53 protein-coding genes and 3 rRNA genes (1 of these 56 only partly in view) are annotated in these 57671 nt (G+C 70.0%); 14 read left to right on the forward strand and 42 right to left on the reverse strand.

What is annotated here, in order from left to right; translation table 11 throughout:
• Window positions 1-27 precede the first annotated feature (27 nt).
• Window positions 28-714 (reverse strand): LysM peptidoglycan-binding domain-containing protein, encoded by a 687-nt coding sequence (locus tag PGH47_RS09200; protein WP_271663011.1) that lies wholly within the window; start codon window positions 712-714, stop codon window positions 28-30.
• 539 nt (window positions 715-1253) lie between these two features.
• Here PGH47_RS09200 and PGH47_RS09205 point away from each other — a divergent pair.
• A complete protein-coding gene (locus PGH47_RS09205; RefSeq protein ID WP_150503866.1) occupies window positions 1254-2036 on the forward strand; it encodes a hypothetical protein in 783 nt (260 codons plus the stop codon).
• A gap of 134 nt (window positions 2037-2170) precedes the next feature.
• Window positions 2171-2521, forward strand: a complete 351-nt coding sequence (locus tag PGH47_RS09210; protein ID WP_271663012.1) for a hypothetical protein — start codon at window positions 2171-2173, stop codon at window positions 2519-2521.
• A gap of 58 nt (window positions 2522-2579) precedes the next feature.
• Here the strand turns inward: PGH47_RS09210 and der are convergent, their stop codons facing one another.
• The 5 genes from der to aroH all read right to left on the reverse strand — a co-directional run bounded on the left by der (window position 2580) and on the right by aroH (window position 7021).
• The gene (der, locus tag PGH47_RS09215) at window positions 2580-4055 is read right to left on the reverse strand and encodes a ribosome biogenesis GTPase Der (protein ID WP_093866950.1); all 1476 of its coding nucleotides are present in this window, start codon (window positions 4053-4055) and stop codon (window positions 2580-2582) included.
• Window positions 4056-4134: 79 nt separating this feature from the next.
• Entirely contained in the window at window positions 4135-4722 is a 588-nt protein-coding gene (locus tag PGH47_RS09220; RefSeq protein WP_271668013.1) for a lysophospholipid acyltransferase family protein, read from the reverse strand.
• A 53-nt stretch (window positions 4723-4775) separates the two neighbouring features.
• Entirely contained in the window at window positions 4776-5462 is a 687-nt protein-coding gene (cmk, locus tag PGH47_RS09225) for a (d)CMP kinase (protein WP_271663013.1), read from the reverse strand.
• A gap of 108 nt (window positions 5463-5570) precedes the next feature.
• On the reverse strand, window positions 5571-6656 hold the full coding sequence (locus PGH47_RS09230) for a prephenate dehydrogenase (protein ID WP_107909145.1): 1086 nt from the start codon (window positions 6654-6656) through the stop codon (window positions 5571-5573).
• Window positions 6653-7021 (reverse strand): chorismate mutase, encoded by a 369-nt coding sequence (gene aroH, locus PGH47_RS09235; protein WP_030964037.1) that lies wholly within the window; start codon window positions 7019-7021, stop codon window positions 6653-6655. The genes PGH47_RS09230 and aroH overlap by 4 nt, the downstream gene beginning before the upstream one ends.
• 147 nt (window positions 7022-7168) lie before the next feature.
• On the opposite strand from aroH, the gene PGH47_RS09240 reads away from it, so the two are divergent.
• Genes PGH47_RS09240 through PGH47_RS09250 form a run of 3 tightly spaced genes read left to right on the forward strand, consistent with a single transcriptional unit; the run spans window position 7169 to window position 8488 of the window.
• Window positions 7169-7288, forward strand: a complete 120-nt coding sequence (locus tag PGH47_RS09240) for a hypothetical protein (protein ID WP_443048608.1) — start codon at window positions 7169-7171, stop codon at window positions 7286-7288.
• Window positions 7285-7722, forward strand: a complete 438-nt coding sequence (locus tag PGH47_RS09245; RefSeq protein WP_271663014.1) for a Rieske (2Fe-2S) protein — start codon at window positions 7285-7287, stop codon at window positions 7720-7722. Before PGH47_RS09240 ends, PGH47_RS09245 begins: the two co-directional genes overlap by 4 nt.
• Window positions 7723-7744: 22 nt before the next feature.
• Window positions 7745-8488 (forward strand): nucleotidyltransferase domain-containing protein, encoded by a 744-nt coding sequence (locus PGH47_RS09250; RefSeq protein WP_271663015.1) that lies wholly within the window; start codon window positions 7745-7747, stop codon window positions 8486-8488.
• Here PGH47_RS09250 and PGH47_RS09255 read toward each other — a convergent pair.
• From PGH47_RS09255 to PGH47_RS09325, 15 genes are all read right to left on the reverse strand, one after another.
• On the reverse strand, window positions 8414-9163 hold the full coding sequence (locus PGH47_RS09255) for a nucleotidyltransferase domain-containing protein (RefSeq protein ID WP_271663016.1): 750 nt from the start codon (window positions 9161-9163) through the stop codon (window positions 8414-8416). The genes PGH47_RS09250 and PGH47_RS09255 overlap by 75 nt on opposite strands.
• 3 nt (window positions 9164-9166) lie before the next feature.
• The gene (locus tag PGH47_RS09260; RefSeq protein ID WP_271663017.1) at window positions 9167-10189 is read right to left on the reverse strand and encodes an ADP-ribosylglycohydrolase family protein; all 1023 of its coding nucleotides are present in this window, start codon (window positions 10187-10189) and stop codon (window positions 9167-9169) included.
• Window positions 10186-10914: an NUDIX hydrolase gene (locus tag PGH47_RS09265; RefSeq protein ID WP_271663018.1), complete on the reverse strand. Its 729-nt coding sequence runs from the start codon at window positions 10912-10914 to the stop codon at window positions 10186-10188. Before PGH47_RS09265 ends, PGH47_RS09260 begins: the two co-directional genes overlap by 4 nt.
• A gap of 68 nt (window positions 10915-10982) precedes the next feature.
• On the reverse strand, window positions 10983-12401 hold the full coding sequence (locus tag PGH47_RS09270; RefSeq protein WP_271663019.1) for an MFS transporter: 1419 nt from the start codon (window positions 12399-12401) through the stop codon (window positions 10983-10985).
• Between the two features lie 51 nt (window positions 12402-12452).
• Window positions 12453-13001: a TIGR03086 family metal-binding protein gene (locus PGH47_RS09275; RefSeq protein ID WP_271663020.1), complete on the reverse strand. Its 549-nt coding sequence runs from the start codon at window positions 12999-13001 to the stop codon at window positions 12453-12455.
• Window positions 12998-13960 carry a sigma-70 family RNA polymerase sigma factor gene (locus PGH47_RS09280; RefSeq protein ID WP_271663021.1) on the reverse strand — a complete coding sequence of 321 codons (963 nt, stop codon included), beginning with the start codon at window positions 13958-13960 and terminating at the stop codon, window positions 12998-13000. The genes PGH47_RS09275 and PGH47_RS09280 overlap by 4 nt, the downstream gene beginning before the upstream one ends.
• A gap of 105 nt (window positions 13961-14065) precedes the next feature.
• Window positions 14066-15187 carry a pseudouridine synthase gene (locus tag PGH47_RS09285; protein ID WP_271663022.1) on the reverse strand — a complete coding sequence of 374 codons (1122 nt, stop codon included), beginning with the start codon at window positions 15185-15187 and terminating at the stop codon, window positions 14066-14068.
• Window positions 15187-15870, reverse strand: a complete 684-nt coding sequence (scpB, locus tag PGH47_RS09290; RefSeq protein WP_271663023.1) for an SMC-Scp complex subunit ScpB — start codon at window positions 15868-15870, stop codon at window positions 15187-15189. The genes PGH47_RS09285 and scpB overlap by 1 nt, the downstream gene beginning before the upstream one ends.
• Window positions 15867-17081: a segregation/condensation protein A gene (locus tag PGH47_RS09295; RefSeq protein WP_271663024.1), complete on the reverse strand. Its 1215-nt coding sequence runs from the start codon at window positions 17079-17081 to the stop codon at window positions 15867-15869. The genes scpB and PGH47_RS09295 overlap by 4 nt, the downstream gene beginning before the upstream one ends.
• Window positions 17082-17099: 18 nt before the next feature.
• On the reverse strand, window positions 17100-17714 hold the full coding sequence (locus tag PGH47_RS09300; protein ID WP_271663025.1) for a hypothetical protein: 615 nt from the start codon (window positions 17712-17714) through the stop codon (window positions 17100-17102).
• Complete coding sequence (locus PGH47_RS09305) at window positions 17699-18721, reverse strand: ParA family protein (RefSeq protein WP_125528776.1); 1023 nt, start codon at window positions 18719-18721, stop codon at window positions 17699-17701. The genes PGH47_RS09300 and PGH47_RS09305 overlap by 16 nt, the downstream gene beginning before the upstream one ends.
• Window positions 18722-19237: 516 nt before the next feature.
• Window positions 19238-20362 carry an alanine dehydrogenase gene (gene ald, locus PGH47_RS09310; protein ID WP_030956297.1) on the reverse strand — a complete coding sequence of 375 codons (1125 nt, stop codon included), beginning with the start codon at window positions 20360-20362 and terminating at the stop codon, window positions 19238-19240.
• 135 nt (window positions 20363-20497) lie between these two features.
• Window positions 20498-22585 (reverse strand): tetratricopeptide repeat protein, encoded by a 2088-nt coding sequence (locus PGH47_RS09315; protein WP_271663026.1) that lies wholly within the window; start codon window positions 22583-22585, stop codon window positions 20498-20500.
• 161 nt (window positions 22586-22746) lie between these two features.
• The gene (locus PGH47_RS09320; RefSeq protein ID WP_030954103.1) at window positions 22747-23373 is read right to left on the reverse strand and encodes an NUDIX domain-containing protein; all 627 of its coding nucleotides are present in this window, start codon (window positions 23371-23373) and stop codon (window positions 22747-22749) included.
• A 98-nt stretch (window positions 23374-23471) separates the two neighbouring features.
• Entirely contained in the window at window positions 23472-25121 is a 1650-nt protein-coding gene (locus tag PGH47_RS09325; protein WP_107909131.1) for a CTP synthase, read from the reverse strand.
• Between the two features lie 506 nt (window positions 25122-25627).
• Here PGH47_RS09325 and PGH47_RS09330 point away from each other — a divergent pair.
• The 3 genes from PGH47_RS09330 to PGH47_RS09340 all read left to right on the forward strand — a co-directional run bounded on the left by PGH47_RS09330 (window position 25628) and on the right by PGH47_RS09340 (window position 30654).
• Entirely contained in the window at window positions 25628-27454 is a 1827-nt protein-coding gene (locus PGH47_RS09330; protein ID WP_271663027.1) for a glycoside hydrolase family 15 protein, read from the forward strand.
• Window positions 27455-27522: 68 nt separating this feature from the next.
• Complete coding sequence (locus PGH47_RS09335) at window positions 27523-28902, forward strand: FAD-binding oxidoreductase (RefSeq protein ID WP_271663028.1); 1380 nt, start codon at window positions 27523-27525, stop codon at window positions 28900-28902.
• Between the two features lie 108 nt (window positions 28903-29010).
• Window positions 29011-30654 carry a PucR family transcriptional regulator gene (locus PGH47_RS09340; RefSeq protein WP_271663029.1) on the forward strand — a complete coding sequence of 548 codons (1644 nt, stop codon included), beginning with the start codon at window positions 29011-29013 and terminating at the stop codon, window positions 30652-30654.
• Window positions 30655-30661: 7 nt separating this feature from the next.
• Here PGH47_RS09340 and PGH47_RS09345 read toward each other — a convergent pair whose 3' ends face one another.
• The 6 genes from PGH47_RS09345 to PGH47_RS09370 form a co-directional block, all read right to left on the reverse strand.
• A complete protein-coding gene (locus tag PGH47_RS09345; RefSeq protein WP_271663030.1) occupies window positions 30662-31798 on the reverse strand; it encodes a glycosyltransferase family 4 protein in 1137 nt (378 codons plus the stop codon).
• 262 nt (window positions 31799-32060) lie between these two features.
• Entirely contained in the window at window positions 32061-32852 is a 792-nt protein-coding gene (locus PGH47_RS09350; protein ID WP_271663031.1) for a hypothetical protein, read from the reverse strand.
• A 79-nt stretch (window positions 32853-32931) separates the two neighbouring features.
• Entirely contained in the window at window positions 32932-34650 is a 1719-nt protein-coding gene (gene recN, locus PGH47_RS09355) for a DNA repair protein RecN (RefSeq protein WP_269645346.1), read from the reverse strand.
• 212 nt (window positions 34651-34862) lie between these two features.
• Window positions 34863-35768 (reverse strand): NAD kinase, encoded by a 906-nt coding sequence (locus PGH47_RS09360; RefSeq protein WP_125526988.1) that lies wholly within the window; start codon window positions 35766-35768, stop codon window positions 34863-34865.
• Window positions 35765-36580, reverse strand: a complete 816-nt coding sequence (locus tag PGH47_RS09365) for a TlyA family RNA methyltransferase (protein ID WP_176577672.1) — start codon at window positions 36578-36580, stop codon at window positions 35765-35767. Before PGH47_RS09365 ends, PGH47_RS09360 begins: the two co-directional genes overlap by 4 nt.
• Window positions 36581-36587: 7 nt before the next feature.
• Window positions 36588-36908 (reverse strand): hypothetical protein, encoded by a 321-nt coding sequence (locus PGH47_RS09370; protein ID WP_271663032.1) that lies wholly within the window; start codon window positions 36906-36908, stop codon window positions 36588-36590.
• A 42-nt stretch (window positions 36909-36950) separates the two neighbouring features.
• Here PGH47_RS09370 and PGH47_RS09375 point away from each other — a divergent pair, with 42 nt between their 5' ends.
• The gene (locus PGH47_RS09375) at window positions 36951-37298 is read left to right on the forward strand and encodes an SCP2 sterol-binding domain-containing protein (RefSeq protein WP_271663033.1); all 348 of its coding nucleotides are present in this window, start codon (window positions 36951-36953) and stop codon (window positions 37296-37298) included.
• Here the strand turns inward: PGH47_RS09375 and PGH47_RS09380 are convergent.
• The 4 genes from PGH47_RS09380 to PGH47_RS09395 form a co-directional block, all read right to left on the reverse strand.
• Window positions 37282-38241: an ABC transporter ATP-binding protein gene (locus tag PGH47_RS09380; protein ID WP_271663034.1), complete on the reverse strand. Its 960-nt coding sequence runs from the start codon at window positions 38239-38241 to the stop codon at window positions 37282-37284. The two genes, PGH47_RS09375 and PGH47_RS09380, sit on opposite strands and share 17 nt — an antisense overlap.
• On the reverse strand, window positions 38238-39284 hold the full coding sequence (locus tag PGH47_RS09385) for a FecCD family ABC transporter permease (protein WP_271668014.1): 1047 nt from the start codon (window positions 39282-39284) through the stop codon (window positions 38238-38240). Before PGH47_RS09385 ends, PGH47_RS09380 begins: the two co-directional genes overlap by 4 nt.
• Before the next feature lie 44 nt (window positions 39285-39328).
• Window positions 39329-40372: a FecCD family ABC transporter permease gene (locus PGH47_RS09390; RefSeq protein ID WP_271663035.1), complete on the reverse strand. Its 1044-nt coding sequence runs from the start codon at window positions 40370-40372 to the stop codon at window positions 39329-39331.
• A gap of 78 nt (window positions 40373-40450) precedes the next feature.
• On the reverse strand, window positions 40451-41479 hold the full coding sequence (locus tag PGH47_RS09395) for an HAD hydrolase-like protein (RefSeq protein WP_271663036.1): 1029 nt from the start codon (window positions 41477-41479) through the stop codon (window positions 40451-40453).
• Between the two features lie 72 nt (window positions 41480-41551).
• On the opposite strand from PGH47_RS09395, the gene PGH47_RS09400 reads away from it, so the two are divergent.
• Window positions 41552-42844 (forward strand): DUF1015 domain-containing protein, encoded by a 1293-nt coding sequence (locus PGH47_RS09400; RefSeq protein WP_271663037.1) that lies wholly within the window; start codon window positions 41552-41554, stop codon window positions 42842-42844.
• A 54-nt stretch (window positions 42845-42898) separates the two neighbouring features.
• Here the strand turns inward: PGH47_RS09400 and PGH47_RS09405 are convergent, their stop codons facing one another.
• The 6 genes from PGH47_RS09405 to PGH47_RS09430 form a co-directional block, all read right to left on the reverse strand.
• Window positions 42899-43642: a tetratricopeptide repeat protein gene (locus PGH47_RS09405; RefSeq protein ID WP_271668015.1), complete on the reverse strand. Its 744-nt coding sequence runs from the start codon at window positions 43640-43642 to the stop codon at window positions 42899-42901.
• Window positions 43534-44535, reverse strand: a complete 1002-nt coding sequence (locus PGH47_RS09410; protein ID WP_271668016.1) for a hypothetical protein — start codon at window positions 44533-44535, stop codon at window positions 43534-43536. The genes PGH47_RS09405 and PGH47_RS09410 overlap by 109 nt, the downstream gene beginning before the upstream one ends.
• A gap of 301 nt (window positions 44536-44836) precedes the next feature.
• Window positions 44837-44953, reverse strand: a 5S ribosomal RNA gene (rrf, locus tag PGH47_RS09415).
• A 104-nt stretch (window positions 44954-45057) separates the two neighbouring features.
• A 23S ribosomal RNA gene (locus PGH47_RS09420) occupies window positions 45058-48182 on the reverse strand.
• A 307-nt stretch (window positions 48183-48489) separates the two neighbouring features.
• Window positions 48490-50015, reverse strand: a 16S ribosomal RNA gene (locus tag PGH47_RS09425).
• The 16S, 23S and 5S rRNA genes sit together here, the layout of an rRNA operon.
• A 524-nt stretch (window positions 50016-50539) precedes the next feature.
• A complete protein-coding gene (locus tag PGH47_RS09430; RefSeq protein WP_271663038.1) occupies window positions 50540-51190 on the reverse strand; it encodes a DNA-3-methyladenine glycosylase in 651 nt (216 codons plus the stop codon).
• Between the two features lie 139 nt (window positions 51191-51329).
• On the opposite strand from PGH47_RS09430, the gene PGH47_RS09435 reads away from it, so the two are divergent.
• From PGH47_RS09435 to PGH47_RS09445, 3 genes are all read left to right on the forward strand, one after another.
• Window positions 51330-52112, forward strand: coding sequence for a sporulation protein (locus PGH47_RS09435; RefSeq protein WP_271663039.1), 783 nt, complete (start codon window positions 51330-51332; stop codon window positions 52110-52112).
• 43 nt (window positions 52113-52155) lie between these two features.
• Window positions 52156-52695: a YbhB/YbcL family Raf kinase inhibitor-like protein gene (locus PGH47_RS09440; RefSeq protein WP_271663040.1), complete on the forward strand. Its 540-nt coding sequence runs from the start codon at window positions 52156-52158 to the stop codon at window positions 52693-52695.
• Between the two features lie 145 nt (window positions 52696-52840).
• On the forward strand, window positions 52841-53347 hold the full coding sequence (locus PGH47_RS09445) for an HNH endonuclease (protein WP_107907322.1): 507 nt from the start codon (window positions 52841-52843) through the stop codon (window positions 53345-53347).
• Between the two features lie 160 nt (window positions 53348-53507).
• On the opposite strand, the gene PGH47_RS09450 is transcribed toward PGH47_RS09445, so the two are convergent.
• From PGH47_RS09450 to PGH47_RS09460, 3 genes are all read right to left on the reverse strand, one after another.
• Window positions 53508-54464: an SPFH domain-containing protein gene (locus PGH47_RS09450; RefSeq protein WP_062725676.1), complete on the reverse strand. Its 957-nt coding sequence runs from the start codon at window positions 54462-54464 to the stop codon at window positions 53508-53510.
• Between the two features lie 145 nt (window positions 54465-54609).
• Complete coding sequence (locus PGH47_RS09455; RefSeq protein WP_126903003.1) at window positions 54610-55041, reverse strand: NfeD family protein; 432 nt, start codon at window positions 55039-55041, stop codon at window positions 54610-54612.
• Window positions 55042-55135: 94 nt separating this feature from the next.
• Window positions 55136-55933, reverse strand: coding sequence for an ABC transporter ATP-binding protein (locus PGH47_RS09460; protein ID WP_126903004.1), 798 nt, complete (start codon window positions 55931-55933; stop codon window positions 55136-55138).
• A 146-nt stretch (window positions 55934-56079) separates the two neighbouring features.
• On the opposite strand from PGH47_RS09460, the gene PGH47_RS09465 reads away from it, so the two are divergent.
• Complete coding sequence (locus PGH47_RS09465) at window positions 56080-56862, forward strand: hypothetical protein (RefSeq protein WP_271663041.1); 783 nt, start codon at window positions 56080-56082, stop codon at window positions 56860-56862.
• A 109-nt stretch (window positions 56863-56971) separates the two neighbouring features.
• Here the strand turns inward: PGH47_RS09465 and chpE are convergent, their stop codons facing one another.
• Window positions 56972-57217, reverse strand: coding sequence for a chaplin ChpE (chpE, locus tag PGH47_RS09470; RefSeq protein ID WP_030951938.1), 246 nt, complete (start codon window positions 57215-57217; stop codon window positions 56972-56974).
• Window positions 57218-57385: 168 nt separating this feature from the next.
• A protein-coding gene (locus PGH47_RS09475; protein WP_125528125.1) for a response regulator crosses the window boundary here: on the reverse strand, window positions 57386-57671 show its final stretch. The gene runs 356 nt beyond the window's last position; 286 of the gene's 642 nt are visible here — the last part of the coding sequence; its start codon lies off the right edge, out of view; it ends in the stop codon at window positions 57386-57388.

A 57671-nucleotide genomic window follows, 5' to 3' on the forward strand; every position in this document is an offset into this window, starting at 1 on the left:
GACCGGGCGGGGCCCCGAGGGCGGTGCTCAGAGTTCGAGACGCTGCCCCGGCATGATCAGGTGGGGATCACCGCCGATGACGGACTTGTTGGCGGCGTAGAGCTGCCGCCAGGTGGTCCCGTGCCGGGCGGCGATACCGCTCAGCGTGTCGCCCGCACGGACGGTGTAGTCGTCGCGGGACGAGTTTCGGGTCGTGTTCCCCGACGAGCGCTCCGGCGCCTGTGACGGAGCTGCGGGCGCCGACTTGGCGGTCGACGGGGCCGCCTTGCCCGCGGAGGACGCCGAACCGCCCGCGGAGGCCGCGGGTGCGCTCCCGTACGCGCCGGCCCGGGCCGAACAGGTGGGCCAGGCGCCCCACCCCTGGGCGCGCTGGACCTTGGTGGCCACGGCGATCTGCTGGGCCCTGGTGGCCCCGTCCGCCGTCGGCGCGTAGGCCGTACCGCCGTACGCGCGCCAGGTGGAGGCGGAGAACTGAAGCCCGCCGTAGTAGCCGTTGCCGGTGTTGATGTGCCAGTTGCCGCCGCTCTCGCACTGTGCGATGCGGTCCCACACTCCGCTGTCCGCCGCCGCGGCGTTGCCGGTCGCGGCCAGCAGTCCGAGCGGGGCGAGCAGTGCCGCCCCGGCGAGGACCGCCGTCGTACGCGTCCGGCTTCCGTTCGAAGCCTTCGGCGCCTTGCGAGCGTTGTTGTGAGTGTTATCGGCACATTCGGACATGTAGGTCCCTCTCGAAGGACCCGGGCTCCCCCAGGACGGAACGCCGCCCGCCACGCCATGGGGCGTGTGGATGGCGCTCGCCCCGTCCGCCGGAAGGTCGTGCTGTGAAGCCTGTTGGTGCGTTCGGCGGACGTACCCGAGCGGTGCTCGCTGCACACGGCGGAGGAATGTAGGGACATCGACCGGCCGGGATCAACCAACTCCTTGTCGGTCCAGGCCAGTTCGCAGTTACCTCCGGTATCGGCGATTTTCGGCCACCCACTTCATTCCCTGATTTCCGGATTTGTCGACCAGCAACCCCGACGATCTGTGATACACCCCACGCAACCAACTTCCTTGCATTTCCCAGGACTTGACGGTGAGTGGGCAATTCCGCACGCAAGGTGACCCTGCGCGTCGGATGGTTCGATTCCGTTCGCTGTCGTGCGTGACTCCCGCCACAGATCGCCCGTTGTCTTCTTCATGAGCCCGGGACCCGCCCGGTTCACGGACCGGGAGCCACCCGGCCCCGCCACGCACCACATCCCGAGGAGCCACCCGTGCCGCGCATGCTCGATGTCAGCGACGAGGTACGTGCCGAGATCGGCGACGAGGAAGCCGACCGGCTGCTCGCCGGGGAGAACGCCCCCGGCAGTTACGACTGCACGTCCTGCCGCACCCCGGGCGACTCCGGACAGGAGCGCACCAGCACCGTCCTGTTCATCGGCGACGAGACCGCCGTCCTCGCCTTCGCCCACGCCACCTGCCTGCCGTCACAGGTCGTCCAGGTCACCGAGGAGCAGCTGCAGGGCGCCGTGAAGTCCATCACCGGTGACCGGGTCGACCTGGAGCCGGACGCGATCGTGCCGGAGCAGGCCGTACTCGGTGTGACCAGCGGGCTGGTGCTGATCGCCGGGGAACTGCACCCCGCGCTCGTCGTCGAGCCGACCGGGCCCATCGTGCGCCCCGGCGCGGTCGGTGCCGGTGACGACTTCCTGCCGCTGCTCATCGAACAGGGGTTCATGCCGGCGACCGAGCTCGCCGATGTGCCGCCGGTGCTGCACGGGTGGTCCGTACTGCTGGCCATGGGACAGTTGCACGCGGTGCTCCAGCCGGGCGCGAACGGCGGGCAGCCGATCGCGTGGTGGCAGGCGCATCAGCCGCTGCTGGTGACGGACGGGTGGCGGGCCGCCGCGAACAAGCACCAGCAGGTACTGATGTTCGCCGCGCCCGTGGGCTCCATCGGGCGGCAGCCGCGCGAGGATCTGCTGCGGGACGCGCTGGACAAGGCCGCGGCGAACGGGAAGTTGGTCGCGGCGGCGCTGCCGCTTGCCGGGACCTGAGTGCGCCTACCCGGTGGGGCCTGCGGGTCATACGGCGGCTGCAAGATCGTTGTGGCTGATCGCGCAGTTCCCCGCGCCCCTAAAGGGGCGCCTCCGGACCGCATCTCATGAGGCGTGACGTCGTTTGGACATACGTGCATGCATACGACGTTCCCCGCCATCAGGGCGGCTCATCGCCCACGCCTATCTACGACGCGCTCTATGCCGAGTACGTCAAGTCCTTCCGTTCGCTGCCGGGTGATCGCAGTGGCGAGGAGGACCTGGGGTTCATCGCCTTCGGGAACATCGAGCGTGCTACGGGGCCGTACGGCGGGCATCGCCCGGGGTCGTTCAGCAGCTCGTACAGCGCCTACAGCGCGGGGGCGCACAGCGCGCGCCACGGCAGCGGTCAGCAGCCGCAGTGGCAGCGCGTCGGGCACATCGGTCAGCAGGGCACGGGGATGCACCACGTCCCGGCCGCCCTGCCGCCGGCGCGCCGAGGCTGAACACATGTGAAGGGCGGCCCCATTGCGGGCCGCCCTTCAGCCATGTCCGCCACTTCTTCTACTTCTTCTTGCCGCGCTTCTCGCGGACCCGCACCGAGATGTGGATCGGCGTCCCCTCGAAGCCGAACTCCTCACGCAGCCGGCGCTCGATGAAGCGGCGGTAGCCCGCCTCGATGAAGCCGGAGGCGAAGAGCACGAACCGCGGGGGCTTGGTTCCCGCCTGGGTGCCGAACAGGATGCGGGGCTGCTTGCCTCCGCGGATCGGGTGCGGATGGGCGGCGACCAGCTCACCGAGGAAGGCGTTCAGCCGGCCGGTCGGGACCCGGGTCTCCCAGCCCGCGAGGGCCGTCTCGATCGCCGGGACCAGCTTCTCCATGTGCCGTCCGGTGCGCGCCGAGACGTTCACCCGGGGCGCCCAGACGACCTGGCCGAGCTCGGTCTCGATCTCCCGCTCCAGGTAGTAGCGGCGCTCCTCGTCGAGGGTGTCCCACTTGTTGTAGGCGATGACGATCGCCCGGCCCGCCTCGACGGCCATGGTGACGATGCGCTGGTCCTGGACCGAGATGGACTCGGAGCCGTCGATCAGGATGACCGCGACCTCGGCCTTCTCGACGGCGGCCGCGGTGCGCAGCGAGGCGTAGTAGTCGGCGCCCTGCTGGAGGTGGACGCGCTTGCGGATGCCCGCCGTGTCGACGAACTTCCAGGTGACACCGCCGAGTTCGATGAGCTCGTCGACCGGGTCACGGGTGGTGCCGGCCAGCTCGTTGACGACGACGCGCTCCTCGCCGGCCACCTTGTTCAGCAGCGAGGACTTGCCGACGTTCGGGCGGCCGATCAGGGCGATGCGGCGCGGGCCGCCGACCCCGGTGCCGAAGGTCTGCGCGGGCGCCTCCGGCAGCGCCTCCAGGACGGCGTCCAGCATGTCGCCGGTGCCGCGGCCGTGCAGCGCCGAGACCGGGTGCGGCTCACCGAGGCCGAGGGACCACAGGTAGGAGGCGTCGGCCTCGCCGCTGGGGCCGTCGACCTTGTTGGCGCACAGCACCACGGGCTTGCCGGCCTTGCGCAGCAGCCGTACGACCGCCTCGTCGGTGTCGGTGGCGCCCACCTTGGCGTCGACGACGAACACGACGGCGTCGGCTGCCTCGATGGCGAACTCGGCTTGCGCCGCCACGGAGGCGTCGATGCCGAAGACGTCCTGCTCCCAGCCGCCGGTGTCGACGACCTTGAAGCGGCGGCCCGCCCACTCGGCCTCGTAGGTCACGCGGTCGCGGGTGACGCCCGGCTTGTCCTCGACGACGGCCTCGCGGCGGCCGATGATGCGGTTGACGAGAGTCGACTTGCCGACGTTCGGCCGTCCGACGACGGCGAGGACGGGCAGCGGGCCGTGGCCGGCCGCCTCGATGGCGCCCTCGACGTCCTCGACGTCGAAGCCCTCTTCCGCGGCGAGCTCCATGAACTCCGCGTACTCGGCGTCGCCAAGCTCTCCGTGGTCGTGCTCCTCGCCCGAGCCCTCGGAGTGGATGTGGTCGTTCATGAAGTCCGTACCTCGTCGTTCATCGTGGTGATCGGTGGAACGCCCGGATTCTCCCGGCTGATCCACTACTCAGTGTCGCCTAGCGGCCGGTCAGCCGCCTGGCGTTTTCCAGGTGCTCCGTGAGCTCCTTCTGGATGCGCTCGGTCGCCTCGTCCAGCGCCCTGCGGGTGCGCCGCCCGCTGCCGTCCCCTGCCTCGAAGGGCTCGCCGAAGACGACGTCGACCCGGTGCCGCAGCGGAGGCAGCCCCTTGACCAACCGTCCGCGCTTCTCGGAGCTTCCCAGCACCGCGACCGGGACGATCGGGGCGTCGCCGCGCACGGCGAAGTAGGCGAGCCCGGCGCGCAGCGAGGCGAAGTCGCCCTCGCCCCGGGTGCCCTCGGGAAATATGCCGAGGACGCCGCCGTTCTTCAGGACGTCGATGGCCTGCGTGATGGCCGTGCGGTCGGCGGCGTGCCGGTCCACCTTCAGCTGGCCGATGCCGGTCAGGAAGGGGTCGAGCGGGCCGACGAACGCTTCCTTCTTGATCAGGAAGTGCACGGGGCGGGGCGCCACGCCCATCACCATCGGCCCGTCGATGTTGTGGCTGTGGTTCACCGCGAGGATGACCGGCCCGGTCGCGGGCACCTTCCAGGCACCCAGGACCCGCGGCCGCCACAGCCCGAACATCAGGCCGACGCCGATGCGCCGACCGACGTCGGCACCCCGCTCTGACGGAAGGCTCACTTCGCGGCTCGCTTCTCCTCGACGAGCGTGACGACGCACTCGATGACCTGCTGCAGCGTGAGCGCGGTGGTGTCCACCTCGACCGCGTCGCCCGCCTTGGCGAGCGGCGAGGTCTTGCGGCTGGAGTCGGCCGCGTCACGCTTGATCAGGGCCTCACGGGTGGCGTTGACGTCGGCGCCCTTGAGCTCACCGCTGCGGCGGGCGGCACGGGCCTCCGGGGAGGCGGTGAGGAAGATCTTCAGGTCGGCGTCGGGCAGCACGGTCGTACCGATGTCGCGGCCCTCGACGACGATGCCGTACTCGGCGGAGGTCGCCAGCGAGCGCTGGAGCTCGGTGATCCGGGCCCGGACCTCGGGCACCGCGCTGACCGCGCTGACCTTGGAGGTGACCTCCTGGGTGCGGATCGGGCCGGCCACGTCGGTGCCGTCGACGTTGATCGTCGGGTTGTCCGGGTCGGTGCCGGAGATGATCTCGGGCTTGCCGGCGACGGCCGCGATCGCGGTCGGGTCCTCGATGTCGATGCCGTTGGTCACCATCCACCAGGTGATGGCCCGGTACTGGGCGCCGGTGTCGAGGTAGCTCAGCCCGAGCTGCGCGGCGACGGCCTTCGACGTGCTCGACTTGCCCGTGCCGGAGGGGCCGTCGATGGCGACAATCACGGGCTTGGCGGCACCGTTTTCCACGGGGGGACACCTTCCTGGTGCGGTGTGGCGGGAGTGTGGGGACGCGAAGGCGCCCCGCACAAGGTTACTGGGTTCCCGTCACTCGTCCGGCCGCGCCTGATCGGCGGCCTACTGCCGGATCGCCCAGCCCCGCTCCCGCAGGGCGGCGCTGAGCACCGTCGCCGCCTTGGGCTCCACCATCAGCTGGACCAGGCCGGCCTGCTGCCCGGTCGCGTGCTCGATCCGTACGTCCTCGATGTTGACCCCGGCCCGGCCGGCGTCCGCGAAGATCCGCGCCAGCTGTCCCGGCTGGTCGTCGATGAGCACGGCGACGACCTCGTAGACCCGCGGAGCGGCCCCGTGCTTGCCGGGCACCCGCACCTGGCCCGCGTTTCCGCGGCGCAGCACGTCCTCGATCCCGGCCGTGCCCTCGGTCCGCTTGTCCTCGTCGGACGACTGGAGCGCGCGCAGCGCCCGTACCGTCTCCTCCAGGTCGGCGGCGACGTCGGTGAGCAGGTCGGCGACCGGTCCCGGGTTCGCGGAGAGGATGTCGATCCACATCCGGGGGTCGGAGGCCGCGATCCGGGTCACGTCCCGGATGCCCTGGCCGCACAGCCGTACGGCAGTCTCCTCGGCGCTCTCCAGACGCGCGGCGACCATGCTGGACATCAGATGGGGCATGTGGGACACCAGGGCGACCGCGCGGTCGTGGGCGTCGGAGTCCATCACCACCGGCACCGCGCGGCAGTGCGAGACCAGCTCCAGGGCGAGGTTCAGCACCTCGGTGTCGGTGTCGCGGGTCGGCGTCAGCACCCAGGGCCGGCCCTCGAAGAGGTCGCCGGTAGCGGCGAGCGGGCCGGACTTCTCGCGGCCGGACATGGGGTGCGTGCCGATGTACGCCGACAGGTCGAGCCCGAGCGCCTCCAGCTCACGGCGCGGCCCGCCCTTGACGCTGGCCACGTCGAGGTAGCCGCGGGCCACGCCCCTGCGCATGGCGTCGGCGAGCACCCCGGCCACGTGCGCGGGCGGGGCGGCGACGATCGCGAGGTCGACGGGCCCGTCGGGGGCCTCGTCGGTGCCGGCGCCGAGCGCGGCGGCGGTGCGGGCCTGCTCGTGGTCGTGGTCGGCGAGGTGGACGACGACACCGCGGGCGGCGAGCGCCAGCGCGGCGGACGTGCCGATGAGGCCGGTGCCGATGACGAGTGCGGTTCTCACTGGGCGATGTCCTTGCGCAGGGCGGCCGCGGCACCGAGGTAGACGTGCGCGATGTCGGCGCGGGGCCGGTCGGACTCGATGTGCGCGAGGACGCGTACGACCCGGGGCATGGCGCCCTCGATGTCCAGTTCCTGGGCGCAGATCAGCGGTACGTCGGCGAAGCCGGGGCCGAGCTTGCGGGCGGCGGCGGCCGGGAAGTCGCTGTGCAGGTCGGGCGTGGCCGTGAACCAGATGCTGATCAGGTCGTCCGCGGCGAGGTCGTTCCGCTCCAGGATCGCGGTGAGCAGGGCCCCGACCTGCTCGTCCATGTGGCCGGCGTCGTCCCGCTCCAGCTGGACGGCCCCCCGGACCGCTCGTACCGCCACGGCGCTGCTCCTTGCTGAGTTACGGATCGGCTCTTCGGAAGTCCAGCCTAGTCAGCCCGCGTACGGCTCACGCGTCTCGCCCGCCCGCTGAGACACCCGGCCGCACCGGGCCGTCACGCGAGCGATTCGCGCGTTTTCCTCCACTCCATCCTAGGTTGCTTCGACTTTGTCGCTTTGGGTGCAAAGATGCTGTTGATCCGCTCGGAGCGGCTTCCGGGCCGGCCACTGCCCTCTGGTTTCTTCCGCACTTTCGGAGTGACGACATGACCAACCGTCCGACGCGGCGCACGATCCTCATGGCCACGGGCGCGACGGGCGCGACGGCGCTCGTCGCCGCCTGCGGCGGCTCCGACGACAACGGCGGCGGCGACTCGGCGTCGACCACGACCACCGCCCCCGGCCAGGACGGCGCGGGCGACAAGCTCGCCGACACGGCCGACATCCCGGTGGGCGGGGGCACGATCTTCAAGGACCAGAAGGTCGTGGTGACCCAGCCGGAGGAGGGCCAGTTCAAGGCCTTCTCAGCCATCTGCACCCACCAGCAGTGCCTGGTCGGCAGCGTCTCGGACGGGACGATCAACTGCCCGTGCCACGGCAGCAAGTTCAAGATCACCGACGGTGCGGTCGCCAACCCTCCGGCCACGCGGCCCCTGCCGGCGGAGAACATCGTCGTGGACGGAAATTCGATCAGCCTGGCGTGATCCGCCGCGTACGCTCCGGGACATGCATCCCGAGACCCTGGTACGCGACCACACGGTCTACGCCTGTGTGATGGGTTCGCGCGCCTTCGGTCTGGCCACGGACGGCAGCGACACCGACCGCCGGGGCGTGTTTCTCGCCCCGACGCCGCTCTTCTGGCGCTTCGACAAGCCGCCGACGCATGTCGAGGGCCCGTTGAAGGAGCAGTTCAGCTGGGAGCTGGAGCGCTTCTGCGAGCTGGCCCTGCGCGCCAACCCGAACATCCTGGAGTGCCTGCACTCCCCGCTCGTGGAGCACGTCGACGGCACCGGCCGCGAGCTGCTCGCCCTGCGCGAGGCGTTCCTGTCCCGGCAGGCGTACGAGACGTTCACGCGCTACGCGCTCGGCCAGCGCAAGAAGCTGGAGGCCGACATCCGGCTGCACGGCGCCCCGCGCTGGAAGCACGCGATGCACCTCCTGCGGCTGCTGACGAGCGCCCGCGACCTGCTGCGCACCGGGCACCTGACGATCGACGTCGGCGATCTGCGCGAGCCGCTGCTCCAGGTCAAGCGCGGCGAGGTGCCCTGGCCGGAGGTGGAGTCCCGGATGACCCGCCTGGCGGGCGAGGCGGAGGAGGCCCTGCGCGCGAGCCCGCTCCCGGCCGAGCCGGACCGCCGACGGGTGGAGGACTTCCTGGTCCGCGTCCGCCGCGCCTCAGCCCTCCAACCGGATCCGGACGACGAAGGCGTGCAGGGCGTCGTGGGCAGCGGGGGCGTCGGGCAGGGCTGAGGCCGCCTGTGCCTCGTCCAGCACGCCGTGCAGCCGCTCCACGTCAGCCGCCACGCGCGCGTGGTCGACGTCGGCGGCCCCGTGCTCACGCGCCGCCTTGGCCTCGATCAGCTCCGGCAGGTAGCCGGGCGCGTCGACCTCGCCGAGCAGCGTGGGCAGATGCGCCTGCACCTCACCGCTGCGCATCAGATGCACCCCGGTGAGCAGCGCCCGGAAGGTGTAGAGCAGCGGCTTGAGCTCGCCGGTCTTCTCGAACAGCCGCCACTGCGTGCCGGCGAACCCCCGGTAGTGATGCGCGTGGTGACCGGTGAGCACGCCGGGCGCGAGGTCGGTCAGTTCCCGGTGGGCGTCGGTGGTGTGCACGACGAGCGGCGAGAGCAACTGCTCCAGCACATAGCCGTTGCGGCGCAGCATCAGCCGTACGAACTTGCGCAGGTCGTGCGTGACCAGGTCCATCTCGACGCCGTCGCGCAGCCACATCCGCGACCGTGTCTCGTCCGGCTCCCGCAGCCCGACGAGGTCGGCGGTCGGCAGCAGGTGCACCCCGCGCAGGTCGACGTCCGAGTCGCGCGACGGGAAGCCGTACAGATGCGCGCCGGAGACGGTCGCGAAGAGCACCGGGTCGGGCTGTTCGGCGACGACGGGCGCGAGGTCGATGTCCAGGGCGTCGATCACCCCTCAAGCGTCCCAGAGCGCTCCGAGGGTCATGAGGTCGCCCCGGTACTCGATCCGGTCCGCCCACTGAGTCGGCCAGACGTCCGCGCCGAGCCAGGCGCCTGCGAACGCCCCGGCCAGGCAGGCGATCGAGTCCGAGTCCCCGGCGGTGCAGGCGGCCCGCCGCAGCGCGGTCAGCGGCTCGTCGACGAACCACAGGAAGCACAGCAGCGCGGTGGCCATGGCCTCCTCGGCGATCCAGCCCTCGCCGGTCGCCAGGCAAGGGTCGGTCTCCGGCGAGACGGTGCGCACGGCCTCCTGGAGGCGGTCCAGGACGCCCAGGCACTCGTCCCAGCCACGCGCGATGAAGTGCTCGGCCGAGGGGTCCTGGCTGCGCGTCCACAGATCGCCGAGCCAGCGCTCGTGGTACTGGGTGCGGTTCTCGTAGGCGTACGACCGCAGCAGCCCGACCAGCCCGGTCGGCTCGGCACCCTGCGCGAGGAGCCGTACGGCGTGCGCGGTCAGGTCGGACGCGGCGAGCGCCGTCGGGTGCCCGTGGGTGAGCGCCGACTGCAACTGGGCGGCGCCCGCCCGCTGTTCGTCGCTCAGCCCGGGGACGAGTCCGATCGGCGCGACGCGCATGTTGGCGCCGCAGCCCTTGGAGCCGATCTGGCTGGCGTCCTGCCAGGGCAGGTCGGGGCGCTCCAGCAGATCGCAGGCCCTGAGGCAGGTGTTGCCGGGGGCGCGGTTGTTCTCCGGTGAGCGATTCCACGCGACGAACTCCGCGCGTACCGGCTCCACCATGGCCTCGGGCCCGAGTACACCCAGATCCATGGCCGTCCGCAGCCCCTTCCCCAACGCCAGCGTCATCTGGGTGTCGTCGGTGACGATGGCCGGCGTCGGCAGTTCCATCCCGCGCCACGGGCCGCACTTGGCGAGGATCGACGGCACGTCGTCGAACTCGGTCGGGAAGCCGAGCGCGTCCCCGAGGGCGAGGCCGAGCAGGGAGCCGGTGGCGGCGCGCTTGCGGACGGTGGTCGTGGTCATGCGGGTCCTTCCGAAGTGGGCCGCAGCAGGGGCGGATGAAGGGTCGTGGCGGTGCCGGCGCGGTACAGCGCGGCCGGCTTGCCGCGGCCGCCGGTGAGCCGGGCGGCGCCGGGGACGGGTTCGACGAAGCCCGGCGTGGCGAGCACCTTGCGGCGGAAGTTGGGCCGGTCAAGGGCGGTGCCCCACACCACCTCGTAGACGTGCTGCAACTCGCCGAGCGTGAACTCGGGCGGGCAGAAGGCGGTGGCCAGTCCCGAGTACTCCAGCTTCGCGCCGACGCGTTCATGGGCGTCGGCCAGGATCCGGTCGTGGTCGAAGGCGAGCGGCCCCGCCTTGGCGTACGGCACCCAGCGGGCCTGCGCCGCGTCGCTGCCGCCGTGCGGTTCGGGAGGGTGGGGCAGCAGCGCGGCGAACGCGACGGTCACGACCCGCATCCGGGGGTCGCGGTCGGGTTCGCTGTAGGTCCGCAGCTGCTCCAGGTGCAGTCCGGAGACGTCCGACAGGCCGGTCTCCTCGGCGAGTTCACGCCGGGCGGCGGTCTCCGCCGACTCGTCCGGCTGCACGAAGCCGCCGGGCAGCGCCCAGTGTCCCCGGTACGGCTCCTGCCCGCGCTCAACGAGCAGGACGTGCAGGACGCCGTCGAGGATCGTGAGGACGGCGAGGTCGGCGGTGACGGCGAAGGGTTCATGGGCGTACTTGTCGTACTCCACCGCGTCGTGGTCCATACGAACCCACCCCCTTAATAGTCACTACGACTATAAAGAGGGTGGGGAGGTCAGAGCAACCCCCTGGCCTAGGTCCGGCCGCGGCCGGGCGCGAACGCCGCCACCGCCGCTCCGACGGCCGCCGCGCCCGCACTCACCCACAGCGCCGCCCCGGCGCCGTCGACGAACGCCCCGGGCGAGCCGTAGCCGCCGTACGTCGTGAACACGGCCGCGGCGACGGCGACCCCGAAGACGCCGCCCAGTTCGCGCAGCGCGTTGTTGACACCGGCCGCGACACCGGCGTCGCCCAGCGGGACGGACGAGGTCACGGCGTTGGCCACGCTCGGGAACACCATGGAGATGCCGATGCCCGCGACGATCAGCGGGAGGACGAGGCTGCCGTATCCGACGCCGGGTTCGAGCCGGCCGGCCAGCAGGGCGAGGCCAGTCGCCTGGAGGACGAGGCCGCCGAGCATGAACGGCCGGTTCCCGAACCGGTCGGCGAGCGCCCCGGCGATCGGCGCGACCAGCAGGGGCGTGGCGTTCCAGACGAGGATGCGGACGCCCGCCTCCAGCGGGGAGTAGCCGAGGCCGAGCTGGAAGAGCTGCGTGATCATGAACAGGGCGCCGAGCAGCGAGGCGAAGAGGAGGAAGCCGGAGGCGTTGGCGGTCGAGAAGCCGCGCCGCCGGAAGTGCGAAAGGGGCAGCATCGGGTAGCGGGCGCCGGCGCGTTCCCAGGCCAGGAACCCCGCGACGAACACCGCCCCGACCGCCAGCGCGGTCAGCACCTCGGCGCTCCCCCAGCCGGCCTCCGGCGCCCGCACCGGCGCCCAGGCGAGGCCCGTCAGGCCCACGGCCGCCAGCGCCAGCCCGACCAGGTCGAGTTGGGGCCGGGTGCCGTAGCTCTCGCGCAGCCTGGTCGCGGCCAGGGGCAGCATCGCGAGCCCGATGGGCACGTTCAGCCAGAAGATCCACTGCCAGGACAGGCCCTCGGTGACGGCGCCGCCCAGCACCGGCCCGGCGGCCACGCCGAGTCCGGTCACACCGCCCCACATCCCGATGGCGACGCCCCGCTTCTCGGCCGGGAACGCCTCGCTGATCAGGGTCAGCGTGAGCGGCAGCAGGACGGCGGCCCCGGCGCCCTGGAGCAGGCGGGCGCCGATGAGCTGGCCCGGGCCCTGGGCGAGGGCCGCCGCGGCCGAGGCGAGCGTGAAGACGGCGAGGCCGACGACGTACATCCGCCGCCGCCCGAACCGGTCGCCGAGCGCGGCGCCGGTCAGGGTGAGGCAGGCGAAGACGAGGTTGTAGGCGTTGATCGTCCACTCCAGCTCGGACAGGCTCGCCCCGAAGTCCGCGCGCAGCGCGGGCAGCGCGGTGGCGACGACCACGACGTCGAGGGAGCACAGCAGCGCGCCGAGGCCGGCGAGGGCGACGGTCCACACGCGCCCGGTCGGGGCCCGTTCGGCGGGTGGTGTGCGCAGTGGCGGGGCTTTGAGGATGTCGGTCATGGCCGTGCCTTCCGTGAGTCGCTCGGATCACTCACGGAAGGCAGACCCGGCTCACCCCGGAAAGGAATCGCGGCGGCCCAGGAAGGCCAGCAGCCGCACGTCGGCACGCGCGCGTGGTGCCACGTCGACCGGCGCGCCGAAGCGCACACCCCGGTCCTCCTCCGCGACCACCAGGCGGGCCACGCCCAGCAGTTCGGCGGCGAGGGAGGCCGGGATGGGCCTGGGCCGGCCGCACGCCTGGGCGACGTCCCAGCCGTGCACGGCTATCTCGACGGCGCCCACGGCACCCATCACCCGCACGTCCAGCGGCCGTTCACCGACCAGGACGCGCTCCTCGGCGGGCCCGGCGGCCCAGGCTCCGAGCACTGCGCACGCGCGCGTACGCAGGCCGCAGACCCGGTCGGCACGCGGGAACAGCCCGATCCGCCCGCCCGTCAGTCCCTCGTACAGCGCGTCCAGCGAGTCGTCGATGTGCGTGAGCAGTTCCCCGAGGTCCCACTCGGCGCAGGGTGTCCCGCGCCCCAGGTTCACCGACCCGATCTCCGCGACGCTCCCCAGCGTGTAGGCGAGCGAACGCTCCAGCAGCTCCCCGGAGTTCACGACAGCTCCTTCGGCAGTCCGAACCGGTCCAGCACCCGCGGATCGAGGAAGGCGGTGACGCGGGCCAGTGAATCCTTGCGCACGGTCAGCACCTGCACGGAGTGTCCGCGGAAGACGCCGTCCGCGCCCCGTACGTACATCGCCACGGCCGGCTGCCCGTTCGCGCGCGTGCGCAGCATCCGCAGGGTGCCCTTCTCGTGCACCCGTGCCCGGAGGAACCGCAGCACGTCCGCCCTGCCGCTGTACCACTGCGCGAACGGCGGCATCTCCAGCTCGACGCCGTCCTGGAGAAGGTCGATCAGCGAGTCCAGGTCGGCGTTCTCGAAGGCGGCCACGTACCGGTCGAGCACCTCGCGGTCGGCGGCGCCCTCCGGCTCCTGAACGAGGTCCTCGTCGGGCGCCACCTCGTCGAGACGGGCACGCGCGCGTTGCAGGCTGCTCTTCACGGCCGCGGTGGACGTGCCGAGCAGCGAGGCCACCTCGGCCGCCCGCCACGCCAGCACGTCCCGCAGGATCAGCACGGCCCGCTGCCGTGCCGGCAGATTCTGGAGCGCCGCGACCAGCGCCAGGCGCAGGCTCCCCCGCGCGGCCACGACGTTCGCCGGGTCGACGAGCGCGTCGGGCAGCGGCTGGAGCCACGGAACGTCCGTCAAGGAGGCCGTCAGCGGCTCCTCAGGCGCCTCTGCGGGCCCGCCGAGCCCCGAGGGCAGCGGACGTCGCGCGCGGCTCTCCAGGGCCGTCAGACACGTGTTGGTGGCGATCCGGTGCAGCCAGGTCCGCAACGAGGCGCGGCCCTCGTAGCCGTCGTAGGACCGCCAGGCCCGCAGATACGTCTCCTGCACCAGATCCTCGGCCTCGTCGACCGAGCCCAGCATCCGGTAGCAGTGCGCGAGCAGCTCCCGCCGGTACGGGTCGGTCAGCCGGACGAACTCGTCCCGGTCCGCAGTGGTCGCACTCATCCCCGCTCCCTCCGTCACCAGTACAGACCGGCGTGGGGGCGAAAACGCATCGGCCGGCCCCGGATCTGTTCCGGGGCCGGCCGACACATCGACTCGTCGGGCCTTCTAGAGGTCGACTTCCTGCATGAGCATCCCGACCTCGGTGTTCGAAAGGCGTCGCAGCCAGCCCGACTTCTGGTCGCCCAGCGTGATCGGCCCGAAGGCGACGCGCACCAGCTTGTCGACCGGGAAACCGGCCTCGGCGAGCATGCGGCGCACGATGTGCTTGCGGCCCTCGTGCAGGGTGACCTCGACCAGGTAGTTCTTGCCGGTCTGCTCGACGACCCGGAAGTGGTCCGCGCGGGCGTAACCGTCCTCCAGCTGGATGCCGTCCTTGAGCTTCTTGCCCAGGTCGCGCGGGATCGGGCCCACGATGTGCGCGAGGTAGACCTTCTTCACGCCGTAGCGGGGGTGGGTCAGCCGGTGCGCCAGCTCGCCGTGGTTGGTGAGCAGGATCACGCCCTCCGTCTCGGTGTCGAGCCGCCCGACGTGGAAGAGCCGCGTCTCCCGGTTGGTGACGTAGTCGCCGAGGCACTGCCGGCCCTCGTTGTCCTCCATCGTCGACACGACGCCGGCGGGCTTGTTCAGCGAGAAGAACTGGTACGACTGCGTCGCGACGGTCAGGCCGTCGACCCTGACCTCGTCCTTCTCCGGGTCGACGCGCTTGCCCTGCTCGAGGACGATCTCGCCGTTGACCTCGACCCGGGCCTGCTCGATCAGCTCCTCGCAGGCACGCCGTGAGCCGTAGCCCGCGCGGGCGAGGACCTTCTGGATCCGCTCGCCCTCCTGCTCCGCGCCCGGGAAGGTCTTGGGCAGCTTGACGTCCTTCTTGCCGGCGTAGCGCTCACGGTTGCGCTCCTCGGCCCGAGCGTCGTACTCACGGGACGTGGCCGGAGCCGAACGGCCGCGGCCGGTGCCCTGGGACTGCTTGGGGCCGCCCTTGGCGCCGCCGCGCGCCGAGGCGCCGCGCCCCGACTTCGGACCGTCCTGGGTGGCGCCGGGGCCGACGTCGTAGCGCCGCTCCTCCGGGCGCGGCTTCTTCGCCCGGCCGCCCTGCTTGTCGTCGCGGTTGTTTCCGGCGCCGCGGAAGTTACCGCGGCCACCGCTGCTTCCGCCGCGGCCGCCGCTGTTGCCACCACGGCTCCCGCCGTTGTTTCCGCTGCTGTTCCTGCCGCTGCTGCTTCGCATCAAAATTCCGTCTGGTCGTCTGCGTCGTCGGTGCCCCGTGGTGCCGGGGCGCCCGGACCGTCATCGGGAGCGTCCGGGTCGAACGACGGCACGCCTTCCTGGGTCTCGGCCTCGATCGCCTCCGCCTCCGGGAGGAAGGGCGCGAGCTCCGGGAGCTCGTCCAGACCGCGCAGGCCCATCCGCTCCAGAAAGTAGTTCGTCGTCCTGTACAGGATCGCACCTGTTTCGGGTTCCGCGCCCGCCTCCTCGACCAGCCCGCGCTGGAGGAGGGTGCGCATCACACCGTCGCAGTTGACTCCGCGTACGGCGGAGACCCGGCTGCGGCTGACCGGCTGGCGGTAGGCGACGACCGCGAGGGTCTCCAGGGCGGCCTGCGTGAGCCGGGCGGTCTGCCCGTCCAGGATCAGGCGTTCCACGGCCGGGGCGTACTCGGCACGCGTGTAGTAGCGCCAGCCGCCCGCGACGAACCGCAGCTCGAAGCCGCGGCCCTGCACGGCGTACTCGTCGGCGAGTTCCCGCAGGGCGTCGGCGACCTGGCGTCTGGGCCGCTCCAGGATCTTCGCGAGATGCTCCTCGGTGGCGGGCTCGTCCACGACCATGAGCATCGCCTCAAGGGCGGGCTTGAGGTCGAGGTCCGCGACGGTACGCAGCCCGGCCGGAAGTTCGGTGGTCTCCTCACTCACGCCTTCTTCTCCTCCCGCTTGGGCGGCTCGGGCGGCCGGTCGAACTCGTCGGTCACCATCGGCGCCTCGTCACCCTCCCCGCCGGTCCAGCGCACCAGGAGCTCGCCGAGCGCGGTCTCCTGGTCGAGGGCTACGGCCTTCTCCCGGTACAGCTCCAGCAGGGCCAGGAAGCGTGCGACGACGGTCAGGGTGTCGTCGGTGTCCTCGACCAGGGCCTGGAAGCTGACCTCGCCGAGCTCCTTCAGCCGCGCGACGACGATCCCGGCCTGTTCCTGCACGCTGACCAGCGGCGCGTGGATGTGATCGACGTAGACCTGCGGCTTGGGCTTGGGCTGCATCGCCTTGACCGCGAGCCTGGCGAATCCTTCCGCCCCGATGCTGATGACGACCTCTGGCAGCAGCTCGGCATGGTGCGGTTCGAGCCCGACGGTGCGTGGATAACGCCGCGCCTCCTCGTCGAGCCGGCGGTTGAAGATGTCCGCGATCTGCTTGTACGCCCGGTACTGGAGCAGCCGCGCGAACAGCAGGTCCCGGGCCTCCAGCAGCGCGAGGTCGGCCTCGTCCTCCACCTCGGCGGAGGGCAGCAGCCGGGCCGCCTTGAGGTCGAGCAGGGTCGCCGCGACCACGAGGAACTCGGTCGTCTCGTCGAGGTCCCAGTCCGGTCCCATGGCCCGGATGTGCGCCATGAACTCGTCGGTGACCTTGGACAGCGCGACCTCGGTGACGTCCAGCTTGTGCTTGGAGATCAGCTGCAGGAGCAGGTCGAAGGGGCCCTCGAAGTTGGCGAGCCGGACCTTGAAGACACCGCCCTCGTCACCGGCCTCGGTCGCGTCCTGCGGGGCGGGCGACTCGGGTTCGGCACCGGGACCGGGATCCGGGACAAGCTCGGTGTCCGGGACAGGCTCGGTGTCCGGGACAGGCTCGGTATCCGGGACAAGCTCGGCCTCGGGTTCCGGCACGACGGCCGGGAGCTCCGGCTGCGGCTGCGGCTCCGGCTCCGGGACCACGACCTCCGGAACCTCGGGAACCGCGGAGACCTCAGGAGCTTCGGGTACCTCGGCAACCTCGGGCTCCGGGTCCAGCTCCGGCTCGGGCTCCGGAGCGACAGGCCCCGGCACGGAGACCGGCGCCGTTCCCGGCCCCCGTCCCAGCGCACGCCGACGGCCGCCGGAGGCACCGGCACCGCGGGCGGGAACGTCGTTCGAGGTCATGGCCCCCGCAGGCTACCGCTACCGCCCGCGAAGCCGTCGGACGAGGATGCTGGCGTCTCCGCGGCTCTCCAGATCCGCGAGGACCACGGCCACCGCCTCGCGGACGATCCGCCCGCGGTCGACGGCCAGCCCGTGCTCACCGCGGAGCACCAGCCGGGCGTGCTCCAGATCCATGAGCTCCTCGGCGGAGACGTACACGGTGATCTTCTCGTCGTGCCGCTCGCGGCCACTGGGCCGGCGCGAGGCGGAGCGCCCACGCTTGCGCGGCGCCGCGGCGGCCGCACCGGAGGCGGCGCCGGCACCCGCGGCACTCACGGAGGCTCCGGCAGAACCTTCCTGCGCCGCCTGACGCCGCGGGGAACGCTCCGCGGCGGCGGACCGGCTGCGCGACTCGCCGGCATCGGCCGACTCCGCGTCGGCCGCGACGTGTTCCGCGCCGTCGCCGTCACCGCCCTGTGCGGGCACCGACTGCGGCGCGTCCTCCACGGCCGCGGCCGAGTCGCTCTCCCCCGCGGGAGCCGGCACCCGGGCCTCGCCGTTGGCGGGACGCCGGGGAGTGGACGGCTGGAGCGCCATACCCCCTGTCGTACGGAACAGTTCGTCGGCCCCCGGCAGACTCACTCGGCGTGACACCGGGCGAGCACCTCCCTGGCGAGCTGGCGATAGGCGGCGGCACCGACGGAGTTGGAGGCGTAGGTGGTGATCGGCTCACCGGCGACCGTGGTCTCCGGGAAGCGGACCGTGCGCCCGATGACCGTGTGGTAGACGTGGTCGTCGAACGCCTCGACCACACGCGCGAGCACCTCACGGCTGTGCACCGTGCGCGAGTCGTACATCGTGGCGAGGATCCCGTCGAGTTCCAGCTCCGGGTTGAGCCGCTCCTGGACCTTTTCGATGGTCTCGGTCAGCAGCGCCACACCGCGCAGCGCGAAGAACTCGCACTCCAGGGGCACGATCACCTTGTGGGCGGCCGTCAGCGCGTTGACCGTGAGCAGGCCGAGCGAGGGCTGACAGTCGATCACGATGAAGTCGTAGTCGGGCAGCAGCGGCTTCAGCGCGCGCTGGAGCGTCGACTCGCGCGCGACCTCGCTGACCAGCTGGACCTCGGCGGCCGACAGGTCGATGTTGCTCGGCAGCAGGTCCATGTTGGGGACCGCCGTCTTCAGGAGCACCTCGTCCGCCGACATGCCCCGCTCCATGAGCAGGTTGTAGACGGTGAGGTCGAGCTCCATCGGGTTGACGCCGAGGCCGACCGAGAGCGCGCCCTGAGGGTCGAAGTCGACGAGCAGGACCCGGCGTCCGTATTCCGCGAGTGCGGCACCCAGGTTGATGGTCGACGTCGTCTTGCCGACGCCGCCCTTCTGGTTGCACATCGCGATGATCTTCGCGGGACCGTGGTCGGTCAGCGGACCCGGGATCGGGAAGTACGGCAGCGGGCGCCCGGTCGGGCCGATGCGCTCACGGCGCTGCCGGGCAGCGTCGGGCGCGAGCGTGGCCGCGTACTCGGGGTCGGGCTCGTACTCCGCGTCGGGGTCGTAGAAGTGCCCTTCGGGCAGTTCGTCGTAGTCGGCGAAGTGGTTGTGGGGCGCGCCACTTCCGTCGCCGGCCATGGCGTTCACGTGATGGCCATCCATGCTCATGTGTGCTGGCAGAGTCGCCCTTGAGGGGGCCTTGTGACCCTGGTGGGCTGCGAAGGTGCGCACCGCGACGGAGCCGACAGCCTCGAACCCCGCGGGACCCTGGTCCCGTACCGGCGTTCCTGGTTGACCACCCCCGGGAGAAAATGTCGACTCATTCACAAGTCGTCTTACCTCCTTGGTGACCAGGAAACTTCTAGACAGGTCAGCGTTGCACCATGCCGACGGTTGGCGACTCTATGGCGTGTCGGTGGTCCGCAGCAACACAATCCGCCGGACCGAGCAGATGTGTCGACAATGAAACATCCCGCTGTCAAGGGCGTACGGCCGTCGCACAGCAGGTTTCACCGGTGTGCGAATCGGTCGAAGGGTTGCGTTCGAGGCGAGTTGACCGAGAGCCGCAAAGTGACCATACACACATCCGGCCGGACCTTTTCGGGCAAGGTCCGGCCGGGTGCGTACGGTTGACGACTCGTGTTGACGTATCGCCTTTACCAGAAAGTGACTTAGGCGATCAGCTCAGCCGAGCAGCGTTTCGAGGTCCACGTGCTCCAGGCCGTGCGCCTCCGCCACCTCGCGGTAAACGACCTTGCCGTCATGCGTGTTGAGGCCCTTGGCCAGCGCGGCGTCACGGCGCAGCGCCTCGACCCAGCCGCGGTTGGCCAGCTCGACGATGTACGGCAGCGTGGCGTTGGTGAGCGCGTAGGTGGAGGTGTTGGGCACCGCGCCCGGCATGTTGGCGACGCAGTAGAAGACCGACTCGTGGACCGGGAAGGTCGGCTCGGCGTGCGTGGTGGGACGCGAGTCCTCGAAGCAACCGCCCTGGTCGATCGCGATGTCGACAAGGACACTTCCCGGCTTCATGCGCGACACGAGCTCGTTGGTGACGAGCTTCGGGGCCTTGGCGCCCGGGATGAGGACGGCACCGATGACGAGGTCGGCCTCCAGGCAGGCCTTCTCCAGCTCAAGGGTGTTGGAGACGACGGTCTGGATCTTCGTACCGAAGATCTTGTCCGCCTCCTTGAGCTTGTTGATGTCCTTGTCGAGCAGGGTCACGTGGAAGCCCATGCCGATGGCGATCTGCGCGGCGTTCCAGCCGGAGACACCGCCGCCGATGACGACGGCGCGGCCGGCGAGCACGCCGGGGACGCCGCCGGGCAGCACACCGCGGCCGCCGTTGGCACGCATCAGGTGGTAGGCGCCGACCTGCGGGGCCAGGCGGCCCGCGACCTCGGACATCGGGGCGAGCAGCGGCAGGGCCCGGGAGGGCAGCTCGACCGTCTCGTAGGCGATGGCCGTGGTGCCGGACTCGATCAGCGCGTCCGTGCACTCCTTGGAGGCGGCCAGGTGCAGGTAGGTGAAGAGCGTCTGGTCCTTGCGGAGGCGGTGGTACTCCTCGGCGATGGGCTCCTTGACCTTGAGCAGCAGGTCGGCGGTGGCCCACACCTCGTCCGCGGTGGGCAAGATCTGGGCACCGGCGGCGACGTACTCGCTGTCCGGGATCGACGAGCCGACACCGGCGCCCTGCTCGATGACGACCTGGTGGCCATGGCGCACCAGCTCCAGCACGCCGGCGGGGGTGATGGCCACCCGGAACTCGTTGTTCTTGACCTCGCGGGGGATGCCGACCTTCACGTCGATCACGGTCCTTGGCTCAGAGGGTGTGGGGGCATTTCTATACATACCCAGGCATGCAGGGCACACCGGGAGACACCGCAGGAGAAGGTGCGGCAGAGCCAGTCTAATGAAGGTGTTCCCGCTGTCTAGCCTTTCATTGCATCAATCTTCTTTGGATGCACTACGGATTTCGCAGGCGTTAGGGTCTGGTTCCGGCTCGATTGCCTCTTGCCGGGGCTCGGACTCGGCCGCATCGGAGTCCTCGGGCTCCTCTCCCAGCATCCGCTCGGCGGCGCCCCGGTGCAGCTGCGCGGCCGCGGGATCGCCCAGGCGGTCCAGGCTGTCGGCGAGCCGCAGATACAGCGCGCCCTGAAGCCGCGGATCCTCCGCGCGCCGCGCCCAGTCCACCGCCTCCTGGCAGGTACGCAGCGACTCCTCCAGCCGCCCGGCGTACTCCTGAACCCGGGCCAGCTCGCTCAACGCCCGTGCGTGGCCCCCCACATCACCGTTCTTGCGGTGCCCGGCGACCGCGGCCCGCCAGCTCCGCTGCGCCTCGCCGTACCGGCCCGCGTAGGTGTGCGCCTCGGCGATGCGGCCGTACAGCCGGGCCTCGTCCTCCCGCTCGGCCCGGGCCTGCCGCTGGGCCAGGGCGCGGCCGAACCAGTCGGCGGCCCGGTCGTAGTCCCCGAGCTCCAGATGCGCGCCGCCTACGGATTCCATCGCGCGACCGGTCGCGTACGGGTCATTTCCTTCCCGTCCGGCGTCCAGCGCGGCCCGGAACCGCACCAGCGCCTCCCGGGTGCGCCCCGTCCGGACGTCGAGGTCGCCGAGGTTCAGCAGGGCCGCGGCCTGCTCGCGGGGCAGGTTGCGGCGCTGCGCCACGTCGAGGACCAGGGCGTGCACGTCGTACAGGTCAGGGGCGGCGGCCTTGGTGCCGAAGTGCGCCACCATGGCTCTGACCAGCTGGGACATCAGCCGTCTGGCGAGGGTGTCCAGCTCCCCGTCGGCGACCGCGGCACGGGCCGAGGCCAGCAGGGCGGGCCTGCGGATGCCGAGCCAGTCGGCGGCGGCCCGGGGGTTGGGGAAGCGCAGGGCACGCGGCATCCCGAGGAGCTTCTGCCGGGTCTCGGGGCTGTCGGTCTCGGTGATCGCCCGGCAGGACTGCAGCAGCCGTACGGTCCGCTCCAGCATCCGGGCGCGGGCGAGCTGGAGCTCGGCCGGACGGTCCTGGGTCTCGGTGAGGGCCGTGAGCAGCGGGTGCAGACAGGCCGGGACCTCGTACTGGGGCAGTGGCGAGTCGACGGCGTGCAGCAGGCCGAGGGCGACGAAGTCGTCCAGGGTGGTGTGGGCGCCCTCCACCGAGGAGCCGGCCAGCGCGGAGGCGGTGTGCGGGTCGATCAGACCGCCGGGGGCGAGGGAGAGCAGCCGCAGTATGCGGGCGGCCGGGGCCGGCAGGCCGGTGTAGGCGAGCCGGAAGATCCGGCTGAGCGGGGTGCCCTCCTCGCCCTCGGCCCGCAGCTGCTTGGCGAGGTCGGCCACGGCGGACTTGGGCCGCGCGGCGAGCCAGCCGCCCGCCAGCCGCAGCGCGGCGGGCTGGCCCTGGCACACCTCGACCAGGCCCTCGGCGGCCCGCGGGTCGACGGTGATGCGCACCGACCCGGCGTGCCGGGACAGCATCTCGACGGCCGACTTGGTGTCGAGGCCGCCGAGCGTGCAGGGCCGGACGTCCGAGATCCCGGTCAGCGGACCGCCGGAGACGGCCACGGCCAGGCATTCCGGGGTGTCCGGCAGCAGGGCGTCGACCTGGTCGGCCTCGGCCGCGTCGTCGAGCAGCAGCAGGACCCGGCGGTCGACGAGGGCCTCGCGCAGTGCCGCGGCGAGGTCGTCCTCGGGGGCGCCGGGCGGGGTGGGCCGGTCCAGGGCGGTGAGCAGCAGGCGGGCGGTGCGCCCGACGGGGACAGGGGTGCCGTCGGGGTCGGTCAGCCTGGCGCGCAGCACCCCGTCCGGGTAGCGGTCCGCCACCTGCCGTACGAGTTCCTCGGCGAGCGCGGTGCGGCCCGAGCCGGGGCGGCCCGCGATGAGCAGCACGCGCGCGCGTGGCGCCTTGCGGCCGGAGAGGGTGTCCAGGCCCGCGCGCTCGATATCGGCGCGCAACTCCTTCAACTCGCGGGTGCGGCCCAGGAATTGGTTCGCATCGGAGGTCCGTGCCGACACCTGCACGCCGCCTGTGTCCACCACCTGATCCGTCACGGGCCACACTCCCGTCCCACGCACGCGCAAGCCCGCCGGGACTCCGGTTCGGGCGTGTATCAGAGCCTAGTTCACGCTCTGCTACGTTCCGGGTGGGGCGAGGCGGGCATGGCGGGACGTCGCCCGATCGGATCAACAGATCGTAGGACTCGGGGCCCCGCCTACACCTCGAACGGCCTCGCCGGCCAGGGCGCACCCGCCGGACGCAACCCGTCCAGGCCGCCGGAGGCGCGCGCGGCGACCAGCGACAGTACGCCCACGACAAGGCAGTTGTTGTGCAGCTCGCCCGCGAGCACACCCCGCACCAGCTCGTCGACCGGCACCCGCGCGTGCTCCATGTCGGCCTCCTCGTCCTCCACGACGAAGCGCTCCCCGTCGGCCTCCGAGAGGTTCCGGGCGAGGAAGATCCGGATGGCCTCGTCACAGCCGCCGGGGGTGGTGTAGACGTCCGTCAGCACCCGCCAGTCCTCGGCCTTGACGTGCGCCTCCTCGTACAGCTCGCGCTGGGCGGCGTGCAGCGGGTTCTCGCCGGGAATGTCGAGCAGGCCCGCCGGGATCTCCCAGAGCTTCTGCCGCACCGGGTGGCGGTACTGCCTGATGAGCAGGACGCGATCCTGGTCGTCGAGGGCGAGCACGGCCACGGAACCGGGGTGGACCTGGTAGTCACGCCGGACGACCGAACCGTCGGGCATGACCACGTCGTCCGTGCGGACGGAGGTCTTGTTGCCCACGAAGGGGGTGTCCGTCGCCCGGATCTCCCACTCCTCGGGGGTGTCCTTGATCGTCATGCCCTGCCCTTCCACACGCTTCAAAAAGAACCCGCCAAAGAAAACCGGGGTGCGCACCCTTTGAAGGTTTGCACCCCGGCCACCGTACAAGTGGTGTGTTACTTCGAATTCTTGCGCTCGACGGAGGCCTTCACGAGGCCGGCGAAGAGCGGGTGCGGGCGCGTCGGACGCGAGCGCAGCTCCGGGTGGGCCTGCGTGGCCACCAGGTAGGGGTGCACCTCGCGCGGGTACTCCACGTACTCGACGAGCTTGCCGTCCGGAGACGTGCCGGAGAACACGATGCCCGCCTTCTTCTCCAGCTCCGCCCGGTAGGCGTTGTTGACCTCGTACCGGTGACGGTGCCGCTCCTCGACGTACTCCTTGCCGTCGTACACCTCGCGCACGATGGAGCCCTCGGCCAGCTTGGCCGGGTACATGCCGAGCCGCATGGTGCCGCCCATGTCACCCTCACCGGCGACGATGTCGAGCTGCTCGGCCATGGTGGAGATGACCGGGTGGGAGGTCGCCGGGTCGAACTCGGTGGAGTTGGCGTCGCCGATGTCGGCCAGGTTGCGGGCCGCCTCGACCACGATGCACTGCAGGCCCAGGCACAGGCCCAGCAGCGGGATCTTGTTCTCGCGGGCGTACTTGATCGCGCCGACCTTGCCGAGCACACCGCGGTCGCCGAAGCCGCCGGGGATGCAGATGCCGTCGACGTCGGCGAGCTGCTGCTTGGCGCCGGCCGGGGTCTTGCAGTCGTCGGAGGTGACCCACTTGATCTTCACGCGGGCCTTGTTGGCGAAGCCGCCCGCGCGCAGCGCCTCGGTGACCGAGAGGTAGGCGTCGGGCAGGTCGATGTACTTGCCGACCAGCGCGAGCGTGATCTCGTGGTCGGGGTTGTGGACGCGGTCGAGCAGGTCGTCCCAGGTCGTCCAGTCCACGTCGCGGAACGGCAGGTCCAGCTTGCGGACGACATAGGCGTCCAGGCCCTCGCCGTGCACGGTCTTGGGGATGTCGTAGATGGAGCGGGCGTCGGGGCAGGCGACCACGGCCGCCTCGTCGACGTCGCACATCAGCGAGATCTTCCGCTTGATCGCGGTGGGCACCTCACGGTCGCAGCGCAGCACGATCGCATCTGGCTGAATACCGATGTTGCGCAGAGCCGCAACCGAGTGCTGGGTCGGCTTCGTCTTCAGCTCTCCCGAGGGGCCGATGTACGGCAGGAGCGAGATGTGGACGACGAAGACGTTGTCACGACCGACCTCGTGACGGACCTGGCGGACGGTCTCCAGGAACGGCAGCGACTCGATGTCGCCGACCGTGCCGCCGACCTCCGTGATCACCACGTCGACCTCGTCCGTCGCCATGCGGCGGATGCGGTGCTTGATCTCGTTGGTGATGTGCGGGATGACCTGCACGGTGTCGCCGAGGTACTCGCCGCGCCGCTCCTTGGCGATCACGGTCGAGTACACCTGGCCGGTGGTGACGTTCGCGGAACCGTCCAGGTCACGGTCGAGGAACCGCTCGTAGTGACCGATGTCCAGGTCCGTCTCGGCGCCGTCGTTGGTGACGAACACCTCGCCGTGCTGGAAGGGGTTCATCGTGCCAGGGTCGACATTGAGGTACGGGTCGAGCTTCTGCATCACCACGCGAAGGCCCCGCGCCTTGAGCAGCATGCCGAGGCTGGAGGCCGTCAGGCCCTTGCCGAGCGAGGAGGCGACACCCCCGGTGACGAAGATGTGCTTGGTCGTCGTGGATTTGGGCGGCATGGCCAAGAGGGAGCTCCCGTGGTCGCGATCTGGGGTGCGGTGCGGCTGCCTGGCCGGAGAAATCTCCGGGGTCGCCGTCGCTGCGGTTCGGGGGTTTTTCTCCCACCGGTCCACGGGCTACCAGGGTATCAGCGACCGGAACCGATGGCTTCCGGCCACGCTCCGCACACGTCCCGCCACGAACCTGCACGACCGTCCCGGTTTCTCACCCCTTGCTCACCCGTTCGGCGGACCCGGGTTGCCCGGAGCGGCACGCAGATCATCTACGTGCGTCGTATCCTGCTCGGACATTCGCTGCCGAGCCCGGCCGGTAACACGGCACCACCCCTCGCCCGTGGCCTCCGGAACAACGAGAGCTCGTCAGTTCGTTGAGCAGAGATTGTCGAGAAACGACAGTCGTTTTGCCTCACGGCCGAAGCGGCTGCTTTGCTTCACCGCTCAACGACGATTTACAACACCCCTTGACCGCACTAGCGAGAGCCCCCTTGTTCCCAGGAGGGGGTGACGTGGCCGTTCGACTGGAGTTGCACGTGGCCGGGCGCATCGAAGACTACGCACTCATCGGAGACATGCAGACCGCCGCGCTGGTCTGCCGGGACGGCACAGTGGACTGGCTGTGCCTGCCCCGCTTCGACTCGCATGCCATCTTCGCCGGACTGCTGGGCACCGAGGAACACGGTTTCTGGCGGCTCGGCCCCGCGCACGCCTCCGACTCCCCGCCGCCCACCGCGGCCCGGCGCAGCTACCGCGGTGACTCCCTGATCCTGGAGTCCGAGTGGGACACGCCGCGCGGCACGGTCCGGGTGATCGACTTCATGCCCCCGCGTGACGGCGCGCCCCAGCTGATCCGGATCGTGGAGGGCGTCTCGGGCCGGGTGCCCATGCGCTCGACGCTGCGGATGCGTTTCTCGTACGGCCGGGTGGTGCCCTGGGTGCACAAGCACGAGGGCCGTACGGTCGCCGTCGCGGGCCCGGACTCGGTGTGGTTCGACACGGAGGCCGAGACCTACGGCAAGTCGCTGACGACGTACTCGGACTTCACGGTCGCCCCGGGTGAGCGGATCGCGTTCACGATCTCCTGGGAGCCCTCGCACAAGCAGCCCCCGGCGCTGCCCGAGCCGGAGCAGTCACTGACGGCGACGGAGGACTTCTGGCGCGAGTGGGTCGAGCACTGCACGTACCACGGCCCCTACCGCGAGGCGGTCATCCGCTCGCTGATCACCCTCAAGGCGCTGACCTACGCCCCCACGGGCGGCATCGTCGCCGCCCCGACGACGTCCCTGCCCGAGGACATCGGCGGCGTCCGCAACTGGGATTACCGCTACACCTGGCTCCGCGACGCGGCGATCACGCTGTCCTCGCTGCTGCGCACCGGCTACCGCGAGGAGGCCCGCGCCTGGCGCGAATGGCTGCTCAGGGCGGTCGCGGGCGACCCGGAGAACCTCCAGATCATGTACGGCATCGCCGGCGAGCGCGAGCTCGGCGAGGCGGAGCTGGACTGGCTGCCCGGCTACGAGAACTCCGGGCCGGTCCGGGTCGGCAACGGCGCCGCGCACCAGCTCCAGCTGGACGTCTACGGCGAGGTCACCGAGGCCCTGCACCTGGCGCACATGACGGGCCTGGCCCGCAACGACTACGCCTCCCTGCTCCAGCTGAAGCTGATCCGCTACCTGGAGGACCACTGGCAGGAGCCGGACGAGGGCATCTGGGAGGTGCGCGGCCCGCGCCGCCACTTCGTGCACTCCAAGGTGATGGCCTGGGTCGCCGTCGACCGCACGATCAAGCTGATCGAGTCCGGCGACGCGGACGGCCCGCTGGAGCGCTGGAAGGAACTGCGCGACGAGATCCACCGGGACGTGTGCGACAAGGGCTACGACAAGGAACGCAACACGTTCACGCAGTCGTACGGCTCCAAGGAGCTGGACGCCTCCCTGCTGCTGATCCCGCAGATGGGCTTCCTGCCGCCGGACGACAAGCGCGTGATCGGCACCATCGAGGCGATCCAGCGCGAGCTGTCCACCTCCGACGGCTTCATCCTGCGCTACCCGACGCAGGGCGAGCACGAGGGCGTCGACGGTCTGTCCGGTGACGAAGGTGCCTTCCTCGCCTGCTCCTTCTGGATGGCGGACGACCTGGCGATGATCGGCCGCGTCGACGAGGCCCGCAAGCTGTTCGAGAGGCTGCTGTCGCTGCGCAACGACCTCGGTCTGCTGGCCGAGGAGTGGGACCCGGTGCGCCAGCGCCAGGTCGGCAACTTCCCGCAGGCCTTCAGCCACGTTCCGCTGATCGACACCGCGCTGCGCCTGACGGCCTCGGGGGCCTACGGCGGCTGAACAGGACCGCCGGCCGAAGCCTGCCTACGCTGGGATGCATCAGCCCCTGCACGAAAGGGGGCGCCCCCATGGCCTCCCCATCGAAGGCGGGCGCGGCCCTCGCCGCGCTGCGCGAGGATCTGGTCGGCGACGTGTTCGCCCCGTCGGACGCGGGCTACGACGAGGCCCGCACGGTCTTCAACGCGATGATCGACCGCCGGCCCGCGGTCATCGCCCAGTGCGTGGACGAGAACGACGTCGTGCGGGCCGTGCGGTTCGGAAGGGACCTCGATCTCAACATCGCGGTGCGCGGCGGCGGCCACAGCGTGGCGGGCACGGCGGTCAACGACGGCGGACTGGTCGTCGACCTGCGGCACATGCGCGCGGTGAGCGTCGATCCCGCGGCCGAGGCGGTACGGGTCGCGGGCGGCGCCACCATGAGCGACCTGGACCGCGCCTGCCAGCCGCACGCCCTCGCCACGACCGGCGGCCGGGCCTCCACGACCGGGGTCGGCGGTTTCGTCCTCGGCGGCGGCTCCGGCTGGCTGGACCGCTGGTGCGGGCTGGCCGTCGACAACCTGGTCGGCGTCGAGCTCGTCACCGCGGACGGCGAGCGGGTCCACGCGAGCGCCGACGAGAACCCGGAGCTGTTCTGGGGTCTGCACGGCGGAGGCGGCAACTTCGGCGTCGCGACCGCGCTCACCCTGAAGCTCCACGAGCTGCCCGAGTTCTCCATCGCGCTGGTGCTGTACCTCCCGGAGTTCGGCCCCGAGGTCACCCGCACCTACCGCGAGCTGATCACCATGGCCCCCGACGAGGCGAGCGGCGGCGTGCTCTATCTCACCGGCCCGCCGGAGGAGTTCGTACCGCCGCACCTGGTCGGCAAGCTCCTGTGCGGTGCACTGCTGACGTACGCAGGGCCCGAGGAGGACATGCGCAAGCTGGCCGAGCCCCTGCTGGCGCTGCCGCACGAGTCGGAGATCGTCGGGGCGATGCCGTACGCCGACGTCCAGTGCATGCTCGACGATCCGCCGGGGATGCGTAACTACTGGTCGGCGGAGTATCTGACGAGCGCGCCCGACGCCTACCTGGACGCGTTCTGCGCCGGGGGCGATGCGATGCCGCCGACCGGCACCATCCATGTGCTGTTCCCGCAGGGCGGGGCGATCGCGGCGGGCCCGCACGAGTACCCCGTGCCCTACCGGGACGCGCCGTGGGCCGTGCACCCCTTCGCGATCTGGGAGGACCCCGCGGACGACGAGCGCTGTGTGAGCTGGGTCCGCGAGGTGCGCGCGGCGGCACAGCCGTGGAGCACGGGAGCGGTCTACCTCAACTTCATCGGCGACGAGGGCGCCGAGCGGGTCGTCGCCGGCCTCGGCCCGGAGAACACTCGGCGCCTGGCCGATCTGAAGCGCCGATACGACCCGGACAACGTGTTCCGCTTCAACCACAACATCAGGCCGGCCTGACCGGCTCGCCGGCTCGGTCGCCCGCCGGCGGCGTCGGCGTCCGTCCGCCCCTCCCGATGAACGTCCTCGGAGGTGTCAGGAGGCCATTCGCACAGGTAGCGTCCGCCTATGGACAGCGCGACGAACAGCGGATTCGACACTCACGGCGCCGGGATCACCGTCCGGCGGGCGCTGGAGCTGCCCGGTCTGCGCAGCGGGCTGCCCGAGATCCTCGCGGGCGCCGACCGGCTGGGGAGGACCGTGCGCTGGGTGCACGCGGGCGAGGTGCCCAACATCGCCTCCCTGCTCAAGGGCGGGGAACTGCTGCTGACCACGGGCTACGGCCTCGGTACCCGGCCCGCCGACCAGCGCGCGTTCGTGCGCACCCTGGCGGAGCGCGGCATCGCGGCGCTGGTCATCGAGCTGGGCGCCCGTTTCACCCGGCTGCCCGCGGCCCTGGTCGACACGGCCCGCGCGGCCGGTCTCCCGCTCGTCCAGCTGCATCGCCAGGTCCCCTTCGTGACGGTCACCGAGGAGATCCACACCGAGATCGTCAACGGCCACTATGCGCTGCTGCAACGGGCGGAGGAGGTGCACCGCCGCTGCACCGAGGCCCTGCTCGGCGGCGGTGGCGTGCCCCAAGTGCTGGGCATCCTCGCGGACTTCAGCGGCAACCCGGTCTTCCTGGAGGCCACCGACGGGCGGCTGCTGTACGCGGCCGGCGCCGGTCCCGAGGGCGCGGACCCGTTGCAGGTGTGGGAGGGGCTGCGGGGGCAGCACAAGGACACGCCGCCGCCCACGGGTTCGGTGCTGGTGGACGTGCCGGGCGGCGGCCAGGGCGCGGGGTCGGTGCGCGGCCGTATCGTCCTGCTGCCCGTGCTGGGCCCGCTGGCACCGGTGCACCGCATGGCCGCCGAACGGGCCGCGGGCATCCTCGCCGTGGTGCTGATGCAGGCCCGCCAGGAGGAGGAGCTGGCGGCGCGCGGGCGGGGCGACTTCCTGACCGACCTCGCGGAGGGCCGGGTCGCCGCCGAGGACGCCCCGGCACAGGCGCGCGTGCTGGGCTTCAAGCCGGGTGACAGCCCGCTGCTGCCGGTGGTGATGCGGCTCGGGGACGTGCTGTCGCCGGGCGGCGGCTGGGCGGTGCTGGCGCGCGCGGTCGGTGAGGAGCTGGCCTCGGTGGGGGTGCCGGTGCTGCTGGGCGTGCGGCCGGTGGAGGGCCGGGTGCCGCTGCTGGTGGGCCTGCGTGCGGAGACGGAGCGGTCGGCGGTCGCGGACCGGGTCGCGGTGGCGCTGCGCGCGGGCGTGGAGCGGGCCGGGATCCAGCGTCCCGGGGCCCGGCCGCCGGTCGTGGTGGTCGGCGTCCCGGGCGGCTGGACGGCGGCCTCGGCGGGCCTGCGGCACGCGGCGGAGACGGCGACGGCCGCGCAGGGCCTGGCGGACCGCCCCTGGTACGACGCCCGTCGGCTGGACATCGACCTGCTGCTGTGGCGGTTGCGCGACCATCCCGACCTCGCGGCCTTCGTGGACCGCGCGATCGGCCCGCTGCGCGACCACGACGACCGCTCGAAGCCGCCGCTGCTGCCCACGCTGGAGACGTACTTGGCGCACGCGGGCCGCAAGGCGGAGACGGCCCGCGAACTGCACCTGAACCGGCAGACGCTCTACAACCGCCTCGCCCGCATCGGCGAGTTGCTCGGCACCGACCTCGACGACCCCCAGACGGTACTGGCGTTGAGCCTGGCGCTCCGGGCCAGACGGCACGTCGCCTAGCGGCCACTCAGATCATGGGCCGGGGCTGCGTCAACTCGTCGTAGACACTGAGCACTTGGGCGACCGTCTCGTCCTCGGTCGGCCAGGTTGCCGCCTGCCGCACACCCCGCTCCCGCAGGAGGTCCTGCCGCTCGGGGTCCGCGAGCAGTCGTACGACGGTCTCGGCGAGGGAGCCCGCGTCGCCGTACGGGACGAGTTCGGCGGCGTCGCCGACGAGTTCGGACATTCCGCCGACATCGGTGGCGACGAGCGGCACGCGCGCGTGCAGGGCTTCCTGCGCGAGGACGGACCGCGACTCCCAACTGCTGGACAGCAGGGCGATGTCGGCGGCGGCGAGCAGCTCGGAGACGTCGTCGCGGCGCCCGATGAGCCGCACGGGCAGCTCCTCGTCCTCGATCCGGCGCTGGAGCCCGGCCCGCAGCGCCCCCTCCCCCGCGATCACGACCAACGGGGCGGGGTCGAGCTCGCGCCACTCGCGCGAGGCGTCCAGCAGTACGTCGTATCCGCGATGCCGGTCCAGGGAGCCGACCGCGATGAGCAACGGCCGTCCGGTGGCGCCGAGTTCGGCTCGCACCTTGGGCCGGCGCCGGTCGGGGTCGTCCTTCTCGACCTCCGGTCGGCGACCCGGCAGGGCGACGGCGGCGAGGCGCGCGTCCCGGGCACCTGTGCGGCGGGCCCGGTCCACCAGCGCCGAGGTGGTGCCGAGGACGACGGAGGCGGCCTTGACGACCCGCCGCTCCAACAGCCGCACGAGATGGGCGCGGGCACCCTCGGCATACGCCCGGTCGTGCCAGGTGACGACGAGCGGAGTACGCCGACCGCTGAGCGCCAGCACCGCGCGGAAGGAGGCGTGCAGCCCGTGCGCGTGCACCAGGTCGGCGTCCGCGCACACCGCCCGCAGCGCGGCCACGGAGGCGGGATCGCTGCTGCGCGGCACATGCACGTGTTCGGCGCCGGCGCCCGTGAAGTCGTAGGCGCGATCGGCGTCGACAGGGGCGCACACGGTGACCCGCACGCCCCGCGCGACCAGCCCCGAGGCCAGCGATCGCACATGTGCGCTGCTGCCTGCGTTGCCGCCGCCCAGCACCTGCACGGTGCGCAGCGACGACTGGCCGTGCGGTGAGTGGCTGCTCACGGGGGTCACGTGGCCGGGGCTCCTGGTTGTGGGTGGGACGGTCACGAAGAACGTACAGAAGGATCGGGCGGAGGGGGTGTACCGCGAGGATCCCTTCGCGTACGACATGTTTACGCCAAGGATGCCAGGACGCACGGGTGTTCCGGGACCGTCGGGAGTACGAGGGCGGGCAACGCGGCGGCCGGAGTCACCTGCACGAGTGAGTCGCGGTGGCCGTTGTGCACGAACACGCGCGCGTGGCGCATGTCTCAAGGAGCCGAGCCCCTGCGGTTCAGGTCCCGCCCAACACCCGTACCGTTTCACTCACTTTGTCCCCGTACACCGCCGCGGCCACGACAGCGGCGGCATGCGCGACCAGTCCCGCGCGGCCTCCCCCACTCTCGGCTCCGCTCGAGCGGGGGGACCCCCATCCAGCAACGACTGCGGCACCCAGGGCAGCGCCCAGCGCATGCGCCCCGGTGTCGCCGATCATCGCCCGTTCACCGAGGTCGTCGGGCAGTACGGCCGCGGCGGCGCCCATGGCGGTGGCGGCGACCTCGGCACCGGCTCCGGCCCGGAACAGCCCCGGCGCGCCGAGCGCGAGCACCGCGGCGGCGGCCCGACCGGGCCGTACGTCCACGAGGTTCACGAAGTGCGCGGCACCGGCGATCACGACCCCGGCCAGCAGTTTGTCCAGCGGCCGCTCCTTCAGGAACGCGCCCGCGACGAGCCCGGCGGCCGAGATCCCGAGCAACTTGACGGCCCCGCTGGTGACTTCGCCGTCCCGCAGAGCGCGCAGATGCGCCCGGAAGCCGCGTCGCGCGTCGTCCGCCCCGGCGATGTCGTCGTACGCCCCGCAGATCCCGGCGACCGCCACGGCGACCCCGGCGGCCGGCGACACCCGCCCCGCACCGACCGCGACGGCCAGCGCCGAGGCGGGCCCGGCGTACAACTCCACGTTCCGCCCCGCGTAGTTCTTCCGCTCCCATCGCTCCCGGCCACCGGGGGCCCTGGCGCGCAGGGCGCCGGCGGTGGCACGGGTGAGGGCGGCGGACAGCCCGAGCGAAACGCCTTGCCTGATCATCCGGCCACCCTACGGGCCCCGGGGCGCCGGCCCGTGGGTGTCCTCCGGATCACGCCGGCACCCCGCGCCACGGCAACCCCTAGCCGTCGGACCGAGCCGTCTCCAGGAGTTCCTCGGCGTGCGCCCGGGCGGTCTCCGAGTCCTCCTGGCCCGCCAGCATCCGGGACAGCTCGCGGACCCGCTCCTCGCCCTCCAGGACCTTCACGCCGGAACGGGTGACCGACCCGTCGTTGGTCTTCTCGACGAGCAACTGCCGGTCGGCGAACGCGGCGACCTGGGGCAGATGCGTCACGACGACCACCTGCGCGGTCTTGGCCAGCCGGGCGAGCCGGCGCCCGATCTCCACGGCCGCCTTGCCGCCGACACCGGCGTCGACCTCGTCGAAGAGGTACGTCGGCACGGGATCGGTCCCCGCGAACACGACCTCCACGGCCAGCATCACGCGCGAGAGCTCACCGCCGGAGGCACCCTTGGCGATCGGCCGCGGCGGCGCCCCCGGATGCGGGGCGAGCAGCAGCTCGACCTCGTCGACGCCCGACGGCCCGTACGCGACGGTACGGCCGTCGACCTCGACGCCCTCCGGGTCCTCGGTCTGCCGCAGGGCGAACGACACGCGCGCGTGCGGCATCGCGAGCGAGGCCAGCTCCGCCGTCACCGCGGCGGCGAACCGCTCGGCCGCCTCCGTGCGCGCGTCCGTCAGCGCCTGCGCCAGCCCGCCCAGCTCGGCGCGCAGCGCGTCCCGCTCGGCGGTCAGCTCGCCGATCCGGTCGTCGTCGCTGTCCAGTTCGGTCAGCCGGCTGCTGCCCTGCTCGGCCCAGGCGAGCACGGTGGCGATGTCCTCGCCGTACTTACGTGTGAGCGTGTTCAGCGCGGCCCGCCGTTCCTCGACGGCCGCGAGCCGCAGCGGATCGGCGTCGAGGTCGTCGGCGTACCCCGCCAACTCCCCGGCGACGTCGCCCAGCAGGATCCCGATCTCCCCGATCCGGTCGGCGAGCGCCGCCAGCGCCGGGTCGTGCGCGCGGACGGCGTCCAGGGCCCGCTGCGCGCCCGCGACGAGCGTGGCCGCGTCGATGCCCTCGGGGTCCTCCGGATTGCCGGCGAGAGCGGCGTGGGCGGCCGTGGCGGCGGACGACAGGGCCTCCGCGTGCCCGAGCCGCTCGGCCTCCTCGGCGAGCTCCACGTCCTCGCCCGCGCGCGGCTCGACACCGGCGATCTCGTCGAGCCCGAACCGCAGCATGTCGGCTTCCTGGGCCCGCTCACGCGCGCGCGTGACGATCTCCTCCAGCTCGACCGCGACCGCCCGCAACCGCCGGTAGGCCTCGCCGTACTTGGCGAGCGGCACCGCGACGGCGTCGCCCGCGTACCGGTCGAGCGCCTGACGCTGCCGGGTGAGCTTCAGCAGCCCCTGCTGGTCGGTCTGCCCGTGCACGGCCACCAGCTCGTCGGCGAGCTCGGCCAGCATCCCCACGGGCACGCTGCGCCCGCCCAGGTGGGCCCGGGACCGCCCTTCGGCGGAAACGGTACGGCTGATGAGCAACGCACCGTCGTCGAGCTCCGCCCCCGCCTCCTCCGCCCGTACCACGGCCGACGTGCCCGCGGGGACGGTGATCCGCCCCTCCACGACCGCTTTCTCGGCCCCGATCCGCACGAGTGCCGGGTCCGCCCGCCCGCCGAGCAGCAGCCCCAGGCTCGTGACCACCATGGTCTTGCCCGCACCCGTCTCGCCCGTCACGGCGGTGAACCCCGGCGACAGCTCGACGACCGCGTCGTCGATGACTCCGAGCGACCGTATCCGCATCTCCTCCAACACGGACACGACCTTACGAGGTCGGGTACCGGGGATGCGACGCCCCCCGGTCCCAGTCATGTGAAGGTCCAGGTGACGAATGGGTATCGACGGCGCATTGTCACCCGGGCGAGTGCAACGCCTTCAGGGGCGCGGGGAACTGCGCGACAAGCCACGACGAACCCGCAGCAGCCGACGCACTCCCGCACCCCACGGCGATTCGGCTAGTGCGGCGCGCCCCGCCACCCGGAGACCGGCAACGCGAACTTCGCCACGAGCCGGTCGGTGAACGACGCGTGATGCAACCGAGCCAGCCGCACCGGCACAGCCCCTCGCCGCACCTCCACCCGCGCCCCCGGCGGCAACTCCACGGTCCGCCGCCCGTCGCACCACAACACCCCGGGCGGGATGTGCGGGAGCACCTCCACGGCGAGCACGGAGTCCGGCGAGGTCACCAGCGGCTTCGCGAACAGCGCGTGCGCCGAGATCGGCACCATCAACAGCGCCTCGACCTCCGGCCACACCACCGGCCCGCCGGCGGAGAACGCATAGGCGGTCGACCCCGTCGGCGTGGACAGCACGATGCCGTCGCACCCGAACCCGGTCACCGGCCGCCCGTCGATCTCCAGCACGACCTCGAGGAGCTTCTCGGCGCCGGCCTTCTGCACGGCCGCCTCGTTCAGCGCCCAGTCCGTGTGCACGATGTCGCCGTTCTTGTGCACGACGACGTCGACCGTCATCCGCTCCTCGACCTCGTACGCCTTGGTGACGACCCGGTCGACAACCTTGTCCAGGTCGTCCCGCTCGGCCTCCGCGAGGAACCCGACACGCCCGAGGTTCACGCCCAGCATCGGCACCCCGGACGCCCGCGCGAACTCGGCGCCGCGCAGCAGCGTCCCGTCGCCGCCGAGCACGATGAGCAGCTCACACCCGTCCAGGCACTGCGGGGTCGCCTCCTTGACGAGTTCCACCTCGTCCGGCAGGGGCAGGTCCTGCGCCTCCGCCGACAGCACCCGCACGCCGATCCCCGACCGCAGCAGTCCCTTGACCACCAGTTCGGCGCTGCGAATGGCCGCCGGCCGCCCCGTGTGGGCGAGGAGAAAAACAGTACGAGCTGAGTTCTGCATCAACGCGGCCCCTCCGCCACTGCTCGGTCAACGTCGGCCGGGTCCAGAGCGGGCGCCCCGGCACGCAGCCACAGAAAGTACTCGACATTTCCGGAGGGTCCGGGCAACGGACTCGCCGTGACCCCGTTCACCCCGAGCCCGAGATCCCACGCCTTCTCGGCGACACCGCGCACGGCCTCCGCCCGCAGCTGCGGACTCCGTACGACTCCCCCACTGCCCAGCCGTTCCTTCCCCACCTCGAACTGCGGCTTCACCATCATCACCAGATCGGCGTCCGGCTTCACGCACCGCACCAGGGCGGGCAGCACCAGGCCGAGCGGGATGAAGGACAGATCCCCCACGACAAGATCCACTGGTTCCCCATCGATCGCTTCGAGCGTCAACTCGCGTACGTTCGTACGGTCCTTGACGGTGACGCGTTCATCGCTTTGGAGAGTCCAGGCGAGTTGTCCGTATCCGACGTCCACCGCGACGACGTGCGCGGCTCCGGCCCGCAGCAGCACATCGGTGAAGCCTCCGGTGGACGCGCCGGCGTCCAGCGCCCGCCGCCCGCGCACCTCGAGTCCCTGGGGCACGAAGACCTCCAGCGCGCCCGCGAGCTTGTGCCCGCCGCGGGAGACGTACTCGGGATCGCCGGAGTCCGCCTGGACGACGATCGCCGCCGCGGTTTCCACCTGGGTGGCCGGCTTGGTCGCGACGGTCTTGCCGACGGTCACCCGTCCGGCGGCGATCAGCTGGCTGGCGTGCTCACGCGAACGCGCGAGCTTCCGGCGGACCAGCTCCGCGTCAAGACGGCGGCGTGCGACTCCTGCCACGTTCGGTTCAGCTCCTCATCCCAGGCATCGACGGGGGCGCCGGAGGTCCCGGGCGGGCGTCGAGCGCGGTCAGCGCGTCGCGCAGCCCCCGGTGTACATCCTCGTACACCTCCAGGTGCCCGTCGGTGGCGAGGTGGTCGGCATCACCGAGGCGCTCCAGCTGGGCGTCCACCTCGGCGTCGCCGGTGGGCACGCGGGGGACGTTCAGCGGGGCGGGGGCGGCCGGGTCGTACTCGGGTTCGGCCGCGAGCCCGGTCGCGTCCTCGGCCGCGGTCTCCGCCTCGGCCTGCGCCACCGGGATCTGCGTCTCGGGAACCGTGTCGCTCATGCCCAGACGCTACCCCGAACCGCTGGGGTACCGTCGATCGCGATGGCCACGACTGAGGAGTGCCGCGCCGCACTCGAAAAGCTCTCGGACAACATGCAGCGCGCCGAAGGGGACGCCCGGTCGGCCGCGGCCCTGGACCGCTCGGTGAGCTGCCACATCACCGACCTGGACGTCACCTTCGCCGGCCGCATGGCGGGCGGCCGGATCCACGTCCACGACACACTCCAGGGCCCACCACGCGAGAAGGCCCAGATCAGGCTGAGCATGACCGGCGACGATCTGGTCGCCCTTGTGTCGGGCGAGCTGAACTTCGCCAAGGCCTGGGGCGCGGGCCGGGTGAAGCTGCACGCGGGGATGCGCGACCTGCTGCTGCTCAGGAAGCTTCTGTAGCCGCCACCTTCTCGGCCTGGGCCCCCTCTGCGGCTTCCCGCTCGACCCGGTCCCTCGTGCCCTGCTCCTTCTTGACCTGTTCTCGTGCCTTGCGCGCCGCCGGGACCACCAGCGGCGTACCGGTCTCCGGGTCGTCGATGACCTGGCAGCGCAGCCCGAAGACCTCCTCGACCAGCTCGGCCGTGACGATGTCGTTCGGCGCGCCCTCGGCGATGACGGCCCCGCCGCGCAGGGCGATGAGGTGGGTGGCGTAGCGGGCCGCGTGGTTGAGGTCGTGCAGCACGGCGACGAGCGTTCGGCCCTGCTCCTCGTGCAGCTGGGCGCACAGGTCGAGGACGTCGATCTGGTGCTGGATGTCGAGGTAGGTCGTCGGCTCGTCGAGCAGCAGCAGCGGCGTCTGCTGGGCGAGCGCCATCGCGATCCACACGCGCTGGCGCTGACCGCCGGACAGTTCGTCGACATAGCGATCGGCGAGCTCGGCGACGCCGGTCTGCTCCATGGACTCCTGGACGACCCGCTCGTCCTCGGTCGACCACTGGCGCAGGATCCCCTGGTGCGGGTACCGGCCGCGGCCCACCAGGTCGGCGACGGTGATCCCGTCGGGCGCGATCGAGGACTGCGGCAGCAGCCCGAGGGTGCGCGCGACCTTCTTCGCCGGCATCGACTGGATGACCTGGCCGTCGAGGAGCACCCGGCCCTGGCTGGGCCTGAGCATCCGCGACAGCGCCCGCAGCAGGGTGGACTTGCCGCACGCGTTCGGGCCGACGATCACGGTGAAGGAGTTGTCGGGTATCTCCACCGACAACTGCTCTGCGATGACCCTCTGGTCGTAGGCGAGGGTGACGTTGTCGGCGGACAGGCGGTTCACAGTGCTCCTTCGGTGGTTCGGCCCGCTGCTGAGGCCCTGACTGCTCTTGCTGCTGTTCTCGTCGCCGGCGCTCATATCCGGCCCGCCTTGCGCTCGGTGACCAGCAGCCACAGCAGATATACGCCGCCGAGCACGCCCGTGACCACGCCCACGGGCATCTGGTCGGCGCCGAAGACCCGCTGGGAGATCCAGTCGGCGGCGACGAGCAGCGCGGCGCCCATGCACAGGGAGGGCAGCAGGTTCGGCCCCGGCGAGCGGGTCAGGCGCCGAGCGAGCTGCGGGGCGGTGAGCGCCACGAAGCTGACGGGACCGGCGGCGGCGGTGGCGGCCGCGGTGAGCAGCACGGCGGCCAGCATCAGCAGCAGCCGTACGCGTTCGACGCGCACCCCGAGGGCGTACGACACGTCGTCGCCCATCTCCATCATCCGCAGGCCGCGCGCGTTGGCGAGGACGAGCGGCACGAGAAGGCCGCACAGGGCGAGCAGCGGCCAGACCTGGTCCCAGTCACGGCCGCTGAGCGAGCCGGTCATCCACACGACCGCGCGGGCCGCGTCGACCAGGTCGGCCTTGGTCAGGAGATAGCCGTTGACCGCAGTCATGATCGCGGACATGCCGATACCGACCAGGACCAGTCGATAACCGTGCACACCCCGCTTCCAGGCGAGCAGGTAGATGGCGAGACCGGTCGCCAGTCCGCCCGCCAGGGCGCCGACGGTGACCTGGCCCGCGTCCCCGGAGAACAGCACGATCACCACGAGCGCGCCGGCCGTGGCGCCCTGTCCGAGGCCGAGGATGTCCGGGCTGCCCAGCGGGTTGCGGGACAGCGCCTGGAACAGGGCGCCGCCGAGGCCGAGCGAGGCCCCGACCAGGAGCCCGACCAGCACGCGCGGCAGCCGCAGCTCGTTGACGATGAACTCCTGCCCGGCGTTGCCCTCGCCGAACAGCGTTCTGAGGACGTCGCCGGCCCCGATCGGGAAGTCGCCGGTGCCGATCAGCAGCACACTCGCGGCGAGCCCGGCCAGCAGCAACAGCAGGACGACGGTCAGCGCCCGCACGTCCAGGCGGACGGAGAGCCCGCCCGGCGTCCGTACGGCACGGTTGGCGCGGGCGGACTTCACCGCCTCCGGCGCGTCCGCCTTCGGTTCGCTCTTCACTGCGGTCCTCACAGCTGGGCCGTCCTCCGCCGTCGTACGAGAAAGATGAAGACCGGGCCGCCGAGGATCGCGGTGACGATGCCGACCTGGAGCTCGGAGGGCCGGGCGACGAGCCGGCCGATGATGTCGGCGCCGAGCAGCAGCACGGGCGACAGCACGGCCGCGTACGGCAGGATCCAGCGCAGGTCCGGCCCGGTGAAGGAGCGCACGACGTGCGGCACCATCAGGCCGACGAACACGATCGGCCCGCACGCGGCGGTCGCGGCACCGCACAGCACGGTGGCCGCGAGCATCGACAGCACCCGGGTGCGGTTCAGGTTGGCGCCGAGCGCCTTGGCGGTGTCGTCGCCCATCTCCATGGCGTTGAGCGGCCGGGCGAGGGCGAGCGCGAGGACCATGCCGGCCACGAGGAACGGCAGCACCTGCTTGATGGTGGAGTCGGTCGCCGAGGTCAGCGAACCGACCGTCCAGAAGCGCATCCTGTTCAGCGCCGCGCTGTCCATGATCATCACGGCCTGGAGATAGCCGTAGAGCGCGGCGCTTATCGCCGTACCGGCCAGCGCGAGCCGGACCGGAGTGGCACCCCGGCTGCCGCCGAGGAACCAGACCATCGCCCCGACCGCGGCGGCGCCGAGGAAGGCGAACCAGACGTAGACGTTCAGGCTCGTGACGCCGAAGAAGGTGATGGCGGTGACGACCGCCGCGGACGCGCCCGCGTTGATGCCGAGCAGACCGGGGTCGGCCAGCGGGTTGCGGGTGAGCGCCTGGAGCACGGCACCGGCGAGCCCGAGCGCGGCGCCGGCGAGCAGTCCGAGGACGGTGCGCGAGATGCGGTCGTCGACCACGACGTCGCCGTAGGTGCCCGAACTCTCGAAGAGCCCGTGCCAGACCTCCCCCAGGGACAGCTGTTTCGCCCCGATCGCGATACTGGCCAACACGACGGCCACCAGGATCAGGACAGAGACGAGCAACCCAACGGCACGTATCGCCCGTCGGGTTGGTGGCGCGGACACGGACTCCGCGCGCTGTTCGGGAGGACTGTCAACCAACACGCAGTTAGGTTAGCCTACCCTCCCAACCAGCCACGATCCCGCTGTATGTGCTCCCCCACACCGCGGCCGTCCTGCGGCTCACCACCCCAGCCGGGCCAGCACCTTCCCCGAGTCCAGGGCGTACGAGCCGTCGCCGGCCGCCGTCCAGGCCGCCGCGCACAGCGCCCGCAGGCCGTCCAAGGGCGTTCCGTCACCGTCGAGTTCCAGCCGGTCCGCCCGCGCCGTCGCCGTCCAGCCACCGCACCGGAAGCCGTCCCCCCGCTCGGCGACCTCCGGCTGCCCGGTGAGCAGCCCGCGCAGATCGGCGTCGACATAGGTCGGCCGGTGCTGCGGCGGCGCGGCGAGCAGCTGGGCGCCGTCGGTCACGCCGGTCAGGACGAGCAGCGAGTCGACCTCTCCGTTGAACGCGCCCTCGATGTCCGTGTCCAGCCGGTCCCCCACCACCAGCGGCCGCTCGGCGCCGGTACGCAGGATCGTCTCGCGGTGCATGGGAGGCAACGGCTTGCCCGCCACCTGCGGCTCGGCGCCGGTCGCGATCCGAACGACCTCCACCGCCGCGCCGTTGCCCGGCCCGATCCCTCGGGCGCCCGGGATCGTCAGGTCGGTGTTGGACGCGAACCAGGGCACCCCACGCGCGATCGCGTAGCACGCCTCCGCGAACCGCCCCCACACCAGCTCCGGCCCGCCGAACCCCTGCACCACCGCCGCCGGATCGTCGTCCGCCGACTCGACCGGCTCGAGGCCGCGCTCGCGCAGCGCCACCCGCAGCCCCTCGCCGCCGATGACGAGCACCCGGGCGCCCTCCGGCACCTGCTCGCTGATCAGCCGCGCGGCCGCCTGCGCCGAGGTGATGACGTCGTCCGCGCCCGTGGGTATCCCCAGTGCCGTCAGATGAGCGGCCACGACGTCCGGCGTCCGCAGGGCGTTGTTCGTGACGTACGCGAGATGCATCCCGCCCGTCCGCGCCGCCGCGAGCGACTCGACGGCATGCACGATCGCGTTCCCGCCCGCGTACACCACACCGTCGAGGTCGAGCAGCGCCGTGTCGTACGCCTCGCTCAGGGCCCGGCCACTGCCCGAGGGGCTCGTCCTGACGCTCTGGCTCATTTGGCATCGCTCCTCGTTCGACGGCTTTCCCCCGATCATCCCCCATGCCACCGACACCCGTACGATGCCGGGATGAACACAGCAGGTCACCCGGAAGCAACGGCGCGCCGAGGCCTCGAACTGACCCCGTTCCGAGGGCTGCGCTACGACCCCGACCGGGTCGGCAGCCTGGCCGCCGTGACATCCCCTCCGTACGACGTCGTCGTCCGCCCCGACGGCCTGCACCACCTCCAGGACTCGGACCCGCACAACATCGTCCGCCTGATCCTGCCCCAGGCCGACACGCCGGCCGCCCGCAACGAACAGGCGGCGCGCACCCTGCACCGCTGGCTGTCCGAAGGCGTACTGACCACCGACACCGACCCCGGTCTCTACGTCTACGAACAGAGCGACGGCGAGGGCATGCTGCAACGCGGCGTCATCGGCGCCCTGCGGGTGTCGGAGCCGTCGGAGGGCCTGGTCCTGCCGCACGAGGACGTCATGCCGCACGTGGTCGCCGACCGGGCGGACCTGATGCGTGCCACGTCCGCGAACCTCGAACCCCTGCTGCTGACCTACCGGGGCAACGGCACGGCGGCCGACACCTCCTCCGTCATCGAGCGGACCATCGAGGGCCCGCCGCTCCTCGCGACCACCACCGAGGACGGCTTCAGCCACCGCCTGTGGGCGATCACCGACCCCGCCGACCTGGACCGCATCCAGTCGGACCTGACCCGACGCCAGGCCCTGATCGCCGACGGCCATCACCGCTGGGCGACTTATCGACGTCTACGCGCGGAGCACGGCTCGCCGAGCGCCTGGGACTACGGCCTCGTCCTCCTGGTCGACACGGCCCGCTACCCCCTGCGCGTGCGCGCCATCCACCGTCTGCTGCACGGCGTGCCGGTGCCGGACGCCCTGGCAGCCCTCGATGGCCTGTTCCGCGTCCGCCGCCTCGAAGTCCCACTCGCCGCGGCACTGGACACCCTGGCCGACGCGGCCTGCGCGGGCAACGCCTTCCTCATCGCCGGCGACGGCGCCTTCCACCTCGTCGACCAGCCGGACGCGGACCTCCTCGCCCGCACGGTCCCCGCCGACCGCCCCACCGCCTGGCGCACCCTGGACGCGACGGTCCTGCACGCCACGCTCCTCGCCCACGTCTGGCACGTCCCCGAGGACGACCCCACCCGCATCGCGTACATCCACGACACCGCCGCCACCGTCGACAAGGCGGAACGCGACGGCGGTACGGCAGTCCTGATGCACCCCGTCCGCGAGGACGTCGTACGCGACCTCGCCCGCCAGGGCGTCACCATGCCCCGCAAGTCGACGTCGTTCGGCCCGAAGCCGGCGTCCGGCCTGGTCCTGCGCGCGCTGGACCTCTAGAACGCCGAAGGGGCGGGACCCGTTGCCGGATCCCGCCCCTCACGTCACTCGCCGCTACGCGTCGCGGTCCTCGTCGGCCTCATCGCGAGCCTCCCGCTCGTCACCCTCGTCCTCGTCCCCTTCGAAGGCGTCGACGAACTCCACACCGTCCATCTCCGCGAGCCGGTCGGAGGCGTCCGTGCTGCCGTCCTTGTCGGCCTCCACGGCCTTCGCGAACCACTCACGGGCCTCACCCTGCCGCCCGGCGGCGAGCAGCGCGTCCGCATAGGCGTACCGGAGCCGCGCGGTCCAGGGCTGTACGGAGCTGGAGGCGAGCTCAGGGCTCTGCAGCGTCACGATGGCCGCGTCCAGCTGCCCCATGTCACGCCGGGCGCCGGCCGCGACGAGCCGCATCTCGACCTGCCCGGCCTTGTCGAGCTTCTGCACCTCGGGAGCCCCGGCCATGTCCAGCGCCTTCTCCGGCCGCCCGAGCCCACGCTCGCAGTCGGCCATCAGCGGCCACAGCTCCACGCCACCGGTCATCCGCCGTGCCGCCCGGAACTCGGCGAGCGCCTCCGCGTACTTCTGGTTGGCGTAGGCGGCGAACCCGCCCGCCTCTCGTACGGCGGCGACACGCGACGCGAGCCGAAGAGCCACCTTGGAGTAGCCGTAGGCACCCTCGGGGTCCTCGTCGATGAGCCGCGCGACCATCACCAGGTTCTTGGCGACGTCCTCCGCGAGCGTCTTCGGCAGGCTCTGGAGCTCCTGCCGTACGTCCTTGTCGATCTCGTCGCCCGTGACGTCCTCGGGGATCGGCAGCCGCTTGATCGGCTCGCGGTCCCGGTCACGGTCCCGCTCGTCCCGGAACCGCCCGCCACCACGCCGGTCGTCCCGACGGTCATCGCGGCGATCGTCCCGCCGGTCGTCACGCCCACGGAACCCTCCGGGGCGCCCGCCACGGTCGTCCCGACGAGGCCCGCGGCCACCGCGGTCGTCCCGCCCACGGAACCCACCGCGTTCGCCACGGTCACTGTCACGACGGCCGTCGCGCCGATCGTCCCGCCTGTCGTCACGGCGATCGTCACGCCTGTCATCCCGACGGTCGTCGCGCCGGAACCCACCGCGGTCCCCGCGGCTGTCATCACGCCGGAACCCACCACGGTCGCCGCGCTCGCCACGGTCACTGTCACGCCGGTCATCACGGCGGTCATCGCGCCGGAACCCACCGCGGTCACCACGGTCATCCCGACGGAAGCCACGATCGCGGTCGTCACGCCGGAAGCCACCACGGTCGTCACGCCGATCATCCCGACGGTCGTCACGCCGATCATCACGGCGGTCGTCACGCCGGAAGCCACGGTCCCGGTCATCGCCCCGGCGGTCGTCGCGACGCCCGTAGCCACCACGGTTGTCGTCGCGCCTGTCGTCACGCCGGCCGTACCCGCCGCGGTCGTCGTCCCGACGCGGTCCACTCGGCCGGTCGTCACGGCGGAAGGACGGACGGTCGCCGTCCCGCCGGAACCCACGGTCCCGATCCCGGTCGTCCCGACGCGGCCCACCCGGCCGCTCGTCACGGCGGAAGGACGGACGGGGCCCACGGTCACCGTCACGCCGGTCATCACGACGATCGTCGCGGCGGTCATCCCGCCGATCGTCTCGGCGGTCGTCACGCCGGCCATATCCACCACGGCTGTCACCACGACTGTCGCCACGGCTGTCACCACGACTGTCACCGCGGCTGTCATCACGGCGGAAGCGACTGCGGTCGCCACCGCGGTCGTTGTCGCGACGGTCGTTGTCACGACGGAAGCCCCCACGGTCACCGCGGTCTCCCCGGAAACCGCCTCGATCACCACGGTCACCGCCGTCCCGTCGACGCTGGTCGCGCTCCGGTCGGTCGTCGGGAGAGTTGGTGGACATGGGTGACTCCTGTCTTCGGTACCTCAAGCATTGTAAAAACAAAAGGACCCCTGGTCCCAGCTGAACGCTGGGACCAGGGGTCCTCCAAAGATTGTTCGGCGGCGTCCTACTCTCCCACAGGGTCCCCCCTGCAGTACCATCGGCGCTGTAAGGCTTAGCTTCCGGGTTCGGAATGTAACCGGGCGTTTCCCTCACGCTATAACCACCGAAACCCTAATGGTTTCGAGCGAACAAGCACACTTTTCTTTTGTCTGTTCTGCTCTAAGCCGACAACGGTCGTTGTCTCAGAACTAACACAGTGGACGCGAGCAACTGAGGACAAGCCCTCGGCCTATTAGTACCGGTCACCTCCACACGTTACCGTGCTTCCAGATCCGGCCTATCAACCCAGTCGTCTACTGGGAGCCTTACCCCATCAAGTGGGTGGGAATACTCATCTCGAAGCAGGCTTCCCGCTTAGATGCTTTCAGCGGTTATCCCTCCCGAACGTAGCCAACCAGCCATGCCCTTGGCAGAACAACTGGCACACCAGAGGTTCGTCCGTCCCGGTCCTCTCGTACTAGGGACAGCCCTTCTCAATATTCCTGCGCGCGCAGCGGATAGGGACCGAACTGTCTCACGACGTTCTAAACCCAGCTCGCGTACCGCTTTAATGGGCGAACAGCCCAACCCTTGGGACCGACTCCAGCCCCAGGATGCGACGAGCCGACATCGAGGTGCCAAACCATCCCGTCGATATGGACTCTTGGGGAAGATCAGCCTGTTATCCCCGGGGTACCTTTTATCCGTTGAGCGACGGCGCTTCCACAAGCCACCGCCGGATCACTAGTCCCGACTTTCGTCCCTGCTCGACCCGTCGGTCTCACAGTCAAGCTCCCTTGTGCACTTACACTCAACACCTGATTGCCAACCAGGCTGAGGGAACCTTTGGGCGCCTCCGTTACTCTTTAGGAGGCAACCGCCCCAGTTAAACTACCCATCAGACACTGTCCCTGATCCGGATCACGGACCCAGGTTAGACATCCAGCACGACCAGACTGGTATTTCAACGACGACTCCCCCTGAACTGGCGTCCAGAGTTCACAGTCTCCCAGCTATCCTACACAAGCCGAACCGAACACCAATATCAAACTGTAGTAAAGGTCCCGGGGTCTTTCCGTCCTGCTGCGCGAAACGAGCATCTTTACTCGTAGTGCAATTTCACCGGGCCTATGGTTGAGACAGTCGAGAAGTCGTTACGCCATTCGTGCAGGTCGGAACTTACCCGACAAGGAATTTCGCTACCTTAGGATGGTTATAGTTACCACCGCCGTTTACTGGCGCTTAAGTTCTCAGCTTCGCCCAGACGAATCTGAGCTAACCGGTCCCCTTAACGTTCCAGCACCGGGCAGGCGTCAGTCCGTATACATCGCCTTACGGCTTCGCACGGACCTGTGTTTTTAGTAAACAGTCGCTTCTCGCTGGTCTCTGCGGCCACCCCCAGCTCGGAGAGCAAGTCTCCTCACCAGACGTGGCCCCCCTTCTCCCGAAGTTACGGGGGCATTTTGCCGAGTTCCTTAACCATAGTTCACCCGAACGCCTCGGTATTCTCTACCTGACCACCTGAGTCGGTTTAGGGTACGGGCCGCCATGAAACTCGCTAGAGGCTTTTCTCGACAGCATAGGATCATCCACTTCACCACAATCGGCTCGGCATCAGGTCTCACCCTGTATGAGTGGCGGATTTGCCTACCACTCGGGCTACACCCTTACCCCGGGACAACCACCGCCCGGGATGGACTACCTTCCTGCGTCACCCCATCACTCACCTACTACCAGCTCGGGTCACCGGCTCCACCACTCCGACCTCGTCCGAAGACTCAGCCGGCGGCTTCACGGGCTTAGCATCACTGGATTCGATGTTTGACGCTTCACAGCGGGTACCGGAATATCAACCGGTTATCCATCGACTACGCCTGTCGGCCTCGCCTTAGGTCCCGACTTACCCTGGGCAGATCAGCTTGACCCAGGAACCCTTAGTCAATCGGCGCACACGTTTCTCACGTGTGAATCGCTACTCATGCCTGCATTCTCACTCGTGAACCGTCCACCACTGCCTTCCGGCGCGGCTTCACCCGGCACACGACGCTCCCCTACCCATCCATACGGGCGTTGGCCCTGTTGTATGAATGACACGACTTCGGCGGTACGCTTGAGCCCCGCTACATTGTCGGCGCGGAATCACTAGACCAGTGAGCTATTACGCACTCTTTCAAGGGTGGCTGCTTCTAAGCCAACCTCCTGGTTGTCTCTGCGACTCCACATCCTTTCCCACTTAGCGTACGCTTAGGGGCCTTAGTCGATGCTCTGGGCTGTTTCCCTCTCGACCATGGAGCTTATCCCCCACAGTCTCACTGCCGCGCTCTCACTTACCGGCATTCGGAGTTTGGCTAAGGTCAGTAACCCGGTAGGGCCCATCGCCTATCCAGTGCTCTACCTCCGGCAAGAAACACACGACGCTGCACCTAAATGCATTTCGGGGAGAACCAGCTATCACGGAGTTTGATTGGCCTTTCACCCCTAACCACAGGTCATCCCCCAGGTTTTCAACCCTGGTGGGTTCGGTCCTCCACGAAGTCTTACCTCCGCTTCAACCTGCCCATGGCTAGATCACTCCGCTTCGGGTCTTGAGCGCGCTACTATATCGCCCTATTCGGACTCGCTTTCGCTACGGCTTCCCCACACGGGTTAACCTCGCAACACACCGCAAACTCGCAGGCTCATTCTTCAAAAGGCACGCAGTCACGAGACATCAAGTAAACTTGACGTCCGACGCTCCCACGGCTTGTAGGCACACGGTTTCAGGTACTATTTCACTCCCCTCCCGGGGTACTTTTCACCATTCCCTCACGGTACTATCCGCTATCGGTCACCAGGGAATATTTAGGCTTAGCGGGTGGTCCCGCCAGATTCACACGGGATTTCTCGGGCCCCGTGCTACTTGGGTGTCTCTCAAACGAGCCGCTGACGTTTCGACTACGGGGGTCTTACCCTCTACGCCGGACCTTTCGCATGTCCTTCGCCTACATCAACGGTTTCTGACTCGTCTCACAGCCGGCAGACTGTAAAAGAGAGATCCCACAACCCCGCATACGCAACCCCTGCCGGGTCTCACACGTATACGGTTTGGCCTCATCCAGTTTCGCTCGCCACTACTCCCGGAATCACGGTTGTTTTCTCTTCCTGCGGGTACTGAGATGTTTCACTTCCCCGCGTTCCCTCCACTTGCCCTATGTGTTCAGACAAGGGTGACAGCCCATGACGACTGCCGGGTTTCCCCATTCGGAAACCCCCGGATCAAAGCCTGGTTGACGACTCCCCGGGGACTATCGTGGCCTCCCACGTCCTTCATCGGTTCCTGGTGCCAAGGCATCCACCGTGCGCCCTTAAAAACTTGGCCACAGATGCTCGCGTCCACTGTGCAGTTCTCAAACAACGACCAGTACACCGTCACACACCACCCTGTGGTGCTTCACCGGCGCCGGCACTGAGGTCGGGATCAAATCCGTACCCTCAGACACCCAACAGCGTGCCCGGCACGATCAGTTGACCAGATCAGCGTTCCACGCCCCGAGGGGCAGTACTAGCGCCTGATCCATCCTGGATCGTGCCGAATAATCAACGTTCCACCCATGAGCAACCAGCATCAGACATTCGCTGATGTACTGGCCTCTGACCAACCGGAGTTGGTGAGAAGTGCTCCTTAGAAAGGAGGTGATCCAGCCGCACCTTCCGGTACGGCTACCTTGTTACGACTTCGTCCCAATCGCCAGTCCCACCTTCGACAGCTCCCTCCCACAAGGGGTTGGGCCACCGGCTTCGGGTGTTACCGACTTTCGTGACGTGACGGGCGGTGTGTACAAGGCCCGGGAACGTATTCACCGCAGCAATGCTGATCTGCGATTACTAGCAACTCCGACTTCATGGGGTCGAGTTGCAGACCCCAATCCGAACTGAGACAGGCTTTTTGAGATTCGCTCCACCTCACGGTATCGCAGCTCATTGTACCTGCCATTGTAGCACGTGTGCAGCCCAAGACATAAGGGGCATGATGACTTGACGTCGTCCCCACCTTCCTCCGAGTTGACCCCGGCGGTCTCCTGTGAGTCCCCATCACCCCGAAGGGCATGCTGGCAACACAGAACAAGGGTTGCGCTCGTTGCGGGACTTAACCCAACATCTCACGACACGAGCTGACGACAGCCATGCACCACCTGTACACCGACCACAAGGGGGCGCCTGTCTCCAGACGTTTCCGGTGTATGTCAAGCCTTGGTAAGGTTCTTCGCGTTGCGTCGAATTAAGCCACATGCTCCGCTGCTTGTGCGGGCCCCCGTCAATTCCTTTGAGTTTTAGCCTTGCGGCCGTACTCCCCAGGCGGGGAACTTAATGCGTTAGCTGCGGCACCGACGACGTGGAATGTCGCCAACACCTAGTTCCCACCGTTTACGGCGTGGACTACCAGGGTATCTAATCCTGTTCGCTCCCCACGCTTTCGCTCCTCAGCGTCAGTAATGGCCCAGAGATCCGCCTTCGCCACCGGTGTTCCTCCTGATATCTGCGCATTTCACCGCTACACCAGGAATTCCGATCTCCCCTACCACACTCTAGCTAGCCCGTATCGAATGCAGACCCGGGGTTAAGCCCCGGGCTTTCACACCCGACGTGACAAGCCGCCTACGAGCTCTTTACGCCCAATAATTCCGGACAACGCTTGCGCCCTACGTATTACCGCGGCTGCTGGCACGTAGTTAGCCGGCGCTTCTTCTGCAGGTACCGTCACTTTCGCTTCTTCCCTGCTGAAAGAGGTTTACAACCCGAAGGCCGTCATCCCTCACGCGGCGTCGCTGCATCAGGCTTTCGCCCATTGTGCAATATTCCCCACTGCTGCCTCCCGTAGGAGTCTGGGCCGTGTCTCAGTCCCAGTGTGGCCGGTCGCCCTCTCAGGCCGGCTACCCGTCGTCGCCTTGGTGAGCCATTACCTCACCAACAAGCTGATAGGCCGCGGGCTCATCCTTCACCGCCGGAGCTTTTAACCCCCGTCCAGGAGGACAGGAGTGTTATCCGGTATTAGACCCCGTTTCCAGGGCTTGTCCCAGAGTGAAGGGCAGATTGCCCACGTGTTACTCACCCGTTCGCCACTAATCCCCACCGAAGTGGTTCATCGTTCGACTTGCATGTGTTAAGCACGCCGCCAGCGTTCGTCCTGAGCCAGGATCAAACTCTCCGTGAATGTCTACCGGTAATCCGGTGCACACACACGAGAGCGGAACCAGGAGAGGAATAGTCTCCCGGTTCACAGCGTCCTCGCTGTGTTATTTCAAAGGAACCTCGCCCCAACCGTACGGTTGGAGACGGGGTATCAACATATCTGGCGTTGATTTTTGGCACGCTGTTGAGTTCTCAAGGAACGGACGCTTCCTTTGTACTCACCCTCTCGGGCTTTCCTCCGGGCTTTTCCCTTCGGTCTTGCGTTTCCGACTCTATCAGATCGTTTTCCGATCCGATTCCCTGTCGGCGGGATTGTCTTGGGTCTTGGGCTTTCGCCCGTCGGCCTTTCGACATTCACTACGTTAGCCGATTCCCCCGCCCGATTCATAATCGGGGTTCTGCGGATTCGAATTCGGGCATGCGGGCACGCCGGAATCGACCCTGCTGAGGGGTTATTGCTAGGTAGTGGGTTGGCCGCTCCGGCTGCTGACTTCGCAGTACCCGGTTCAGCGGCTCGGGCTACGTTACGCGCCCCGTCATGGCGCGTCAACTTGAGCGACGCTTGGGGACGTGGGCCCGATAGGGGCTGACCGTAGGGTCGTTGGCGATCCAGTAGCGCCACGGGTGGACGTCGCCATTGCCACCGTCACCTGCCACTCCGGTGCGTGGACCGTTCCGTACCTGGTCGGAGGGGGCCGGGGTGCCGGTGAGGATCCTCAGCGGGGTCTCGCCCGAGGCGCAGGCGTCCGTACCGTCCAAGGCGCGGTCGACGTCCAGGGCGGTGGCCAGGCGGGCCGGGCCTTTGGCCAGTTCCTTGTCGTTACGGGCCGAGAGTCGACGTTTACGGGTCAGCTCGGCGCCCTCCACGATCTCGCCGGCGCGCAGCAGGACCGCGCTCGCCCGGCCCTCGGGGCCGCACACCAGGTTCATGCAGTGCCACATGCCGTAGGTGAAGTAGACGTAGACGTACCCAGGGGGACCGAACATCACGCCGTTGCGGGGTGTGGGGCCGCGATAGGCGTGCGAGCCGGGGTCATTAGGGCCGTCGTAGGCCTCCACCTCTGTGAGGCGCAGGGCGATCGGACCGTCCGAGGTGGTGCGTACGAGGATCCGGCCCAGGAGATCGGGGGCGACCTCCAGGACGGGGCGGTCGAAGAAGTCCCGGGGAAGGGGCGTACGGTCGGGGGTCGCGATCATGCCGTCCGAGGGTAGTGGAGACGGGTCGTCGCGACGGGGTGGTCAGGAAGCGTGCGCCTTGCCAGGGTGGGGCGCGGAACCGGCCACGGCCGGATCGCGTTTGTAGGGATCAGGGATCCACTCTGAGAAGAGGAGAGTCATGGCGTTCAAGAAGCTGCTCGCGAGCCTGGGGGCCGGCGGTGCTTCGGTCGAGACGGTGCTGACCGAGGTCAACGTCGTTCCGGGCGGTGTCGTCCAGGGCGAGGTGCGGATTCAGGGCGGGTCCGTGAGCCAGAACATCGAGGGCCTGTCCGTGGGTCTTCAGGCCCGTGTCGAGGTCGAGACCCAGGACTCGGAGTACAAGCAGGACATCGAGTTCACGAAGATGCAGCTCGGCGGTGCCTTCGAGCTTCAGCCCGGCGCGGTGCACGCGGTGCCGTTCGGGCTGGAGATCCCGTGGGAGACGCCGGTCACCATGATCGACGGTCAGGCGCTGCGCGGCATGAACATCGGTGTGTCGACGGAGCTGGCGATCGCCCGGGCCGTGGACTCCACCGACCTGGACCCGATCAACGTGCACCCGCTGCCGGCGCAGAAGGCGATCCTCGACGCCTTCATCCAGCTGGGCTTCCGCTTCAAGAACGCGGACATGGAGCGCGGCCACATCCGCAACACCCGGCAGAAGCTGCCGTTCTACCAGGAGATCGAGTTCTTCCCGCCGCAGCAGTACCGCGGGATCAACCAGGTCGAGCTGAGCTTCGTGGCGGACGGCAACGCGATGGACGTCGTCCTGGAAATGGACAAGAAGCCCGGGTTGTTCAGCGAGGGCAGCGACACCTTCCGTTCGTTCCAGGTGCGTCTGAACGACTTCCACGGGACCGACTGGGCGGCGTACCTCAATCAGTGGCTGTCCGAGGTCGGCAGCAAGCGCAACTGGTTCTAGGCTCGGAACTGCTGATTCCACTGTTTCGTCAGGAGGTATCGAAGTGACCGAGCTCAAGCGGCGGCCGCTCCCCCACGACTTCCATCCGCCCGTGCCGTCCTTCACGGTCACGAGTGAGGAGGTCGCGGCCGGCGGGACCCTCGAGGACGCTCAGGTCTACGCGGCCGGCAACACCTCGCCTCAGCTGCGCTGGGAGGGCTTCCCGGCGGAGACCAAGAGCTTCGCCGTGACCTGCTACGACCCGGACGCCCCCACGGGGAGCGGGTTCTGGCACTGGGTCCTCTTCGACATCCCGGCCTCCGTGACCGAGTTGCCGGCGGGTGCGGGCAGCGGCAAGTTCGAGGGGCTGCCCGAGGGTGCCGTACAGGCGCGGAACGACTACGGGTCGAAGGACTTCGGGGGTGCCGCGCCGCCGCCCGGGGACGGGCCGCACCGCTATGTGTTCACGGTGTACGCCGTGGACCAGGAGAAGCTCGGTCCGGACTCGGACGCGAGCCCGGCGGTCGTCGGCTTCAACCTGCGCTTCCACGCGCTCGCGCGTGCGCATGTGATCGCCGAGTACGAGGTGCCCGCCGAATCCTGACGTTCATGGAACGTTTGCCCGCCCCCGGTCATGGAAGTGATCGGGGGCGGGCATTTTTTATTTCGTTGTCCATCTCGGCGTGCCCGGCCAGAGTTGATCCCAGTCCGCCAGGGGGTGGGCAGGTGCGCACGGGAGGTGGGCTGCAATGCGGGACACGCTGGTACTGAACGCGAGCTTCGAGCCGCTGTCGACGGTGACGTTGAATCGAGCCGTCGTTCTGGTGCTTCAGGACAAGGCCGTCGTCGAGCAGGCCCACCCCGAACTGCGTATGCGTGGAGCCGAGGTCGACATACCCGCGCCCCGGGTGATCAGGCTGTGCAGGTACGTACGGGTGCCGTTCCGAAGACAAGCGCCGTGGTCGCGGCGGGGTGTGTTGGTGCGGGACCGGCACCGGTGCGCGTACTGCGGGCGCAGGGCGACGACCGTGGACCACGTGGTGCCGCGGTCGCACGGTGGGCAGGACACGTGGCTGAATACGGTCGCCTCGTGTGCGGAGGACAATCACCGGAAGGCGGACCGGACGCCTGAGCAGGCGGGTATGCCGTTGCTTCGGGAGCCGTTCGAGCCGACTCCTGCCGATGCGATGTTGCTGACGCTGGGGGCCGAGGAGTTTGCTGCGCTGCCGGATTGGCTGGCGACGGACGCGGCCTGATCTGATTGCCGTGGGTCCATCGGTGGTTCGTAGGCCGTCGGTTCGTTGTGGCTTGTCGCTTCCCCGCGCCCCTGAGGGCGTTGGGGCCCGGCCCCGTGAAGAGATTGGGGCCCGCCTTCGTCGAGGAAGGCGGGCCCGTTGTCGTATCGCGCGAACCGTGTCAGTCGATCGACGGCTTCTCTCGGCGTTCCGTAGCCTGGCCGGGGATGTTGGCCGAGCCGCCGTTGCCCGAACCGCCGCCCAGGCCGCCCAGGTTGCCCATGGCGCCGGAGAGGCCCTTGAGGGCGTCGCCGATTTCGCTGGGGACGATCCAGAGCTTGTTGGCGTCGCCCTCGGCGATCTTCGGGAGCATCTGGAGGTACTGGTAGGAGAGGAGCTTCTGGTCCGGGTCGCCGGCGTGGATCGCCTCGAAGACCGTACGGACGGCCTGCGCCTCGCCTTCCGCGCGCAGGGCCGCGGCCTTGGCCTCACCCTCGGCGCGGAGGATCTGGGACTGCTTCTCACCTTCGGCGGTGAGGATGGCGGCCTGGCGCGTACCTTCGGCGGTGAGGATCGCGGCGCGCTTGTCACGGTCGGCGCGCATCTGCTTCTCCATCGAGTCCTGGATGGAGGTGGGCGGTTCGATCGCCTTGAGCTCGACGCGGTTGACGCGGATGCCCCACTTGCCCGTCGCCTCGTCGAGGACGCCGCGCAGGGCCGCGTTGATCTCCTCGCGGGAGGTCAGGGTGCGCTCCAGGTCCATGCCGCCGATGATGTTGCGGAGCGTGGTGACCGTGAGCTGCTCGATCGCCTGGATGTAGCTGGCGACTTCGTAGGTGGCCGCGCGCGCGTCGGTCACCTGGTAGTAGATGACGGTGTCGATGTTCACGACCAGGTTGTCCTGGGTGATCACCGGCTGCGGCGGGAACGGCACGACCTGTTCGCGCAGGTCGATGCGGTTGCGGATGGTGTCGATGAACGGGACCACGATGTTGAGGCCCGCGTTGAGTGTCCGTGTGTAGCGGCCGAAGCGCTCGACGATGGCCGCGCTCGCCTGCGGGATGACCTGGATCGTCTTGATCAGGGCGATGAAGACCAACACCACCAGAATGATCAGGACGATGATGACCGGTTCCATCGTCGTTCCCCGTACCCCTTCTCCGCTGCGGCAACTTCGGCAGATCTTATGCCTGTTGAAGATCTTGCTGGTCGAGTCTGACAGACCGTCGCGTACCCCGTGGCGCGTTCGCGCCAGATACGTCGTGCGAGGTCACGGTGCGCGGTCACATGACGATCGCGGTGGCCCCCTCGATGTCCACGACGTCCACTTCCTGGCCCACTTCGTAGGCGCGGTCGGTGTCGAGCGCGCGGGCCGACCAGATCTCTCCGGCGAGCTTGATGCGGCCGCCCGAGGCGTCGACGCGTTCCAGAACGACGGCTTGTTTGCCCTTCAACGCCTCGATGCCGGTGGCGAGTTGGGGGCGTTGTGCGCGATGCCGGTTGGCGATGGGCCGTACGACGGCGATGAGTGCGGTCGAGACGACGACGAAGGCCACGACCTGGACCACGGCGTCACCGCCGAAGATGCCGGCGGCCACGGCGGCGGCGACGGCACCGACCGCGAGCATGCCGAGTTCGGGCATCGCGGTGATCACGAGCCCGATGCCGAGCGCTGCCGCGCCGATCAACCACCAAACCCACGCGTCGATTTCCACATGGTCATGGTAGGACCGCGGACCCTGTCACCGACAGGGCGCCGATCGTTCGAGAGGCCCCTTCTACCGGGGTTTCGCGGGGTGAAGGAGTGGGTCAGGAGAGCGGGAGGCCCTGTGCCGTCCAGCGGTCGCCGACCTGCTCGACGACGAGCGGGAGGCCGAAGCAGAGGGAGAGGTTGCGGGAGGTCAGTTCGAGCTCCATGGGGCCGGCGGCGAGCACCTTGCCCTGGCGGATCATCAGGACGTGGGTGAAGCCCGGGGGGATCTCCTCGACGTGGTGGGTGACCATGAGCATCGAGGGGGCGATCGGGTCGCGGGCGAGGCGGCCGAGACGGCGTACGAGGTCCTCGCGGCCGCCGAGGTCGAGGCCGGCGGCGGGTTCGTCGAGGAGGAGCAGCTCGGGGTCGGCCATCAGGGCGCGGGAGATGAGGGTGCGCTTGCGCTCGCCCTCGGAGAGGGTGCCGAACTTCCGGTCGAGGTAGTCGCTCATGCCGAGGCGGTCGAGGAAGGCGCGGGCGCGCTGCTCGTCGACGTCCTCGTAGTCCTCGTTCCAGGTGGCGGTCATGCCGTAGGCGGCGGTCAGGACCGTCTGGAGGACGGTCTGGCGCTTGGGGAGCTTCTCGGCCAGGGCGATGCCGGCCACGCCGATGCGCGGGCGCAGCTCGAAGACGTCGGTGCCGGGCTTGCCGAGGGTCTCGCCGAGGATCGTGGCGGTGCCCTTGGTCGGGTAGAGGTAGCTGGACGCGACGTTCAGGAGGGTGGTCTTGCCGGCGCCGTTCGGGCCGAGGATGACCCAGCGCTCGCCCTCCTTGACCGACCAGGAGACCTGGTCCACCAGAGCCCGGCCCTCGCGGACCACGGATACGTCCTGAAGCTCCAGAACATCGCTCATGAGCGCGTTGTCTCCCCTTGCAGTGTGACCGGTCTCGGCGTCTCGGCGTCTCGGAGGTCGCGTGCGCCTGTGGGCGCAGCCCTCAACGAAATCTACGCCACCGGTCCACCCCTTCATTCCATCGGTCCGGTCCTTAGGGTGGGGGCATGCTCTCGGAACCACGTTCAGGACGCCTTGCCGCTTGGGGAAATGCCCTTTTGGCCGGACTTGTCTCACCGGATGACGCTGTGCACGAGATCGTCGGTGACGATGCCGTGCACCGGGTGGAGGGGTTGCCCGGCGAGTCGGCGCCCGTGGGGCTCACGCTGGGGCTGGGGCGGCTGCGGACGCTCGGGGTGAGCGGACTGCGGGTCGCGCTGCCGTCGCCGGGGCATCCGCTGGGGCTGAGCGGGCCGCCGGAGTTCAACGCGCGGGCGATGGATGCCGAGGAGGCGGTGATCTGCCACGGCGCCGCGTTCGGGCTGGTGCCGGAGGTGTACGAGGCCGGGCCCGACGGTGATGTGCGTGTCGAGGTCGTCTGGCGGGTGCTGCCCGTGCGGGAGGCGCCGCCCGCGGACGTGCCGTCGCTGGGTGAGGCCGAGCGGGAGCTGGCGGAGGGCCTGCGGGAGGCGACCGAGGTGCTGTCCCGGCTGGATGTGGCCGGATCGGGGCCGGTGGCCGAGGCGGCGATCGACGCGTACCGGGCGCGGGCCGAGCGGGGGCGGGAGGTGCTGGCGCCGGGGTATCCGCCGCGGGCGGTGCGGGTGCTGGAGCTGGCGCAGCGGGTCGGTCTGCTGGTCTCGCTGGCGCGGGAGAACGGGCACGGGGGTGCGGTGAGCTCCGCGGAGATGGGGGCCCGGACGGAGGCGCTGCGGCCGGTGGAGCGGGTGGCCCGGCGGGCGCAGGTGGCCGCGTACAACGCGTATGTGGAGGAGCGGGGCGCGCGGTGAGCGTCCGTGGGGCGGCCGTACCGGAGCGCTCCTGAGGAATTCGGCGGGAACAGACCGGCCCCCCGGGAAACCCGGGGGGCCGGAGGTCACTGCCTGTTCTGGGGGGTCGTCACTTGTTGACGGCCAGGTTGCCGAAGGCGGGGTTCAGGATGCCGACGACGTTCACGCTGTTGCCCGAGACGTTGACCGGGATGTGGACCGGGGCCTGGACGAGGTTGCCCGAGGCGACGCCCGGGGAGCCCACGGCCTGGCCGTCGGCGTGCGCGCCGTCGGTGGCGGAGGCCATTCCGGCACCGGCGGCCAGCAGGCCACCCGCCACCATCGTCACGGCCGCTGCCTTCTTCAGGTTCTTCACTTCTAAGCCCTCCTTGCGATTGCCGCGGCAGTCGCCGCAGCACGCACTGGAGAACGGTGGAGATCCACGAAGGATGCGCCATCCGGGGGACATTCCCACGACGGTATGAATCTCAGTCCGGAGCGGAACCCTCCGAATTGCCGTCCGTCACGCCCTGCGCAGAGCGTTTCAGCCGGTCACGCCATGGCGTACGGCCCACAGGGCGGCCTGCGTGCGGTCCGCGAGGTCGAGCTTCATCAGGATGTTCGAGACGTGCGTCTTGACGGTCTTCTCGGACAGGACCAGGGCCCTGGCTATCTCCCGGTTCGAGCGGCCGTCCGCGATCAGCCCGAGCACCTCGCGCTCCCGCTCCGTCAGCGAACCGCCTCTCCCCTGGCCCGAGTTGGCCTCCTCCTGGGACAGCAGGGCGCCCGCCACCTCGGGCTGGAGCAGGATGTGGCCGGCGTGCACCGAG

It is taken from the genome of Streptomyces sp. HUAS 31, assembly GCF_028198125.1.
Lineage (GTDB): Bacteria > Actinomycetota > Actinomycetes > Streptomycetales > Streptomycetaceae > Streptomyces > Streptomyces chartreusis.

Excerpts from the sequence above, each read along its gene's own strand:
- PGH47_RS09200 (WP_271663011.1), bottom strand. The coding sequence starts at position 714 with ATGTCCGAATGTGCCGATAACACTCACAACAACGCTCGCAAGGCGCCG.
- der (WP_093866950.1), bottom strand. The coding sequence starts at position 4,055 with ATGAACGACCACATCCACTCCGAGGGCTCGGGCGAGGAGCACGACCAC.
- PGH47_RS09220 (WP_271668013.1), bottom strand. The coding sequence starts at position 4,722 with ATGTTCGGGCTGTGGCGGCCGCGGGTCCTGGGTGCCTGGAAGGTGCCC.
- PGH47_RS09245 (WP_271663014.1), top strand. The coding sequence starts at position 7,285 with ATGACCAACCGTCCGACGCGGCGCACGATCCTCATGGCCACGGGCGCG.
- PGH47_RS09250 (WP_271663015.1), top strand. The coding sequence starts at position 7,745 with ATGCATCCCGAGACCCTGGTACGCGACCACACGGTCTACGCCTGTGTG.
- PGH47_RS09260 (WP_271663017.1), bottom strand. The coding sequence starts at position 10,189 with ATGACCACGACCACCGTCCGCAAGCGCGCCGCCACCGGCTCCCTGCTC.
- PGH47_RS09265 (WP_271663018.1), bottom strand. The coding sequence starts at position 10,914 with ATGGACCACGACGCGGTGGAGTACGACAAGTACGCCCATGAACCCTTC.
- PGH47_RS09270 (WP_271663019.1), bottom strand. The coding sequence starts at position 12,401 with ATGACCGACATCCTCAAAGCCCCGCCACTGCGCACACCACCCGCCGAA.
- PGH47_RS09280 (WP_271663021.1), bottom strand. The coding sequence starts at position 13,960 with ATGAGTGCGACCACTGCGGACCGGGACGAGTTCGTCCGGCTGACCGAC.
- PGH47_RS09285 (WP_271663022.1), bottom strand. The coding sequence starts at position 15,187 with ATGCGAAGCAGCAGCGGCAGGAACAGCAGCGGAAACAACGGCGGGAGC.
- PGH47_RS09295 (WP_271663024.1), bottom strand. The coding sequence starts at position 17,081 with ATGACCTCGAACGACGTTCCCGCCCGCGGTGCCGGTGCCTCCGGCGGC.
- PGH47_RS09305 (WP_125528776.1), bottom strand. The coding sequence starts at position 18,721 with ATGAGCATGGATGGCCATCACGTGAACGCCATGGCCGGCGACGGAAGT.
- PGH47_RS09320 (WP_030954103.1), bottom strand. The coding sequence starts at position 23,373 with ATGACGATCAAGGACACCCCCGAGGAGTGGGAGATCCGGGCGACGGAC.
- PGH47_RS09325 (WP_107909131.1), bottom strand. The coding sequence starts at position 25,121 with ATGCCGCCCAAATCCACGACGACCAAGCACATCTTCGTCACCGGGGGT.
- PGH47_RS09335 (WP_271663028.1), top strand. The coding sequence starts at position 27,523 with ATGGCCTCCCCATCGAAGGCGGGCGCGGCCCTCGCCGCGCTGCGCGAG.
- PGH47_RS09340 (WP_271663029.1), top strand. The coding sequence starts at position 29,011 with ATGGACAGCGCGACGAACAGCGGATTCGACACTCACGGCGCCGGGATC.
- PGH47_RS09350 (WP_271663031.1), bottom strand. The coding sequence starts at position 32,852 with ATGATCAGGCAAGGCGTTTCGCTCGGGCTGTCCGCCGCCCTCACCCGT.
- recN (WP_269645346.1), bottom strand. The coding sequence starts at position 34,650 with ATGCGGATACGGTCGCTCGGAGTCATCGACGACGCGGTCGTCGAGCTG.
- PGH47_RS09370 (WP_271663032.1), bottom strand. The coding sequence starts at position 36,908 with ATGAGCGACACGGTTCCCGAGACGCAGATCCCGGTGGCGCAGGCCGAG.
- PGH47_RS09375 (WP_271663033.1), top strand. The coding sequence starts at position 36,951 with ATGGCCACGACTGAGGAGTGCCGCGCCGCACTCGAAAAGCTCTCGGAC.
- PGH47_RS09380 (WP_271663034.1), bottom strand. The coding sequence starts at position 38,241 with ATGAGCGCCGGCGACGAGAACAGCAGCAAGAGCAGTCAGGGCCTCAGC.
- PGH47_RS09395 (WP_271663036.1), bottom strand. The coding sequence starts at position 41,479 with ATGAGCCAGAGCGTCAGGACGAGCCCCTCGGGCAGTGGCCGGGCCCTG.
- PGH47_RS09400 (WP_271663037.1), top strand. The coding sequence starts at position 41,552 with ATGAACACAGCAGGTCACCCGGAAGCAACGGCGCGCCGAGGCCTCGAA.
- PGH47_RS09430 (WP_271663038.1), bottom strand. The coding sequence starts at position 51,190 with ATGATCGCGACCCCCGACCGTACGCCCCTTCCCCGGGACTTCTTCGAC.
- PGH47_RS09435 (WP_271663039.1), top strand. The coding sequence starts at position 51,330 with ATGGCGTTCAAGAAGCTGCTCGCGAGCCTGGGGGCCGGCGGTGCTTCG.
- PGH47_RS09445 (WP_107907322.1), top strand. The coding sequence starts at position 52,841 with ATGCGGGACACGCTGGTACTGAACGCGAGCTTCGAGCCGCTGTCGACG.
- PGH47_RS09450 (WP_062725676.1), bottom strand. The coding sequence starts at position 54,464 with ATGGAACCGGTCATCATCGTCCTGATCATTCTGGTGGTGTTGGTCTTC.
- PGH47_RS09460 (WP_126903004.1), bottom strand. The coding sequence starts at position 55,933 with ATGAGCGATGTTCTGGAGCTTCAGGACGTATCCGTGGTCCGCGAGGGC.
- PGH47_RS09465 (WP_271663041.1), top strand. The coding sequence starts at position 56,080 with ATGCTCTCGGAACCACGTTCAGGACGCCTTGCCGCTTGGGGAAATGCC.